The sequence below is a fragment of the Chryseobacterium sp. C2(2020) genome (assembly GCF_014218915.1).
GTDB lineage: Bacteria > Bacteroidota > Bacteroidia > Flavobacteriales > Weeksellaceae > Chryseobacterium > Chryseobacterium mucoviscidosis.
Genome location: NZ_JACLCT010000010.1, coordinates 57,672 through 115,342 on the forward strand (window position 1 = coordinate 57,672; position 57,671 = coordinate 115,342).

Below are 57,671 nucleotides of genomic sequence, written 5' to 3' on the forward strand. Positions count from 1 at the left end.
GTTCCTGTTACTCTTAATCCCATAGATCTTGCAGTACCTGCAACCATAGAAACAGCTGAATCCATTGTAAAGCAGTTAAGGTCTGCCATTTTATCTTCAGCAATCTTTTGAACCTGAGCCCAAGTTACAGCACCTACTTTGTTTCTGTTCGGTTCTCCGGAACCACCCTTGATCTTAGCCGCATCCATTAACTGGATTGCTGCAGGAGGAGTTTTGATTACGAATTCAAAAGATTTGTCTTCGTATACTGTAATAACTACAGGTAAAACTTGTCCCGGCTTATCTTGAGTTCTTCCGTTAAATTGCTTACAAAACTCCATGATGTTCACACCTGCAGAACCCAAAGCTGGACCTACTGGTGGAGAAGGGTTAGCTGCGCCACCTTTCACCTGAAGCTTTACCATTTTAAAGACTTTTTTAGCCATTGTTTGTTTTTTAAATTTGAATAATTAATGAGTTTGGAAGCATTTATTATTCAGCAGGTTATCCATTCTCACATTAGATAATCCTACTTTTCGGACTGCAAAATTATGAAATATTTTTGAAATAGCAAACGGAATATGTTGATTTTTAAATAAATTAAGGCAAACTATCATCAAAAGACTGCGGAATTTTAAACACACCGTCTCTATTATCGAATGGTACAACAATTTTATCCAGAATTTGATCCTTATCTTCTTTTAAGCAACTTTTCTTTACAAGTTGCAAATCGTACACCGACTTATCTGATGGAAGAAACGCATACTGAACATTATAACAAAATCTGGTTCCATCTGAATTATCATCCCAATCTCCGTAAGAATATTCTGTAGTAACAGTGCAAACCTTTTTTAATTTATTCTGGCTGAAAATAACCAAATCATCATAAAATAAAGTTCCCATATGAGTTTGTCCGCCTGATAAAGCAAAGCATACCGTCTCTTTACCAATAACAGTAAAGCTATGCAATGAACCGGAATTCCCATACATTCCACCACTTCATGCTTCGATCATAAAATCGGCAGTTTCCCAATTCTTACCATTGAATCGGAATATGAACAGATCGCAATATCCTGTAGATGCGCCTGCAAAAGGATATTGATTTTCTACTACTAAAGCAGCAAATTTTTCTCTTCCTATTACAAAACGTTTGATATCTGATCTTGAAAGCTGTATTTCATCATCCATTTCTTCTAAAGGTTTCATATTCATCGTATCATAGACAGGTTTTAAAAGATTATCTACAATTCCCGAAGTTAAAGTTGTATCTACGGCTATTACAACATTTTGTTTTTGAGGTGACGGAGAATTGACCGATGGCGGTGAAGAAGTTTCTTTTTTACAATTTATTGCAGACAAAAGAAGCAATGTTAAGAATACATATAATGAAATAGTTCGAATCATCATCAAATATATTAAAAAAGAAAAAGACCATTCTTTCGAATAGTCTTTTTAAATTATTTTTTAAAGCTTTTACACTTTTTCTACCTGCATATAGCTAAGCTCCATAGGAGTTTTTCTACCGAAGATAAGTACAGAAACTTCAATTTTCTTTTTATCTTCAAGAATTTTCTCAACAGTTCCGTTGAATCCGTTGAATGGTCCGTCTATTACTTTAACGTTTTCACCCACTACATAAGGGATTTCAACATCGCTTGCAAATTCAGAAAGTTCATCCATTCTTCCCAACATTCTGTTTACCTCAGATTTTCTCATCGGAACAGGATCTCCTCCTTTTGTTAAGCTTAAGAAAGAAATAACTCCCGGAATGTTTTTGATAACGTGAGGAATCTCTCCCATCAAATCAGCTTCAATCATTAAGTATCCAGGATAGTAAGGTCTTTCTTTAGGAACTTTTTTACCGTTTCTGATCTGAATAACCTTTTCCATAGGAATAACTACCTGAGTAACGTACTGCTCAAAGCCTAAACGCTTGATTTCCGTCTCAATGTAGTTTTTCACTTTATTTTCCTGTCCGCTGATCGCTTTCAGCACATACCATTTCAATTCGCTCATTATTGGGAAAATACTTTTATTATTAATTGAACAAGTTGATTAGCATTCCAATGATGTTGCTGATTGCTTTAGAAAACAATTCATCAACTCCAAAAGTAAATAACGCCAAGATCACTGTTGCAACAGTTACTACAATTGTAGAAGATTGCAGATCAGACCACTTTGGCCATTCAACTTTATGTCTGAATTCGTTATAAGAACCTTTTAAAAAATCGACAAATGAACTCATAATTGTTATTTGCACGGGCACAAGGATTCGAACCCTGATCAACGGTTTTGGAGACCGGTATCCTACCATTGGACGATGCCCGTAGTTAAAAAAAGCCTCCGTAAAGAAGTTCCTTACGGAAGCTTTTATATTGTGTTAGATGATTAGTCTAAGATTTCAGTTACCTGACCTGAACCAACTGTTCTACCTCCTTCTCTGATCGCGAATCTAAGACCCTCGTTAAGAGCGATTGGTTGTAACAATTCTACAGTGATCTCTAAGTTATCACCAGGCATTACCATTTCTACACCTTCTGGTAAGAAGATCTCACCTGTAACGTCAGTAGTTCTTACGTAGAACTGAGGACGGTATTTGTTGTGGAATGGAGTGTGACGTCCGCCTTCTTCTTTAGAAAGGATATAAACAGATGCTTTGAATTTTTTGTGTGGCTTCACAGAGTCTTTCTTAGCGATAACCATACCTCTCTTGATGTCAGTTTTTTCAATACCTCTCAACAATAGACCTACGTTATCACCAGCTTCACCTCTGTCTAGGATTTTTCTGAACATCTCAACCCCTGTAATTGTAGAAGTTAATTTTTCATCACCCATACCTACGATGTCTACAGGATCACCAGTGTTGATGATACCAGCCTCGATTCTACCAGTTGCTACAGTACCTCTACCTGTAATAGAGAATACGTCTTCGATTGGCATCAAGAATGGCTTATCTGTATCTCTTGTTGGCTCTTCGATCCACTCATCAACAGCATCCATTAACTGCTCAACAGTTTTGAACCACTTGTCATCAGAGTTACCTTCAGTAGCAGCAGTAAGAGCTCCTAATGCAGAACCTTGGATAACTGGAGAGTTATCTCCATCGAATTCATAAGTAGATAATAAGTCTCTAAGCTCCATTTCAACAAGCTCTAACAACTCAGCATCATCTACCATGTCAACTTTATTCATGAAAACAACGATTCTTGGTACATTTACCTGACGGCAAAGTAGAATGTGTTCTCTTGTTTGAGGCATTGGTCCGTCAGTCGCAGCACATACCACGATAGCTCCATCCATCTGAGCAGCACCAGTTACCATGTTCTTTACATAATCCGCGTGACCTGGGCAGTCAACGTGAGCATAGTGTCTTTTCTCAGTTTCGTATTCGATGTGAGCTGTATTGATAGTAATACCTCTTTCTTTTTCTTCTGGAGCAGAGTCAATTGCAGAGAAGTCTTTTTTCTCAGCAAGACCTTTGCTAGCTAATACAGCAGAAATAGCAGCTGTAAGAGTAGTTTTACCATGGTCAACGTGACCAATAGTACCAATGTTCAAGTGTGGTTTGTTACGATTAAACGTTTCCTTTGCCATGATTTAAAATTATTTATTTATTGTTTTTCAAATTTTCGGTGTGCAAATATAATGAATTTTTAAATACCAAAACCTTTTTATTAAAAAAAGTTTTAATATTCAAATCCAATGAAGTACAAACCTTATATTTCAATGTATTGAGATTGCAAATTTACACAAATTTCTCAATTTAGAAAATCCGGAATAAACCTTTTAGCCAAAATATAAACTATCTCTTTAATTATGAATGCAATAAAATTGACTAAAGAATAATATTCAGAAAAAATTACAGTACGCCAAAACCATAATTTATCTTTTATCGTAGATAGAATTACGAACCATTAAAAATAATATATTATGAGAAAATTATTACATTTATGTACCGTACTGTTCAGCACCATCATCTTATTTTCGTGTGATGATTCCGATGATATGATGTCCACAGACATGAATATGCCTGTTCAGGGACCCGATCTTATGGCTTACGGACTTACGGCGAACAACGAACTTGTTGCCTTCAATGCCAACAATCCCAAAATGTTTACTTCTAAAACCGCTGTTACAGGAGTAGTTTCAGGCGAAAAACTGATGAGTATCGATTTCAGACCTGCAACAGGAGAGCTTTACGCTTTATCCAGTGCAAGTAAGCTTTATATCATCAACACTTCCAACGCTTCCGCAAGAGCGGTAAGCACAACAGCATTTTCACCGGCTGTTTCAGGAACAATTGCGTCAATTGATTTTAATCCTACCGTAGACAGAATTCGTTTAGTAAGCAATACAGGGCAGAATTTAAGACTTCATCCGGAAACAGGAGCGGTTGCTGCAACCGATATGAACATTAACGGAGGCGGAACTCCTGCTGTAACAGGGGTTGCTTATACCAACAGCAAATCCGGAGCTACAAGTACGGTTCTGTATGATATTGATATGACTTCCGGAAAGTTATTTAAGCAGGATCCTCCGAACAACGGAACATTGGTAGAAGTCGGAAGTTTGGGAACTACTTTTACAGGACAGGCTGCTTTTGATATTAAATATGATAACGGTGTAGCATTATTAGCTTTAAACAGCAACCTGCATTTATTGGATCTGAGTACAGGTAAAGCAACCAACATCGGGATGCTTCAGCAGCAGATCATTGATCTTGCGATTCCTACAGAACCGGTTGCTTACGCAGTAGATAATTCAAACAACCTTCAGATTTTCAATCCGAACAGTCCGATGCCGGTTTCAAAGGGAATTACGGGACTTCAGAGTGGTGAAAGTATTTTAGGAATAGATTTCAGACCTTTGAACGGACAGCTTTATGCTTTAGGAAGTTCAAGCAGACTTTATACTATTAATTTAGGAACAGGAGCTGCAACCGCAGTGGGAACTTCTCCTTTTGCTACGCTACTTACGGGAACAGATTTCGGGTTTGATTTTAATCCGACCGTTGATAAGATCAGAGTCGTAAGCAATACGGGACAAAATCTACGTCTTGATCCTGTAACAGGCGGAATAACGGCAGCAGACGGAATGCTGAATCCGGGAACTCCAATGATCGGAGCGGCTGCTTATACCAATAATTTTGCAGGAGCTACTTCAACAACTTTATTCGTTATCGATCATAATACAGACAAATTGTATCAACAAAATCCTCCGAATAACGGAACTTTGGTAGAAACAGGTTCTTTAGGAATCAATATTACCAGTGCGAACGGTTTCGATATCGGAAGCATGAGCCAAAAAGCATATTTATTGGCAACAGTAGGAACGGCAACGAAAGTATACAGTATCAATACTTCTACGGGAGCTGCAACTGCAGTTTCAGATTTCCCAAATGCAGCAAGAGGTTTTGCTGTGGGATTAGGATTCTAAACTCATAATAATTATTTCAATAGCGAGAATCGCGGAAAACTTTGTTTTCCGCGATTCTTTTTTAACCGAATGTTTATTTGCCACAAAGGCAAAAAATTTCGAAAATATATTGATAGTTTATTATTAAGGTAAAGAAAAGAAAACATAAACTCTTTCTTTAAAGTTTTAGTTATCTTATTTAAATATCTTTTGCCACCTGTGATTAAATAAAAGGTTAAAGTAAAACTTGTCTAAATTTTTATCGCAAAAGATTGTAATCCTTTAGTTGTTTAAGTTTACTACTTAAATGGAAAAAAGAGCACATAAGTTTAAAAAAAATCAAAGATTTTTTCTCTTTGCAGACTTTTGAAATACTTTAAATAAATCCAATAAAGTCTTTTGTCTCTTCTGCGGTTAAATTTAAAATGAGTTTAAAATATAATTGAAAGAAATGATCAGATCTGTTGAGATTTTTTAGTTCGGTTGAAAATCCAGAAAATAATCGGGAAAATCAGCAGGGTTAAAACAGTTGCCGTTATTAATCCGCCGATAATGACGATTGCCAAAGGTTTTTGGGATTCTGATCCGATTCCTGTGGATAAAGCAGCAGGCATTAATCCGATGGATGCCATTAAAGCCGTCATAATCACAGGACGCGTTCTGGATTTCACCCCATTCAGAAGTGAGCTGTCCAGATCCATTCCGTTTTTAACATTCTGATGAAATTCTGTGATGAGGATGACTCCGTTCTGAATACAGATTCCCAAAAGGGCAATCATTCCGACTCCGGCTGAAATTCCGAAATTAATTCCGGTAACGTGCAGTGCGATAATTCCGCCGATTAGCGCAAAAGGTACGTTTGCCAAAACCAGTAAAGAATCTTTCATATTTCCGAAAAGGATAAATAAAAGGAAGAAAATTCCTAAAATACTGATCGGAACAACCTGCGCCAATCGTTTTGAAGCTCTCTGCTGATTTTCAAACTGACCGGTCCATCCTACAGAATATCCGTCCGGAAGATCAATTTTAGAAACCGCTTTCTGCGCATCGGCAATCGTACTTCCCAAATCACGGTCGCGGATGGAAAATTTAATCCCGATATATCTTTTAATATCATCTCTGTAAATAAATGCAGCTCCGTTGTCTTTTTCAATCGTGCTGATTTCTTTTAACGGAATTTTAGCACCGTCCTGCGTAGGAACCATTAAGGCTGCAATATCATTTTCATCTTTTCTGTACTCCTGCGAATAACGGAGACGGATCGGGAATTTTCTTTCGCCGTCAAACATTTCCGAAGCGGTTTTACCTCCGAAAGCCATCTCCAGAACCGACTGCGCATCATCGGGCATTACTCCGTAAGCCGCCATTTTATCTCTGTCGAGCACTACACTTACTTCCGGCTGACCGATATTTTTAATAATTCCGGCATCTTTTACGCCTTTAATATCCTTTACCTCCTTTAAAACTTTTTCAGCAAGTATATCCAAAGTCTGAAGATTATCTCCGTAAATTTTAATTCCGTTTTCTGCCTTGAAACCGGCAACTGCTTCAGCCACATTGTCTGAAATCGGCTGGGAATAATTGAATGTAATTCCCTGATAATTTCTTAATTTTTTATCGATTTCTTCAATCAGTTCTTCATAGGTGATGTTCCGTTTCCATTCTTCTTTGGGTTTAAGATTCACGGCAAACTGTACGAACCCAAAACCATTCGGGTCGGTTCCGTCATTACTTCTTCCCGTCTGCGCGAGAACATCTGTAACTTCCGGAAAACTCATAATGTCTTTCTTGAGAAGATCGGCTGTATTTAAAGATTCTTTTAATGATGAACTCATCGGCATTTCGGCGGTAATCCACAATGAACCTTCATTTAACTGCGGTAAAAATTCGGTTCCTAAAAATTTCCCTGAAAATAAAGTCACCGCTAAAAACGACAGAGAAACAATTAAGCTGAGTTTTTTATGTTTAAAAGTAAAATTGAATCCTTTTAAAACAATTCTGTCCCAGAAATTCACGAACGGATTATTTTTTTCCTTTACATTTTTATTTAAAAGGATGTGCGAAAGTACCGGAACGAGCGTTAAAGTGAAAATCAAAGCGCCCATTAAAGCAAAACCTAACGTAAAAGCCAATGGCGAAAACATTTTTCCTTCCACTTTCTGGAATGAAAAAATGGGGATCAGGGAAGTAATGATAATCAATTTTGAAAAGAAGATTGCCTTTCCAAGACCTGTTCCCGTCTGTTTGATCCAGCCTGCTTTTGCCAGTTTATTGAATTTTTCATCACCGTATTTGTGGGCTTTATGGTCGAGCATCACAAAAAGTCCTTCTACCATGACGACCGCTCCGTCGATGATAATTCCGAAATCTACCGCGCCGAGTGAAAGTAAATTTGCGCTCATTCCCGCGAGTTTCAGACATAAAAAGGCAAATAATAAGGATAAAGGAATGATGATGGAAACGATAAGCGTTGTTCTCCAGTCTGCCATGAAAATCAAAACAATTACCGTAACCAGAACAATCCCTTCAATAAGGTTGTGCATTACGGTGTGTGTAGTGAAATCCATCAGATTATCACGATCGTAAAAAGTGACCATTTTTACATCTTTCGGCAGCACTTTTTCGTTGAGTTCTTTAATTTTTGCTTTTACGCCGACCAAAACTTCACGCGGATTTTCTCCTTTCCGCATCACGACAATTCCTTCAACAGTGTCTTCCTGATGATTAAGTCCCGCCTGTCCTACTCTCGGCATCGAGCTTTCGTGTACTTCTGCAACATTTTTAACAAGAACAGGGTTTCCGCTGTCGTTCTGGATGGTAATATTTCCGATATCGGCAACAGATTTCACCAGACCGATTCCACGCACCACATAAGCCTGTCCGTTTTTCTCTATAACATCACCGCCGACATTCAAATTACTTTTTGTAACGGCATCGTACACCTGAAGCGGTGTAAGATTATATTTATCCAATGCTCTCGGATCGATGCTTAATTCGAACACTTTGTCCTGACCTCCGAAAACGTTGATGTCTGCAACACCGGGAACTCCTCTCAAAGCACGGTCGATTACCCAGTTTTGTAAGGTTAACAGTTCTCTGGAATCTTTGGTTTTGCTTTGTAAAGTATACCTGAAAATTTCTCCGGTCGGTCCGTAAGGCGGCTGTACTTCGGGATTCACTTCATCGGGAAGACTCACGGTTCGAAGCTGATTATTCACCTGATTTCTGGCAAAAATATCGTCTACTCCATCGTCAAAAAGAATCTTAACTATGGAAAGTCCGAACATCGTGGTACTTCTTACACTGGTTTTCTTCTGAACCGGACTCATGGCCAATTCAATAGGTGTGGTAACGAAACGTTCTACTTCTTCGGCACTTCTCCCGTTCCATTGGGTGATGATGACAATCTGGGTATTGGTAACATCGGGAAAGGCTTCAATGGGCATGTTCTTGAAACTTATGAATCCCGAAACCGCCAGAATCGCCACCCAAATAAAGGTGAATGCTTTATTTTTTAACGAAAAAGCAATGATATTTTTAATGAATTTGTTCATGATGGATTTTTTGATGACCTAAAAAAGTCGTTGAATTCTTTTAACGCAAAAGAGCGCAATGATTTTTGTGACTATTTTCCTGCATATTTTCTTTCGCTCAGCGAAAAATCTTCTGATTTGAACCATTAAGGATATGTAAGGAGTTAAGAATTATTAAGAGATTTGCAAGCAAGATTGATAAGCTGAAATACTAATTTTTTAGATATTCTCTTTATTCAACTTAGCTTCTTAATTAAATCTTAATGGTTTAAATAAAATCAGCTATTCAAAGAGCGATAAATCAACAACTGATTGTTTGTGATTACCTGTTCTCCCTCGGATAAACCTTCGGAAACATAGGTAATGTCTCCTACCTGTTTCAGAACTTTTATTTCTTTCACTTTTACGTCGGTTCTGGATTTATAGATCACCACAAAACTTCTGTTGTCATCAAAAATCACGGCTTTGGAAGGAACTGTAAGTGCAGTTTTATTCTCCGAACTTGTTACTTTTATCGTTGCTTTGCTTTCCGGAATCAATAATCCATCCTGATTATCAAGTACTACTCTCGCCTGCATCGCATTGGTTTGAGGATCAATGATTTTGAAAATTTTATCAATCTTTCCATCAAAAACCTTATCCGGATACGATAATGTGGAAACCTGTGCTTTCATTCCGAGGCTGATTTTATCAATATCAGATTCATTCACGTTCATGATTGCCCAAACGTTGGTGGTATTGGCGACATCAAAAATATTATCGCTTCGGTCGCTTCTGAGCTGCATATCCTTATTGATGTTTTTCTGCACAATATATCCGCTGATTGGCGCAACAACGCTGTAGATATTTCCTTTTTTTACATTATACACTGTACTCACTGCACTTGCCCGCTGCAACTGATCCTGTGCTTTCTGAAGCTGGCTTTTGGCTTCCAGAACGTCTCTTTCGGTATTCAGTTTTCCTTCGTACATTTCTTTGGCAACGCGAAGATTGTTCTGAGCAACGACCAAATCTGTTTTTGCATCGCTCACATCTTTCTGCACTTCCGCCAATTCTGTACTTCGTATGGTGGCGAGAACCTGACCTTTCGTTACATGATCGCCCAGTTCAACATTAACGCTTAAAACATTTCCGCCGACCAAAGGATAGACATCGATGTAGCTGTTTTTGTCTGCTGAAATCTTTCCGTAGAAATTGTAATCGTCTTCTATATATTTTTTTTCAACTTTTGCTAAATCGATTGAATTCAGCATCGTGTTGCTCAGTTCAAAACCTTTTTTTGCCTGCGGTTTTGCTTCTTCCTCTTTTTTGGAGCAGGATAAAACAGACAGGGCAATCATTACCGGAATTATATAATTTTTCATGTTTAATAGAAGATTTTCGTTTGTACTAGTTGATTCAATTGTTCTGCAGACTGCATGATCCCATTTTTCATATCATAAATCTGAAGTGCCGTTTCGCGGTAACTGTCCATAAAGTCTGTAAATTCAATAAGACTGATGTTGCCTTTCCTGAAATTATTCAGCATCCCGTTGTAGACCAGTTCCATATTATTAAGATCGGTAGATTTAATCTGGCTGAGCTGATCGTATTGTGTTTTCCATATTTTGTAAGCCGACTGTACTTTTGTTTCGAGATTCAGTTTCTGAAATTCTGCATTTTTCTGATTCTGCTGAATGGCAAAATTGGCTTTATCCACATTTCCTTTATTGGATTTCCAAAGCGGAAGAGGAATTCCGACCATCAGATTAACTTCATTTTTGAAGGTTCCGCCATTCTGATCCCACCCTGCTCCGAGATTAAGATCAGGAACGTTTAAAGATTTCTGCCATTGTGCATACAGTTTACTGTTGTCGATTAATTTTAAATTATATTGATAATCGGCATTGTTTTCGAGTGCTTTTTTCTGAAGTTCCGTTTCGTCGCCAAAAGGCTGAGCGGCAAGAATTTCTTTCGCTTCGGAATCGGAAAGCTGCGGTTCTATATCTTCAGTAACTCCTGTAAGAAGTTTCAGAGTCTGTTCAAATTCAAGAATATTTTTATTGATTCCTACTTTATCGTTATTTAACTGAATGACAATACTCTGTAATCGGACTTCATCTTTCAGCGAAACATTTCCTTTGGCAGACTGTATTTTGTAGGCAGCCAGAAGATCGTTCATGTAACCCAATTGCTTATTGGTATTGTCGAGTTTTAGCTTTTCGTAGTAAAGTTCAAAGTAAGTGGAACGAAGCTGGGATTTGAGATCTACCAAAAGCTGGGCAAACTGAAGCTGCGCCAGTTCCTTATTGGATTTTGCGAAGGCAATTTCATTCTTTTTTTTGCCCCCCATGTAAATTAACTGGGTTACCTGCGCTCCTTTTGCATGTCCCGCATCGAAAACTTTTCTGTCTTCGGGGTTGTAAGCATTGATTTGTCCGCTTAACTGCGGAAGTTCCCAGATTTTAGCCTGCAAAATATCTGCATCAGCCATGTTGATGTTGTACTGTTCGGCGAGCAGTTGTAAATTGTTCTTCTGGAAAGCTTCTTCGCAATCCCGAAGCGACATTTGCTGTTGTGCCGTCATGAATGAGGAAATGACGATGAACAGCCCTGCAAATTTGTTCATTTTATTGATTTTATGATACAAAAATGCCTTTCTGCTATTAAAATGCTCTTAAAGAATGCTTAAAAAAAAATTAAATTTGTTAAGCAACAATCCATAATTCTCTCATTTAAATTAAGTTATGAGTTCATTATAGTATCAATTCAACTCATGTAAACGCTAAGATTGCAAAGATTTATTTAAAATTTTGGGGAATATTTTCGTTCGCAAGAACCGAACTACGTAAATGTTTTTAGATTAATTTAAAAAATTATTTCACAAAAATCACACTGAACTTATTAAGGAGATCTGCAGGAGAAGTATAGGTAATTTTAGCGCCGTGATATTCGAGAATTCGTTTAACGATTCTTAAACCCAATCCGGAACCTGAAATATTCTGAGAATTTTTTCCTCTTTTAAAGGCTTCAAAAAGTTTTGTCTGTTCTTCTTTCGGAATGGTGTTTCCATGGGAAATGACATCAACAATCAGATGTTCGTCATTTTCTTTAATCAATACATCCACTTCCACATCATCGGAATAGATGGCTGCATTTTTAAATAAGTTGATGAAAACAATATCGAGTAAAGACTGAATTCCTTTAATGGTTAAAAGTGCATCTTCAGAAGTATCTTCGGAAATAAGAAAATCCAGTTTTAATTTCGGATAGCTTTTTTCAACCGCTTCAAAAGATTCGAAAATGACTTCATCAATTCTCACTTCTTCGTAAATACTTTGGATATTTTCCCTGTCGAATTTGGTAAGCAGCAAAAGTGAATTGGTAAGATCCGAAAGCTGATACACATCCCTTTGAATCTGCCGTAAGGAAGATAAAGTTTCAGGAGAATGCTGCCCGAATTTTATTAAATTTTCAAGCTGAAAAGCCATTCTTGTAATAGGAGTCCGTATTTCGTGAGAAGCACTTGCGGTAAAATCTTTCTGCGACTGGAAAACGTCGTCCAGCCTCCCAATCATTGTGTTAAACGATTTTGCCAGAACATCAATCTCATCATTAGAATTACGAACCGGAATCTGTGTTGTTAATTTATGTGCCGTAACTTCAGAAATTTCCTGATTAAGATCTTCCAGAGGTTTTAAAAACTGCCCCATGAAATAATAACTGAAAAAACCGATGAGAAGCGCACTCATCACATAAGCTGTTATTAAAAGATACTTAAGATACGCCAGTTTTGATTTTCCGTTGGTGTCGAAAGCACTTGTTAAAATATAATAGTTTTCTCCGTTGATGGTTCTTAATGCCGCATAAATTTCAGGAACCGTCTTTTCGGAATAGATTACTTTTTTTTCGTCGAGTTCTTTCAAAAGTTCATTATCCCAGGTTACATTGCGGTCTTTAATGGTACTGTAGATCAATTCTTTCTGCCCATTAAAAATTAATATGGTTTCATTTAAAAGAATGTTATCTGAATTTTCATTAAAAAAGACAGGCGCTTCTTCTTCAAAATCTTTAGACTTGGCAATGAAATGGGAAGTGAACTCCAGTCTCTGCCTGAATCTTTCTTTGAATTCTTCTCTGCGGAAATCATTAAAAGACATATAAATAACTACCATTACAATAGCAAAAAGCAATGAAAAGGCAATACTGAGATTGAGCGCGATCTTCCTTTTTAGAGACATTCTATAACGGGCTTAGATAATATCCGAAACCGGAACGGGTGTGGATAAGTTTTACTTTAAAATCTTTATCGATCTTCTTTCGTAAAAAATTGATGTAGACTTCCACGGTATTGGTGTTCGTATTAAAATTATGTTCCCAAACGTGTTCCGTGATCTGCTGCTTGGAAACCGTTCTTCCCTGCGCTTCGGCAAGATAAACCAACAACTGAAATTCTTTCAGGGTAAGATTGATTTCATTTCCGCCACGATAGACTTTCTGTTCGGTTTTATTTACTATCAGATCATCGATTCTGATAATTTCCTGATCCATATTCTCAGAAGGCGCTTTTCTTCTCAGCAAAGAATTCATGCGCAACAATAATTCCTCAAACTGAAACGGTTTTACCAGATAATCATCCGCCAAACGGGTAAAGGCGTCTTTTTTATCCGAAAGGTCTCCGTAAGCCGAAATAATAATGATGGGCGTGTTTTTATCGAAAGAACGGATGGTCTGACAAACGTCCAGTCCGTTAATTTTCGGAACATTGATGTCCAGAAGATACAAATCGTAGGAACTGTTCCTGATCTGGCGAAGAAATGTTTCACCGTCGTAGATTTTATCGCAGGTAAAATTATTTGACTCCAGAAATTTGCAAAGTTCCGCTGAAAGAATTAAATCGTCTTCCAATAAAAGAATGTTCATCGAAAATTATTTTATACGAATGTAACGAAATTTTTGGTGATTGTAAAGAAATTGAATGAGGGAGGAATTACTTTTAATTGAATTTTAAGATTTGTATTGAATGCTTCTGAAAATTTTTATCCTGAAAAATCAAACGAATTCGAATTGCTTTTTTATGCAGAGTGTTTAACAGAATCTAGAAGGTAAGTCTCGCTATTTTTAATTTTCCCGAGAGTTTTTAAAATTTCAGACAAATTTCAGACATGAAATAAAGACATAAAAAAATCCCGAAGAAATCGGGATAAAATGAGAGCCAACTACGGGACTTGAACCCGTGACCTCTTCCTTACCAAGGAAGCACTCTACCGCTGAGCTAAGTCGGCTTAAAATAAAAAATCACACCAGAAAGCGTGATTTTTATTGAGCGGAAGACGGGGGTCGAACCCGCGACATTCAGCTTGGAAGGCTGACGCTCTACCAACTGAGCTACTTCCGCAATTTTGTTTCCAAAATTATTGGTAACGCTGTGCAAACTTAAGAAAAATCCTTTATTTGTGCAACTTTTTTCTAATATAAAATGTGGGGAGAGCAGGATTCGAACCTACGAAGCCGAAGCAACTGAGTTACAGTCAGTCCCATTTAGCCACTCTGGAATCTCCCCAGATATTTTATATTAATTGAGCTTCCAGAGGGATTCGAACCCACGACCCCGAGATTACAAATCACGTGCTCTGGCCAACTGAGCTATGGAAGCATTTTAATACATGGACTGAACGTTGTGAGAAACTCTACTCTACACCATTTCAGTAGTAAAAAATCACGCTTTTTACGAGTGTGATATTTGAGCGGAAGACGGGGGTCGAACCCGCGACATTCAGCTTGGAAGGCTGACGCTCTACCAACTGAGCTACTTCCGCAATTTTGTTTCCAAAATTATTGGTAACGCTGTGCAAACTTAAGAAAAATCCTTTATTTGTGCAACTTTTTTCTAATATAAAATGTGGGGAGAGCAGGATTCGAACCTACGAAGCCGAAGCAACTGAGTTACAGTCAGTCCCATTTAGCCACTCTGGAATCTCCCCAGATATTTTATATTAATTGAGCTTCCAGAGGGATTCGAACCCACGACCCCGAGATTACAAATCACGTGCTCTGGCCAACTGAGCTATGGAAGCATTATTAAAAAAGAATTCAAAAGATCGCTGTTCCCTTTTTGCGAGTGCAAATATAGAACGGATTTTTTGAATTCTCAAATTTTTTAATAACTTTTTTTAACTTTTTTTTCTAAGCCATTTCTTTTTTCTTGATTAATAGCTTTTTAGCAGTATCAACGCATAGGTCTAAACTTTCTTCAAAACTTGCAGAGGTCTTCTTTACTACAATATCGTCTCCCGGAACCGACAGAATAATCTCGGCAGTTTTGTTTGCTTTATCCGAGTTGTTTTCTACTTTTAAAAATATTTTACACTCCTGAATTTTGTCATAAAAAGTATCCAGTTTGCTTACTTTTTTTTCAATGTGTGATTCTAGTGGTTCGTGTGGAGTTAAACCAATTGATTGTACTGTGATCTTCATAATTCGTCATTTTTTGAGGCTCTTGGATGAGCCCGATTAAACACTTTTTTCAATTGTTCAATATTGGCATTCGTGTAGACTTGAGTACTTGCAAGGCTGGAATGTCCTAATATTTTTTTTACTTTAGAGATCTCTGCCCCATTATCCAAAACGTGTGTAGCAAAGCTGTGACGAAGGATGTGAGGACTTCTTTTTTCTTTTGTTGTTACAAGACTAAGGTACTTATTAACGACCACATAAACAAATTTTTCAGTGAGTTTTTTGCCTTTGGTATTGACAAAAAAATATAAATCATGTTCAGGCAGTGGTTTCCTTATTTTCAAATAACTTTTAAGCAGATCCGAAAGTTCTCCGGAGATGGGGATGTATCTTTCTTTGTTTCCCTTTCCTATTATTTTCAGTTCGTTTCCGCTAAGGTTTACATTTTCAAAAGTCATACCACAAAGCTCTGCTTTCCGGATTCCCGTCTGATAAAGCACCTCAACGATACATTTATCCAGAATATCGTTAATTTCTTCAAAAACCTGATCATTAAGTGTTTGCATTTCTTCTTTTGATATCGGAATCTGCTTTTCGGGATAAAATTTTAATGAAGAAATACTTTCTGTGGGAGAAATTTTTATTTCACCAATTTTTAAAAGAAATAGGTAAAAGCTTCGAAGCGAAGACAATTTTCTATTGATACTCCGTTTGGAAATATCATTTTCGCTCAGCTCTACGATAAAATTTCTGATTATTTTTTTGTCGGCTTTGGAAATATCTTCCGAAGCTTCTGTCTTCAGGAAGAAATGGGAAAAATCTTCAAGGTCTTTTCGGTAGCTTGTAATGGTGTGAGGAGAATATCTCTTCTCGAACTGTAAATATTCCAGGAATTTGTCCAGCATCATTTAGTATATAAAAACAAAAATTCACTCTTCAAATATAAACATTTAAAGAGTGAATTTAGTATGTGTGTAAGAAAATTCTTAAGCCTGTTCTTCTTTGCTAAGATTTCTTTGCTTGTGAGCAGCCTTTAATCTAGCTTGTCTTAAAGTTACAGAAGGCTTGATAAATTGTTGTCTAGCTCTTAACTGACGAACTGTACCCGTTTTATCAAATTTTCTTTTATATTTTTTTAATGCTCTGTCGATAGACTCTCCGTCTTTTACTGGAATTATTAACATATATTACATCTCATTTTGGATTGCAAAAGTAATCATTATTTATGAAACCGCAAAACTTTATTCAATAAAAATCTTTAAAATCATGCAACTTAAATTTTCAAAATAATTTATTAATAAAAGCATTTAACATTTTATTCGTAATAATTTAAGTGTATTTATAAAAAATTATCCAACAAATTATATGGTTTTGCATTCTTTATTTATTTAGATTTGCAAATTATATTAAACTGCTTAAAACCAAACAGCTATGATCCTATCCCATTACTCCTTTTTTATAAGGACTTTTCTGCTTTCACAGCCTACAGAATCTAAGTTTTGATTTATTTCGAGTAAAACCATATTCCCTTCAACATGCTTAAAAAATTACTCTTTTCTATCGTAATGCTCTTTCCTGTTTTTGTGTTTTCACAGGAAGATTGCGTTTCCGCCATTACCGTCTGCGGAAATTCGGGCATTAATTATACTCCTGTAGGAATCGGCAACACCAATGAAACTCTGGGAGGATGCCTTTCTTACGAGAACCACTCGGTTTGGTATAAATTTACGATCGCCACCAGCGGAACGCTTACTTTTGACCTCGCTCCTACCGGACCGGTGGATTATGACTGGGCGATTTACGGACCGAATGTAACCTGCTCCAACAGAGGAACTCCGGTAAGATGTAACGCTTCCGGATATTATACCAATACAGGGATGAACATGACGAATACCAACACCTCATCCGGCGCAGGAAATACAGATCCTTACTGTAAATATATGGATGTCGTGGCGGGTGAGACATACTATTTATACATAGACAACTGGTCTACAACAGTTTACACCTTTAATTTAACATGGGGAGGAACGGCAACTTTCGTTTCACCATTCACCAATTCCACGATAGCTCCCAATCCTTTTATACCACCGGGAAATCCGGGATCAACGGCAAGTTCTCCGAGAGAAATAAATATTTGCGGAAGTTCTGCAACATTCAACTTCAGCTCATTATCTGCGGGAATATTGAATGGAAATCCTAATTTTTATGTTTCCTATTACAGTACAGCGAACAACGCAGCTACGGGAACAAATCCTATCACCACACCTATTACAGTCAATACAGGAACTACGTACTACTATAATATAAGCTATCAGGATCCGAATAATCCGAATAATTCTATTAACTCCTGTAAACAAACGAATGCTATCGTTTTTAAAGACAAAAGTATAACGGCATCTATAACTGCATCCTCCACAAAGTTATGTCCTAACGGAAATGTTACTTTAACATCGAACAATGCGACAGGCAACACATGGTCTACAGGAGCGACGACTCAGTCCATTACTGTAACTACACCCGGAAACTATACTTTAACGAGCAGCAACGGAATCTGTACAAGTCCACAAGCTTCCGTTACCATCACCCAGGACACAGATCCAAATGCTCAGATCAGCGGAAATCTGACATTGTGTGAAAATACTTCCACGATCCTTACTGCAACTTCAACGGGAACAGGAAACACCTATTCATGGTCTACCGGAGCTACAACTCCTTCAATTACCGTAACTGCTCCCGGAACGTATATAGTAACCGTAAAAACTCCGGCGAACTGTCAATACACAAAATCCGTAACAGTTGTACAGGGCGCGGTTCCTGTTGCTCAAAATGCGACTTTAACCAATTGCTCCAGTACAAGTACAGCAATTTTTAATTTAACAACCGCACAACCCAACATCAGTACGACTTCAGGAATTACTTTTGATTATTATGTGAATCAGGCAGATGCCATTGCCGGGAATACAAATACCATTGCGACGCCCACGGCTTACCCATCAGGAAACGCAACCGTTTATGTAAGAGTAAAAACAGCTACATGTTCCAAAGTAGTTTCACTTCAGCTCAATGTAACCCAGCTTGCCTCTCCAACGATTACAAGTTCATCTTTGACGATCTGTTTTGGCGGAAATGTAACGCTTACTTCAAGTGTTCCAACCGGAAATACATGGTCTACCGGAGCAACAACACAATCCATCACCGTTACATCCGGAGGAACTTATTCTTTAACCAACACCAACGGAATATGTACAAGTGCGCCGGTTTCAGTAACATTAACCGCAGAAAGCGATCCAAATCCTCAGATTATGGGAAATTTAATTGTCTGCGGGTCTCCGACAACCTTAACAGCAACGTCTAACGGAACAGGAAATACATATTCATGGTCTACAGGTGCCATAGGAAATTCAATTTCAGTTTCAACGCCGGGAACTTATACGGTGACTGTAAATACTCCTGCCAACTGCCAGTACACAAAATCTGTGACAGTAGTTCAGGGAGCAGTGCCTGTTGTACAAAATTCATCTTTAAGTGTCTGTTCAAATAACAATACCGGAACATTTAATTTAACATCAGCGCAACCGAACATCAGTACAACGACAGGAGTAACATTCAGTTATTATCTGAATCAGGCGGATGCATTGGCCGGAAACAGCAATACGATTGCAAATCCTTCGGCTTATATTTCAGGAAATGCTACGATTTATGTTTTGGTAAAATCAGGCTCGTGTTCGAAAATTGCAGAATTACAATTAATTGTTAATGTAAAACCAATTCCGACAATTACTGCTTCATCGAATGTAATCTGTAACAACAATCCTGTTACCCTTACTTCGGGTTCAGCAACAGGAAACACATGGTCAAACGGTGCAACGACACAGTCGATCAGCGTATCTGCTCCGGGAACCTATACTTTAACCTATAATAACGGAACCTGCACAAGCGATCCTGTTTCCGTTACGATCACTCAGGGAACAGATCCGAATGTTCAGATTTCCGGAAATTTAAATTTCTGCGAAGGTGCTTCAACCGTTTTAACAGCTAGTGCAAACGGAACGGGAAATACTTTTTCATGGTCAAACGGAGCCACAACTGCCACAACCACAGTAAATGCTTCCGGAATTTATACAGTAACGGTAACTACGCCGGACGGTTGTCAATATACAAGATCTGTAACCGTGACAATGGATCCGGCCATCGTCATTAATATTAATCCTCCGGCAGAAATTAACTGTACAAATGCTCAGGTTACTTTAAACGCAACGACTTCTGTTTATCAACCCGGATCTACTTTCTTATGGACCGCTGCAGGTGGGGGAAATATTGTTTCCGGAGCCAATACGTTAACACCGGTTGTTAATAATTCAGGAACTTATACTTTAACGATTACAAGCCCGACTTCCAACGGATGCGTAAAACAAGGTTCTGTAACGGTTATTAAAAATATCACAGCGCCGATCATCAGCGTTTCGGCACCAAAAATATCAATCTGTAAAGGTGAATCTATAGCTCTTACAGCAATTGGCGCTGCAACGTACACATGGACGGGATTAACAGGAAACGGCAACACACAGATTGTTTCCCCGACAACCACCACAACTTATACGGTAACAGGAATCGGAACAAACGGCTGTTCTGCGACGACTCCTGCTACAATTACCATCACGGTTGTTCCGGAAATTGTTTCTACGCTAAAAAATATTGAGATCTGTAAGGGTGACAAAGGTATTCTGGATGCAGGAAGCGGTCCGAATTACTCTTATTCATGGAATACCGGAGCAACTTCTCAAACCATCAACGTAGACACCGCGGGAACCTATTCGGTAACCATCAGTAACGGAGTCTGTTCTAAAACGTTTACTGCAACAGTAGGATATATTGTAACTCCTCAAATTAAAGAAATCACTTACAAAGATCCATTTTTAACGATTATTGTACAAAATAACGGAAATGTACCTATAGAGTATTCCATAGACGGAGGCGTAACGTGGCAGGCTTCCAACACTTTTCAGGTACTAAAAAACACAAAATATTCGATAAGGGTAAGAAACAGAGGAGCAACCTGCGATACCACGGCAGAATATTATACGTTCTTTATGGCAAACGTTATTACTCCGAACAGTGACGGAAGCAATGATGTGATTGATTTCAGCGAGATCAGCAAATACGGAAATTTTGAAGGGGGCATTTTCGACCGATACGGAAAAGAAGTTTTCCGACCGACCACTAAAACGCCGATCTGGGACGGAAAATACATCGGAAGACCTCTTCCTACAGGAACGTACTGGTATAAATTACAGTGGGAAGATAAAATCATTAAAAAGCCTGTTCAGCTTTCGGGATGGATTCTTTTGAAGAACAGGGATTGATGAGGTTGGAGTTAAGATTGAGATTAAGATTGAGATTGAGATTGAGATTGAGATTAAAATTGAGGAAAGGATTTAGATGAATTATAGAAGTGTCGGGTTTTTTCCGGCACTTTTTGTTTTTTGAGGGTTATTTTTTTGCTGTTCAGACTTTTGTTCTTTGCTTAAAAGTTTTTTTTTGCCTATCATTTACACTACCCACTTCTATCCTAGCCCTGATTGTAGAGAAAATCCCGGAATGGAGCGGCGGAGCGAAGCGGAGCCGCGTAATGAGGAATTGCAACGGAAAGCAGGATAAAGCTTCAAATAAAATACATGAAATCCCATTATTAAAATGACTGAAAGAATATGAACTGAATTTGAATAAAAGTGTTATCTTTGCATTCACTTTATTTATGGGGTTGACTGGTTTCGACAGCAAGGTCAATGGGTAAGTAAGCATGCAGAGAACCGTAGCGCGATCTCTATAATCCCTTGCTACAAAATTTTAACTGGCAACGAAGAGTTCGCTCTTGCAGCTTAATATCGAAGTATAGTAGATCAAGCGTTTCCCCGAAGATTTTAGTAAGGGAGCAAGATATTCCACAAATGCTCTGTTCTGCGGCGTTTGATTCTGGGATATAGGAATGCGGAAATAAGGCTTTAGACGCTTCGGCTAAAGCTCGAAAACCTCAGAAGATAAGCTGGAAGTTGGGTGTCTGCTCTCTGCTTCCCGTCGAAAACCAATAGCAGAATAAGCATGTAGAAAGCTTATGTATTGCTTGTTTGGACGAGGGTTCGAATCCCTCCAACTCCACAAAAGAGATTGTTTTCAGCAGTCTCTTTTTTATTTTTCAAATATTAAAGAGTTTTAGTTTTATTGCCCGCAACCTTCTTACTCCTGCTCTTTCGGTATTCCCAAGGCGAAACCGCATTCTTATCCATCCACAAACCAAGCTTTTTTGCTTTGGCGGTATCCTGTAACTTTTGCAGATCAATATTCTTAGAGGCTTTAAAATACCACCATCCGAAACCTGCCTTTATGATTTCTTCGGAAAGATATTTGTTATGATCATAAAAAATTTTGGCAACAGTTCTTTTGTATCGGTCTTTTGCCGTTCTGTAAAATGTAACTTTTTTGCCAAATACAGCATCACTGGTAAATTGTTTGGAATTTTTACCAAAAGCCTGACCTTTTTCAGGGCAATCGACTTCCGCAAGCCTTAAAGTTTCCTCGGTATTGTCGGATAATAACACAACTACCGTATCGCCGTCTTTTATCCTAATTACTTTACCTTCCGTCTGTGAAAAAATAAATATTGAGAATAAAAGAAACTGGATAAAAAGGATTTTTCTCATGAAAATAAAGAATATTTAAAGTAATAAATGAGCTGCAAAAGTAGTAATTATAGAACCTTGTGATAAAAAAATGATTTTTAGAAAGCCTAATTAGACAGATTATATATTGAACAAAAAAACTCACGAATAATAAACTTAAACAAGACAATGAAACGTTAAAATATAAACCCCTGAAAACGAAAACAATAAACCTACAAATTACAAAATACTCTTCTGTAAACCACAAAAAAGACTAAAAAAATGTTTTATCGTAAAGAATTTTATATATTTGCACCATCTAACAATTAAAAAAAAATTTACTATGTCAGACATTGCATCAAGAGTAAAAGCTATCATCGCTGATAAGCTTGACGTTGAAGAAACAGAAGTAACTCCAGAAGCTAGCTTCACTAACGATTTAGGAGCTGATTCTTTGGATACAGTTGAACTTATCATGGAATTTGAAAAAGAATTCAACATTCAAATCCCTGATGATCAAGCAGAAAAAATTACTACTGTAGGACACGCTATCGCTTATATCGAAGAAGTAGTAAATAAATAATATTCTTCAACAAATAAGAAAATTAAACAAAGTTTATGGAATTAAAAAGAGTAGTTGTAACCGGTTTTGGAGCAATAACACCAATTGGAAATAATGCAAAAGAATACTGGGAAAATCTTGTGAAAGGTGAGAGCGGTGCTGCTCCTATTACTCTTTTTGATGCCACAAACTTTAAAACTAAGTTCGCTTGCGAAGTTAAAAATTTCAATCCATTAGACCATTTCGACAAGAAAGAGGCTAAAAAAATGGATAGAAATACACAACTTGGGCTTGTTGCTGCAAGAGAAGCAGTAACCCACTCAAGAATTATTGAAGATAACGTAGGCAAAAACAGAGTCGGAGTAATCTGGGGTTCAGGTATAGGAGGTTTAGAGACTTTTGAGACTGAAGTTTTAGGATGGGCAAATACGGAAATTCCGAGATTCAACCCATTCTTTATTCCTAAAATGATTGCAGACATCACTCCGGGACATATTTCTATAGAATATGGTTTCCATGGTCCGAATTACACTACTGTTTCTGCATGTGCGTCTTCAGCAAACGCTTTAATTGATTCCAAAATGCTGATCCAGCTTGGAAAAGCAGACGTTATTGTGTGTGGAGGCTCAGAAGCAGCCGTTACAGCAAGTGGTGTCGGTGGTTTCAATGCAATGATGGCACTTTCTACAAGAAATGATGATCCGAAAACAGCTTCAAGACCTTTCGACAAAGACAGAGATGGATTTGTTCTTGGGGAAGGAGCAGGATGTATCATTCTTGAAGAATATGAGCACGCCGTAAAACGTGGTGCTACAATTTACGCAGAATTAAAAGGCGGCGGTCTGAGTGCAGATGCACATCACATGACAGCACCTCATCCTGAAGGTTTAGGCGCTTATCTCGTAATGAAGAACTGTTTGGAAGATGCAGGATTAACTGCTGATGAAGTAGATCACATCAATATGCATGGTACATCTACTCCATTAGGAGACATTGCAGAATCTAATGCCATTTCAAAATTATTGGGAGAACACGCTTTCGATATTCAGATTAATTCTACAAAATCAATGACCGGCCACCTTTTGGGTGCTGCAGGAGTTATTGAAGCTATTGCTGCGTTGGGAACTATTATTCATGGTATTGTTCCTCCTACCATCAACCATTTTACTGATGATGAAAATATCGATAGCAGACTGAATTTTACATTCAACGAAGCTGCTAAGAAAGATGTAAAAGTAGCCATGAGTAATACTTTTGGGTTTGGTGGGCACAATGCCTGCGTTCTATTTAAGAAAATCTAAATCTACTGAATGGAGTTACAGAAATACTTTTCTAAATTCCTTCTCAAAAAAAGAAAAAGACAACTAACGGAGAGAGATTATTTTCTCATTACTGAACTCAGCAAAATGCTTGGAACTGAGGTACAAAATGTTGCCCTCTACCGCGAAGCTTTTTCTTTAAAAAATTCTTCTAAAAATAAAGACAGCAACTACGAAAGGCTGGAATTTTTAGGAGATTCTGTTTTGGGTACAATTATTTCTTGTCATTTGTTTCATACCTATCCTCAAGCTAATGAAGGATATCTGACTCAGATGAAATCTAAGATTGTTAATAGGAAAAATCTTAATAAATTAGGAGAAGACTTAAAACTTACCAATCTTCTGCAGAAACAAAACTCTGTTGTTGCGTTAGGTGAAAACATCTCCGGAAATTTATTTGAAGCTTTAATTGGTGCTGTTTATTTAGATTTCCAGTATGAAACCTGTAAAAAGATCATTCTGGAAAGATTACTTACGCCTACAGAAATTAACAAACTAGAAAATAAAATTGTAAGCTACAAAGGTCTTCTGCTGGAATGGAGCCAGAAGAAGAAACTGAATATAAAGTACGAAACTTGCGAAGAAATTCAGGTAAATAAATCGATTGTTTTCCGATGTCATGTTTGGCTGGGAGAAGAAAAAATCGCGAATGCCACAGAAACTTCCAAGAAGAAAGCCGAAGAAAAGGCAGCACAAAGAGCATTTTATATTTTAAACAAAAAAGAAAATATACTTGGAAATCCAAAAACTTTATGATATAGATGATATTGAATTTGAAGATATTACCATCGGATTGGTAAGATTAGCAAAGAATATACCCGATCATGAGTTTTTCTACAAAGTAAATCAAAACAACGATCTTACATTCAAAAGGATTGAAGATGTTATTCTTCACGGATCTTATTATGATTACTTTTTTCCAAGATTTGAGGCTTACCACAAATTTACAAAGACTTGTTTTACCTTCATTTCGAACAGATCTGCAGAAAGTAAACAAAAAAAATTACAGACTGAACTCTTCTCGGAAGAAGAAAACATTAAATTTTTATTAAATAATCAGGTAGAAGTGCAATATATTTTGCACAGTTCGGAACAGTTTCCTGATTTTTCCGTAATTTTGCTCCCTGAAAATCTTGTGTTTCCGATTCAAGATTATACATTAGGTTCTGAGGAAGAACTTTATCAAATTATCCAGTATTATGAATAAGTATTTAAAGAAGACAAAAATTATTGCAACGCTTGGTCCGGCTTCATCGTCGAAGGAAGTAATGTTAGGGTTAATGAAAGCAGGTGTTGATATTTTCAGAATCAATTTTTCACACGCTGATTACGACTTAGTTCGTTCAAATATCGAGATCATCAGAGAACTTAATAAAGAATATGGCTTCTCGGTTGGTATTTTAGGAGATTTACAGGGTCCTAAACTAAGAGTAGGAGTTGTAAAAGAAGGTTCTTACCTTAATCCGGGAGACATCCTTACTTTTACCAACGAAAAAATTGAAGGAGATTCTACAAAAGTGTACATGACGTACCAACAGTTTCCACAGGATGTGAAGGTTGGAGAAAGAATCCTTATTGATGATGGTAAACTCGTTTTGGAAGTTACTGAAACCAATGAATTAGACACTGTGAAAGCGAAAACCATTCAAGGGGGACCGTTAAGTTCTAAAAAAGGGGTAAACCTTCCCAATACGAATGTTTCTCTTCCTGCTTTAACGGAAAAGGACATTCAGGATGCCAATTTCATGCTGGATCAGGAAGTAGACTGGATCGCACTTTCATTTGTTCGTCATGCACAGGACATTATTGATCTTAAAGAATTAATTTCAAAACATCCGAACGGAAAATTCAAAACGCCGATTATTGCGAAAATTGAAAAGCCGGAAGGTGTAAAAAATATAGAAGAAATTTTACTGGAATGCGACGGTTTGATGGTTGCACGTGGAGATTTAGGAGTTGAAGTTCCGATGGAAGAAGTTCCTGCTATCCAGAAAACGCTGGTAGAAAAAGCAAGATTCTATTCCAAGCCGGTAATTATCGCTACGCAAATGATGGAAACAATGATCAACAGTTTAACACCAACAAGAGCGGAAGTAAATGACGTTGCAAACTCTGTATTGGACGGAGCGGATGCGGTAATGCTTTCAGGAGAAACTTCTGTAGGAAGGTATCCGGTTCAGGTAGTGGAAAATATGGCTAAAATTGTGAAAAACATTGAAACTACTCATTTTTACCAGCACAAAAACGAGCCTATCGAAAAAGATTTCAACTGTATTGATGATCGATTTATCACCAACAGAGTTTGTCTTGCAGCAGTAAGAATCGCGAAAACCACCAACGTTTCTGCGATTGTTACCTTAACAAGTTCAGGATATACAGCGTTTCAGCTTTCGGCACACAGACCCAATTCACACATCATCGTATATAGTGGAAACAAGAGGGTTATTACCATGCTGAATTTACTTTGGGGAGTTCACGCCTATTATTACGATATGAAGAAATCTACTGATGAAACGATTATCCAGGTAAATATGCTGACACATAACTACGGATATATCGAGGCTGGAGACTTTGTAATCAACATCAATGCAACTCCATCTTACGAAGGCGGGAAAACAAATACTTTAAGATTAACGACAGTTTAATTTAAACGAAGTCATTATAAACAAAAAAAACTCACGAAATTTATTCGTGAGTTTTTTTGTTTTTATGAGCCAAAAACGGAAAGAATAAATATTGAAAGCTCATTAAGCAGGACTTCCATCTCCCCTCTTCAAACTTCCCTTCTACTCATAATTTCCTACAACAGTTCTTGCTGTTACGAATTCCCGTAAAGCCAATAAAGAAAGTTCTGTTCCATATCCTGAAGCTTTTGATCCACCGAATGGAAAACGCGGATCAGAACTCGTCATTCTGTTGATATTAACGGTTCCAGATTCAAGGTTTTCAATAAAAAATAACTGTCGTGACTGATCTTTTGTCCATACGGAATTGGAAAGTCCGAAAGGAATATCATTCGCCATTTTTAAAGCTTCTTCGTCATTTTTAGCAATCATCACCATTCCCAAAGGTCCGAAAAGCTCTTCCTGTAAAATAGGATTTCCTTCCTGCACACGAATTAAACCGGGTCTGAATTCATTTTCAGAAATTCTTTCCAGAGGAAGAATGATTTCAGCTCCGTGTTCCAGTGCTTTCTGAAACTGCTTTTCCAGTTCATCCGCAAGATCCGGTCTTGCCATTCCGGCAATTTTGGTTTCTTTATCCATCGGATCTCCAACTTCATATTTCTTATATTCTTCAATAAATTTAGGAAGAAAAGCGTCTTCAATTTTTTCATCGATGATGAATCTTTTTGCTGCAGTACAGGTTTGTCCGCAATTCTGAAGTCTTGATTTTACCCCTGCTTTTGCGGCTTCATCCAGATCTCCGTCGTCCAATACAATAAAAGCATCACTTCCGCCAAGTTCAAGCAATGATTTTTTGATATTTAGACCTGCAATAGAAGCCACTTCTCCACCCGCTTTTCCGCTTCCTGTAAGACTGACTCCTTTTATAGCATCATGTTCGAGAATTCCTTTTACTTCTTTATGACTTACCTCAAGATTCTGGAAAATTCCTTCTGGAAATCCGGCTTCCAAAAGTACTTCTTCGATAGCATTTCCGCTTCCGAAACAAATTGAAGCATGTTTTAACACAACGGTATTTCCAGCTAAAATGGAAGGAACGGCAAATCTCAAGACCTGCCAAAAAGGAAAATTCCATGGCATTACTCCTAAAATTACCCCTTTTGGAACATAATGAACTTCAGAATAAGAAAATTCGGACTCGATTTTCTCTGGTTTTAAAATATTTTCAGCATCTGCATAATAATTCATCATTAAAGCACATTTTTCAACCTCAGCAACAGATTCTGAAATAGGTTTGTTCATTTCCTGAGTAATGATTGTTCCAAATTTTTCAGAATTGTTTTTTAAGATTTCCGCTGCTTTAGCAATGAGTTTCTGTCTGTCTTCGAATGGTACTTTTCTCCATTCTGAAAATGCCTTATCTGCTTTGATAAGTTTATTTTCAATTAATTGTTCCATACTATAATTTCTGTTTTTAAATTCAGAATGTGCCGAATTTAATTAATGCTTTTCTTCAAGCATCTTGGAAGCAACAAATCCTGTTCCTTCTGGTTATATAAAATAATGATTTTTTCTATCGGAATATTGTTAATTTTTATGTTAAATCATAAACCACTCATTCATAAGTGTTGCGGCTAATCTTGCAGTTCTTTCGTGTATGTCAAACTGAGGATTTACCTCTGCGACGTCGAGTGCCAAAAGTTTTTCACTTTTCAGAATATGTCTGTAAAAATGCATGAATGCGGCATCAGCAAAAATTCCGTTATAAGCGGAAGCGGAAACTCCGGGAGCAATGGAAGCGTTGAAAACATCCATACAAATCGTAAGATACAGATAATCTACACTGTCGAGCAGATCATTAATTCTTTGGTAAACGGAAGGTAAATTTTCAAAGAAAAGTTCATCGGCAAGAATATATTTCATTCCGTACTGATGAGCGGTATCAAATAATTTCAAAGTATTTGAATTTCTCTGAATTCCGATATGCAGCGAATGAATTTCGCCTTCCTGAGCAATTTGCCAGAATCCGGTTCCGGAACTCGCTCCTACTCCATTTTCAGGCTGTCTGTTATCAAAATGAGCATCGATGTTAATGATTCCTATTTTCTGTTCGGGAAAAGCTGTTTTTAAGCCTAAATAATGTGCATACGTGACTTCATGACCTCCGCCTAAAACTACAGATCTCCCTCCTTTCAACAACACTTTGGAAACATTTTTAGCAAGATTGTTTTGCGTATTTTCTAAATTCCCGTCATCACAGGTAATATTTCCAAAATCCAGCAAAGAAAAATCAGGACGGATTACAGGAAAATTCGACATATTTTTACGGATAATATCCGGAGCATCTTTTGCACCCTGTCTTCCCTTATTCCGTCTAACGCCTTCATCTACAGCAAATCCATGTAAAACGAAATCTTTAGGTGAAACAAGATCGTAGTTATTTTCTTCTTTTACCCTCTGAAATATTCTGTGGAAAAGAAGCTCTTCTCCGTCTAATCTTCCCTGCCAAATATTATTCATACTAATTTATGTTTTGTGATTTTGTTATTCTTTATACCTATAAATACTTATGAGGAATTTAATGATAAAATATATTATTAAAATAAATATGATGAACCAAATTATTAAAATAGCTGCATTTAAAATATTATTGGAATTGCTTTCTATTTTCTCTGTAAAAATTGCAAAAACGCCAACAAAAGACAGAAAAATAAATAATATCATTGATACTAAAATCAATAGGAAATGAATGATGATCTTTTTCATCTAACCTTAATTATTAGCTTTATAATTTAATTATTTAATCCTGCCAACTAAATTTATGAATACACTTTTTAATATTTGGAAAATACTAAACACACATCTTGTTAAGAAATAAAAAGATATCAATATTAATAAAAGAAAACTTATAAAAACAAAACCTGAATATATAAGATTCAAAAACTGTCCTCCGGTTTTTATATTTCCAATATTAACCCAAAGAGATTGCAAGATAGAAAGTACATTTAATGATATTATAAGAAGTACGAAATAAATTACAAGATTTTTAATTCCTTTCAGCATGGCAAAGTTTTTTATAATAATTTACCATCAATATAAACCTTGTTCGCTTTCAAGCTTCCCTGATTATAAAGAACATTCTGGAAATTATTCGTTTTGAAAGTCACAAAATCTGCTTTTTGTCCTTCGGTTAATCTTCCTCTGTCTTCCAGACCAAGCGCAAAAGCTGATCGGAAAGTAATTCCTGCTAAAACTTCTGCTGTCGTCAACTTTTCAAATGTTGCCAGAATGGAAGCCTGAGTAATTAAATTTCCCATCGGCGCAGAACCTGGATTCCAGTCACTTGCGATCGCTACAATCGCTCCTGCGTCCAGTAATTTTCTAGCCGGCGTAAATTTTTCTCCCAATCCTAAACTTGCACCCGGTAAAGCAGTTGCCACTGTATCGGACTTGGCTAAAAATTCAATATCGTCATCAATAGTAGCTTCCAGATGATCGGCAGATTTTGCCTCCACTTCAACTGCAATTCTTGAACTTCCCGGAGTAAACTGATCGGCATGAACAGTAATTTCAAAACCCAATTCTTTAGCTTTTAACAAAAAATCTCTGCTTTCTTCGGGCTGAAATGCAGATTTTTCAATGAAAATATCGACCCGCTTTGCAAGTTCCTCTTCTTTTACTTTCGGTAAAATTTCCGTTACAATATAGTGCAAGTACTCTTCATTGCTTCCTTCAAAATCTCTTGGCTTCAGATGTGCGGAAAGACAGGTCGGAACCAGAGTTGCTTTCGTCTTTTCCTGCGCTTTTTTAATGATGCGAAGCATTTTCAGTTCGTTTTCAGCGTCTAAACCATAACCGCTTTTTACTTCAATGGTTGTAATTCCAAGAGAAATTAAAAAATCAATTCTTTCCAGCAAAGTTTTTAACAATTCTTCCTCCGATGCATTTCTTGTATGCTGCACCGAACTCCAGATTCCTCCCCCGCTTTCCGCAATTTCGAGGTAAGTTTTTCCCGCGTTACGCATGGCGAAATCATTCGCCCTGTTTCCGCCAAAACATATATGCGTGTGGGAATCTGTAAAAGCCGGAAGAACAATCTGCTCTTCTTCTACCGTTTCAATTTCTATATTCTGGTTTTCAGATTTTAATGCATCAAAATCTCCGACCTTTTTGATTTTATCATTATCGATTAAAATTCCTCCGTCAGGAATGATCTCAAGTTGTTCGTCTGAAAGTTTTCCTCTTAAAGGAAGGTTTGCAAGTGTTACCACCTGCTTGAAAGGACCAATTAGTTTCATTACTATAAGATTAAGATTGAGGCTTAGATTAAGGATGAATTCTGTTTAAATGATTTGTTATCTTATTTAAATCATGTACAACTTCATTAATTAAATTTTTTATTACTAAACACTCATTTTCTGAAAAATATTTTACTCGGCTTCCGTATATCAAATGGCTTTTTGTTTCAAATGCAGATCCTCTGGAAATATCATAAAACCTGCTTTTATCTTTCGCTGTTCTTCTCCCAAAACCTTCAGCAATATTTGCTGAAATACTTTCCGCTGATCTTCTTAATTGTGAAGTCAATGCATAATCTTCTTTTTTGGGTAAACTTTCAGACATATTAAAACATTTTCCAGCAATATCCATTGCCTTTTGCCAAACGGGCATCTCAGTAAAATCTTTTATCATTTGTTATTACTATTTGCCTCTCAAAAATACTTAAAATATATCAATATTGTAAATCACAAATACACTTCCCCATAACCTTTACTTAAATCTCAGAATTCCACTAAAATTAATCTCAGCCTCAATCTTAATTTTTACCTCAATTTTCCTATCTTTACGGTAAATGAAATTGAATTAATGCCCGATTTTTTACATCCCGATAAAGACAATTATTCCCGCGAAGAACTTGCGCAGGAAGAGCAGATTCGTCCCCAGAGTTTTAAAGATTTTGCCGGACAGAGAAAAACATTGGAAAATCTTGAAGTTTTCGTGACGGCTGCTAAAAGGCGTGGCGGAGCTCTGGATCATGTTCTTTTGCATGGCCCTCCCGGTTTGGGAAAAACCACACTTGCCAATATTATCGCGAATGAACTTGGGGTAAACTGCAAAATAACTTCTGGACCTGTTTTGGATAAACCCGGAAGTTTAGCCGGTTTATTAACCAATCTGGAAGAAAATGATGTGCTTTTCATTGATGAAATTCACCGTCTTTCTCCTGTTGTGGAAGAATATCTGTATTCGGCAATGGAAGATTATAAAATCGACATTATGCTGGAAACCGGTCCGAATGCGAGAAGTGTACAAATCGGCTTGAATCCTTTTACTTTAGTGGGAGCAACAACACGAAGCGGAATGCTTACAAAACCGATGTTGGCAAGATTCGGGATCCAAAGCAGACTGGAATATTATACCATTGAACTTTTGTCGATGATTATTATCCGAAGTGCAAGAGTTCTGGGCGTAAAAATTTATGAAGATGCCGCAATTGAAATTGCCAGAAGAAGCCGTGGAACACCGAGAATTGCCAATGCACTGCTAAGAAGAGTCCGCGATTTTGCAGAGATAAAAGGAAACGGAGAAATCGAAATCAACATTACAAAATATGCTTTGGATTCATTAAATGTGGACGAATTTGGTCTGGATGAGATGGATAACAAAATCATGCGTGTTATGATTGAAAATTTCAAAGGAAAACCTGTGGGAATTTCGGCTTTGGCAACATCTATTGCAGAAAACCCTGAAACTCTGGAAGAAGTTTATGAACCTTTTCTGATTCAGGAAGGATTTATTATCAGAACTCCGAGAGGAAGAGAGGTTACGGAAAAAGCATACAAACATCTGAATATTGCGGTACCGAGAAATCCGGGTGAATTGTTTTAAGTTTAACTTGATTTCGAAGTAAAATTTAGATTTTCATTCAAATAAAAAATAAACAACATTATAAAAAACTCAATATTATATGAAGCTATATCCAATACAATGCGGAAAATTTAAGCTCGACGGCGGAGCGATGTTCGGAGTCGTCCCAAAGAGTCTGTGGGAAAAAACCAATCCTGCAGACGAAAGAAACCTGATTGAACTGGGAACCCGTTCTCTTCTTGTGGAAGACGGAAAAAAATTAATCTTAATTGACTGTGGTCTTGGAAATAAGCAGGACGACAAATTTTTCGGTCATTATTCGCTTTGGGGAGATGATAATTTAGACAAAAACTTAAAAAAATATGGTTTTGTAAGAGAGGACATCACGGATGTTTTCCTTACTCACCTTCACTTCGATCACTGCGGTGGCGCGATTGAATGGAATGATGATAAAACAGGTTACAGACCTGCTTTCAAAAATGCACAGTTCTGGACGAATGAAAATCACTGGAAATGGGCAACGGAACCTAATGCGAGAGAAAAAGCGAGTTTTCTGAAAGAGAATATTATCCCGATTCAGGAAAGCGGACAACTGAACTTTCTACCCCTTCCGGCAAACGGAAATTATGGTTTTGCACCTGACTTGAAAATGGATGTCATTTTTGTGGATGGTCATACGGAAAAGCAAATGCTTCCTGTGATTCAGTATCAGGAAAAAACGATTGTTTTTGCAGCAGATTTAATTCCGACAGCGGGACACATTCCTCAGGTTTATGTGATGGGTTACGATACGCGTCCTCTTTTAACTTTAGAAGAAAAGGGTAAATTTCTTAAGCAGTGTGTGGATAATGAGTATCTTTTATTCTTTGAGCATGACGCACATAACGAACTGGCAAGTCTGAAAATGACTGAGAAAGGGGTAAGATTAGATGAGACGTTTAGTTTTAATGATGTTTTTGGATATTAATTTTTGATTATGGAGGAATTACATTCAGAAGCTCAGAAAGCAGAACCTGATCCCTTATCTGCACCCAAAATCATTGGCTTAACAGGCGGAATCGGCTCAGGAAAAACTACGGTTGCCAAATTCATTGAAGAGTTCGGATTTCCGGTTTATTATTCGGATGACAGGGCGAAAGATATCGTAAACGACAATGATGATTTAAAGCTGAAAATCAAGGAACTTTTAGGAGATGAAGCTTATGACGAAAAAGGATTTTATAATCGGAAATTTGTTGCTGAAAAGGTTTTTAACGATAAAGATCTTCTTCAGAGCTTAAATGAAATTATTCACCCTGCTGTAAGAACAGATTTTGAAGAGTGGGTGAAAAAGCAGACAAAGTATCTGGTTTTTAAAGAAACAGCTTTATTGTTTGAATTAAAATTAAACCAGCAATGTTATAGGTCTTTACTTGTTACCGCTGAAGATAATATCAGAATAAAAAGAGTAATGGATCGGGACGGAAAAACCTACCGCGAAGTTCAGGCAGTAATGGAAAAACAGATGCCGGAAAAAGACAAAATAAAACTTGCAGACTGCATCATCTATAACAATACAAATCTTGAAGATCTCAAGGAACAAACTGAAAAAGTTGTTTTTGATATTGAATAAAAATTAAACTCGTTGGATTATTTCTAACGAGTTTTTTTATACTTTCTGTTCTTCAGGTAAAAAAAGCAGGCTCTCAGAAATGAGAGCCTGCTTAAGTTGATTAATGATTAAATGTATTATTCTTTAATAAATTTCTTCTGAACAGAAATGGTGTCTCCATCCAAGATGTCTATTACATAAAGTCCATTTATCAGGTTATGAACGTCGATCTTATTGTTTAGGATAATACCGCTTGATAATAATTGTCCTGCTGAATTATAGATCTTATAATTCGCTTTTTTGCTGATATTTTTCACATACAATACTGAGCTCACCGGATTCGGATAAATCATAACATCTGTCTGATTGATCGAATTAGCAACCGGAAGTTTAGAAATTCTTACCGTGTAATCTTCTACTTCACCATCTGGGAAGCTGTTACAGTTTACCGGAATGATATCTTTGCCCATTGCCACTCTCATCACTACATATTTGTAGTCTACCAGACTGATGAATGCATCTGCAGGTACTGTAAATGTAGTGCTCGCGGTAGGATTGCTGTTTGGTCCGTCAGCAAGGATTCTTTCGTTGATATCGAAGTATCCGTTTCTGTTGAAATCGATCCAGACTGCAACTCCTGCTTTATTGTTTCCTGCTAATTTTTTATCGATCACGATCTTGTTATCCGTAGATCCCTGAATCAGCTCGATAAATTTAGCCGGAACTCCTGTATAATCTGAATAATTAGATCCTACAGAAATATTTGTCATCTGAGGTTTACCGTTTGGTGTTACCGTTACTTTAGAAATATATTCTGAAGTTATAGCTCCTGTTGATGCCATCTGACAATAAACAATCGTTGGCGTTGTGAAGAAATACGGCAGTGTATACGTTCCCGGAGTTCCGCTGCAAACGTTTGCTACCTGCATTTCATACTGTGTCAATTCAGATAAACCTGTAAGGGTAATCGTATTGGTATTAGACGGAACCATTGTCCAGCTCGGAATTCCTACTTTTCTGTATCTTAAGATATAAGTAGCACCCGGGAAAGGATCCCAAGTTACCTGAGCTGTTGTCGGTGTAATCGCTGTAATGGTAAGTCCCGGAGGAGGTAGCTGACAAGTTCTTTCCGTTGTAAATACTTTAGGATTAGACCAAGGGTTAACTGTGGTTTCTCCGTTACAGATATTTGCTACCTGTACTTCATAGGTTGTATAAGGGCTTAAACCTGTAAGAGTGTAAGTATTCAACGGTGCTGCAGTAACGTTTATTGTAGCCCATGTTGCTGTACCTACAATTCTATATCTGATTACATAAGTCGCACTTGGTACAACAGGAGCCCATGTTACTACGGCTGAGTTAGTAGTTACAGTTCCTATTGTTACATTCGGAGGGGTTGGATCACATCTTGTTGTGAATGTCTGAGTAGGTGTAAATGTTCCAGGAGTTGTTCCACAGCTTCCAGCTATCTGTACTTCATACGTTGTAGCCGGTGTTAAACCTGTTAAAGCCAATGGAGGGTTTCCTGTAAGTGTTGATACAACCACCTGAGTCCATGTAGGAGTTCCCGCTACTCTGTATCTTACGATAAATGTAAGACCACCTGTAGGTACTGTCCATGTAACATTCGCAGAAGTATGCGTAATAGTATTGAAGGCTAAGTTAGTTGGTGTTGTAGTAGAACAAGGTCTCAATTTCACCGCATAATCTTCTACTTCTCCATTTACTGCATTCTGACACATAACAGGAGCACTTGTACGTTTAAGAACAACTCTCATTGTCGTTGTTAAAGGTCCGTTATATGCTGTTGCAGGAACGTTAAACAATGCTGTAACAGGAGTTGTAGTACTTGCTGCAGAAGCCATTATTTGCTCTGAAGTTTCAAATACGCCATTTCTGTTAAAGTCTATCCAAGCCGAAACTGCATCATTTTGTGCTCCGCCTTTAGCTACTGAAATCTGGTTTCCTGTAGAACCTATTTCTAAGTTCACCAATGTTGCCGGAGTGGTATAGCTGATATAATTTGTCTGTACAGAAGTATTACTCATTGGAGGAATACCCGGATTCACAGAAGTTATTGTAACGTTTGAAATAAAGTCAGTTGTTCCAGTACCCGTCATATTACAATAAGTAATTGGCGTAGTAGTAAACAGCACAGACGTAGACCAAGGTCCCTGAACTCCACCGCAAATTGTTGCTACCTGAACTTCATAAGCAGTCTGCTCAGTAAGTCCGGTAATGTTGTAAGTATTTCCTGTAATTACAGCAGATGTATTCCAAGTTCCAACTGGGTTAGTAGTTCTCCATCTTACCAAATAAGTTGCCCCGGTAGAAGAGATCCAGGATACTGTAGCTGTAGTTGCTGCAATATTGGACATTGTAATACCAGTAGGAGCAGCCGTGGTACATGGCTGAATGTCTACAAATTTAACCTGATAGTCTTCAACTTCACCGTTGCTTGTAAGTGGTGAACAAGCATCTGTAGGTGTTAAGAAATATACAATAACACGCATTTTCACTTTATTCGTACCAGAGTAAGCTCCGGCAGGAACAGGGAAAGTAGCAGTAACCGGAGTTGTGGAAGAATATCCTAAGTTCATTATTCTTTCTCCACCGGCAACTGTTGTTGGGTTGTTATTAAAAATTCCATCGCCGTTAAAATCTATCCATGCATAAGTAGAATATGTACTTGATAAGATTGTTCTTCCTACAGAAAGTACGTTACCTGTAGAATTACGAGCTAATGTAATAATCTTTGTTGCATCATTAGAATAATCTGTATAGGTACTAGGTCCGGAGTTGTTAGACATCATCGGTGTATTCGTACCTGTAACCGTAATATTATTGATGTATCCGTCAGTTACAGTTGCAGTACCTGAATTACAATATGAAATTGCAGGCGTTGTAAAGTTGGTTGAAGCAGACCAAGCTCCTGTAACACCACCACAAATAGTTGCAACCTGTACTTCATAAGTAGTAGCTGCATTTAAGTTTATAATAGTGTAAGGATTAGTTGCCGGAGCAATTACAGTCCATGCTCCAGTACCTGTTCTGTATCTTAATGTATAAGTTGCACCTGTAGCATTGATCCAAGAAACCAAAGCTGTAGAAGCTGTAACGTTTGAAACAACAACAGGAGTTGGAGGAGCTGTAGTACAAGCAGCAAGATCTATAATCTTAACCGCATAATCTTCAATTTCTCCGTTTGCAACTGTTGCACAAGGATCTGTAATTGTAGAAGTAGAGAAAATAACTCTCATTCTAAGTGTTAACGGACCATTATAAGCAGTTGCAGGAACTGTAAATGTAGCCGTAATAGGAGTTGTTGTACTTGCTGTAGTACTGATTACTCTTTCTCCTGTTTCAAAAATACCGTTTCTGTTAAAGTCAATCCACGCACCAACAGCTAAAGAAGATGTTGTGGTTGTTAGCCAAGATTTAGAAACAGAGATTGTGTTGTTCGTAGAGTTACGAACCAATGTTACCAATTTGGCTGGATCCGGAGAATAGTTTGTATATGAATTGGCTCCTGAATTATTACTCATTACGTAAGAATTCGTTGGAGCAACTGTCACGTTAGAAATATAACCGTTCGTATTATTTGTAGAAGTAATATTACAATAGGTTACCGCCGGCGTTGTAAACTGATAAGGAGCAGTAAACGTACCTGTAGTTCCTGAACAAACATACGCCACCTGAACTTCATATTGAGTTTGCTCCAGAAGGTTGTTTATTGTATAAGCATTCGTTGTTAAAGGAACTGTAATCCAGGTTGGAGAACCTACCTGTCTGTATTGTAATATGTATGTTGCTCCTATTGCAGGATCCCACATTACATAAGCTGAAGTTGCTGTGATATTTGTAACAGAAAGATTTAATGGAGCATTACTTGTACAAGGAATAGGCTGAATTAATTTAACTGCGTAGTCCTCAACTTCTCCATCACCAAAACTTTGACACATTACAGGAGATGTGATATATCTCATAGCTACTCTCATCCTTGTCGTTGCTGGTCCATTGTAAGCTGTTGCAGGAACGTTGAAAGTTGCTGAAACTGGAGTTGTAGTGCTTGAAGGTGAATTCATTACCTGCTCAGTCGCTTCAAAAACTCCATTTCTGTTAAAGTCTATCCATACACCTACTGCTTCGCTCCATACTGTACCTGGGAAGAATTTTGTAACAGAAACAGTATTTCCTGTAGAACCGATTACTAAGTTTACCAAAGCACTTGGAGTAGCAGAATAATCAGTATAAGTAGATCCCGCAGAGTTATTACTCATTACAGCAGCACCTACAGGTGTTACCGTTACATTAGAGATATACTCTGAAGCAAAGTTACTGGATGTCATTGTACAGTAAGTAAGACCTAAAGTCGTAAAGTTTGTAGAAGCAGAGAATGGTCCCTGTACTCCATTACAAACTGTAGAAACCTGAACTTCATATTGAATACCATCAGTAAGACCTGTAAGGTTTATTGAGTTTGTTGCAGCATTCACTGTGATCCAAGTTGTACTTCCTACCGGACGGTAACGAACTACATAAGTGGAGTTCGTCGTAGCTGCCCAGGTAACTGTAGCTGTAGTCTGCGTAATCGCAGAAACAACAATACCTGTAGGAGCTGCTCCTGTACAAGTAAGTAAAGAAGTTACTGTTGCACTTCCGATGGCATAGAATACATTTCCTATTGAACTAACTCTGATCTTAACTGTTCCTCCCACAGTAAGTCCCGTTAAGTTAAGAGATTCACTACCATCGTTTGGCGTTGAAGCTACCGCTACTGTCCATGTTACTCCGTTATCTGTGGTGTAATCAATTTTTACATTCGCGACATTGTATGGAGCAGCGGTGGTATTAACTACGTCCCAAGTTACGTTTGTTGCACCATTATTATAGGCATTGGTTGTCGTTACTTTAAACGGACCGTCATTTCCAACAATAATCTGCTGATTGGCAAACTCGGTTTGCTGTTGAGTAGGAACCGGATTATTATCTCTTACCGTTACTCTGAAATTCGTTGTTCTTGCAATAGTGGAAACAGATTCCCATCCATTGTTAGAGTTGTTTAAAACTCCAGCCAATACAGAAGATAATTTAGGGAAATATCTTGTTGGGCTTGTCGTTGGATTAAATGATCTGAACGTAGCACCACTTGCAGTAGTTCCTAAGTTATTCTTATTAATTGTTACACTGGCGTTATCTACTTGTTCCCAACAATATGTCATCGGATCATTTTCAGCATCTGTAGCAGAAGCTGTTAAAACAAATGCTGTTCCTTTAGGAATATTATAAGTAGGCAGTGGTGCAATTACAGGAGGGTTGTTTGTAATTGGAGTTTCAACATCACACGTTCTGCTGATTAATCTGTTCTGTACCTGAGTAATGCTTACTGCATGGAAGTAAGGATCAGAGTGAGCCTGAACATCAGTATTTGCTCCTGTGATTCCTGCATATCCCATAATTGTTGACCCGGATCCCGGCTCAACGTTTACTCCGGCTGTTTCCAAACCATGGGAGAATGTATGATTTGCACCCAATTGATGACCTATCTCGTGGGCTACATAATCTATATCAAAATTATCTCCCTGAGGAATACCATCCGCAGGAGAAGTATATCCTGATCCTTTCTGCTGAGAAGTGGGACCTGTAGGATCTACACAAATACATCCTATACATCCTGCATTACCTCCACCACCGGAAGCACCAAATAGGTGACCGATATCGTAGTTGGCATTCCCAACGTTAGCAGTAAGTGTTTGCTGAAGTTCCAAATTCCAGTTATTCATCTGGGCTGCAGGCGAATAAGGATCTGTTGCAGCATTGGTATAAATTACGTTTGGAAAATTCTGTAAATTAAGGTGTAAAGCAAAATCTTTTTCAAATACCCCATTTACTCTGGTTAGTGTTGCATTGATTGCTGTTAAAGCATTAGCAACGGTACCGCCGAAGTACTGCGTATATTCACCTGTTACAGACATTGCCAGTCTCATCGTTCTGTACTTTTTGTCGGATGACTTAGCAAAATTTGTTGTCTGATTGGCAAATGATTTTCCCTCTGCATAAAGGTTGGCTATCTCTTGTTTGGATAGTCTGTCTTCGTTCATAGAGCAAAGAAAACCTTCATTGCTTTTATCAGTTTTTGGATGCACACCATAAACTGTTTTGTTTTTATCAGCAGGTTCTATAAATTCATATTTACCATCCTTAATGATCATCGACTGAAAATCATCGGGTGCTAAACTGAATCTCAGATATTTGCCGGGATCATCTACCCCGACTCCTACATAAGATCCTAACTGATACTGATCTGCCAGTTCTTTTACGACCACAGGGAAGCTGTAAACGGCAAATTTTTCAATTTTCCCATCTAAAGTTGGCAAAGAAATCGTGACGGGTTTTGCATTTTTTCCCGTTTCCTGAGCTTTCGCCAATTGAGACTTTAGCAGAGAAATGTCCAAAGAGTAATAGTTCTTAATATCAGAACTAGCTCTGGCTTTTTCCCCTCGAAATGTAGTGGGACTCCATTGTGCACTGGTAATCGCAAACAAAAAGAGGAAAAAGAAAGAAGTAAAATTTTTCTTCATAACTTTCTCAATATATTAATTATACAAATCTAAACAAATTTAATTATTAAATTAAAAATATTTCTATTTTTTTTATACAGACTTTTCAACAATTCAATTCAAAGCATTGGGAATAAGTAAACAAATAAATAATATATGAGAAATTAAAAAACTTCAGTTATTATAGCTGCTGTAATAAATGTTTACAAATATAACCCCTGCAAAATATATATTTAAGTAAAAAAAACAAAAAATCCTCAGGTAAAAAACCTGAGGATTTCTATCATTGAAATTTAATTAAATTACTTCTTAATGAATTTAGAATTGAAAGATTCTTCTCCTTTTTCTTCAACAGTAATTACATAACCTCCTTTAATTAATTCAGAAACATTAATCTGCCCATTATTGATATTTCCTTGTTTTACCAATTGTCCAGTTGCTCCATAAATTTTATAAGTCGCTTTATCTGAAACCTTTGTAATATTTAAAATATCTGATGTAGGATTTGGATAAATCTGAATATTATTTTTAGGGTTTACTACATCACTGGTTGATAAAACCTGCGACTTTAAAAATCTGCTTTGTGTAGAACTGAAGTGCGATCCTGAAAGCAAAGTTACCCCACCCTGAGTTTTGATATTATAATATCCTCCGTAAGGATAAAGTCCGTCCCCATAAGAATCGTTAATTGTAAATGTATAGCATTCATTTGGATTTAATGTCCAGTTTTCACTAATCAGCGCCGGAAGATTTGCACCGGAATCTGTATATCCAACTGCGGGACTGCTGTAAATAACCGTTCCCGAACTATTAGTCAGCGTCCATGAAGTTTCACTTCCGTAATTGTCCAGTTGAAGATTAAACACGACATTAGTATCCATTCTTGCAGGAGCTCCAAGATAGTTTACTGTTACATTACTGTTGGATGTTCTTTGGTCTACTGCTCCATTTACAGAGGTTACATTAATGTTTAGCTGTCCTCCCAAAGCTGTAGAACTCATAGGAAGTGTAATGATTGCATATTTATCCTGAGCTAAACTTCCGCTCCAGTTAAATGTCTGAACATTTCCGTTCAGGGTATAGGTTATTACCGCAGAAGTCATTGTACTAGTTCCTCTGTTGTATAAGGAAATTTTTGGAGCCTGAGTAACACTGGAACAATCTACTGTATTACATTCCCTTTCAAGTTTTACTTCCGCATCATTTGCAAATAATGGAATAGCTATATCTTTGGTAGAAGTTTTCAACTCCACTCTCCTTGGAGAATTATTCATAACCGCAGTTATCCTGTCTTTCTGATTGACTGTAAATACGTTCATACAGGTATCTGTTGTATAATCCATATAATTCTGAATCATATCGTTTCCAGCCGCAGAAGGGCAAGAATCTACTGTTACACAATTGTAATTGGGAGCACTTGCAGCGGGTGTATCCGGACAATAGTCTTTATTGCTGTCTGTAGCATTCACAACACAAGAAGCATTATCTCCCCATATGTGTCTCAATCCCAAAAAGTGTCCCACTTCATGCGTCATTGTTCTTCCTTTATCATAAGGAGCTCCAAGCAGGAAAGAGTTATTCACATTATAATCACTGCTTCCAAATGTGGCATAATTAGCAACCACCCCATCGGTATAAGCCTCACCTCCAATAGTGCTTAAACCTCCTAAATTAGAGTTTGATGGAAACTGCGCATATCCTAATAATGTAGAACTTGTGAAACTTACACTCCACATATTCATATATTGGGTAGGATCCCAAATTGTTTCAGGTTTTACAAATGAATTGATTTCCGCCTGAGACCATGTAGCCTGACACAAATTTACACGATCAATCCCATTGGTAGGATTTCCATTGGGATCTACTTTGGCTAAAGCGAACTGAATCATGGTATCTGCTCCAACAGCATTGGTATTGAATCCCGGAGTTCCAGCCAATCTTCTGAAATCATTATTCATTACTGTTATCTGAGACATTACCTGTTCATCAACGATATTTGGCGCTACTCCTAAATTCTGGCCACTATGAATAACGTGTACCACAACAGGAATGGTTATAATATTTCCGTTTTGGGATTTATTTGCTTTAGCTTTTTCCACTAAGGGAGCTAACCAGGATTCAAACTGTTCTACAGTCATTCTTCCCGGAAATGTCTTTTGTAGAAATTCTTCGTATTCAGTTGTTGAACACCTATCAAATCCATAAGATTTCGCAAGTTCAGATGGTGATTTTTCAACGCTAAAATCAGCTTTTCTTTTAGTAACATTTTGAGCCACTAAATCTGCGGCAAAAAAAGAAGATAATAAAAATAAAGCTTTAAAAGTAGTAGATTTTCGCATATAAATTATTTAATATTTGCAAATGTAAATATTTTAAATAAAAATATTTAAAAAAAGAAGCTTATTTATAAAAACAACAGACCAAAAACAAAAAAATTCCTAACTAATAACAAAAAAGCCCTGAAATAAATTTCAGAGCTTTCTATAAATAATGTAATGACTATTTATTTTTTAATAAATTTAATATTCTCAGAGATATTACCATCTTTTATTGTAATGATGTAGGTTCCTTTAACTAATTCAGAAACTCTCACCTGATTGTTATCAATATTTCCGGCTTTCACTAATTGCCCTACCGCATTATAAATTTCAAATTTAGCTTTACCTGAAACTTTAGTAACATTTAACACATCATTTGCAGGATTAGGATAAACTGCGAATGAATCTTTATTCTTCACTTCGTTTGTTGCTAAAACTAAATTAGGGATAACTTTAAATGTTCTTTGCTGTGAGTAAGTAAAAGTGTTACCAGAAACCACAACAACACCTGCTGAGTTAAGCACTCTGTAACTTCCACCTAAATCATAAATCCCATCTCCATAATCATCATTAATTGTAAAAGTATAGCAATCATTCAAAGGAAGTACCCAACTTTGAGTGAATAGAGAAGGCATATTTGGATAGGTATCAGCTGTAGCTGCACCACTATATAGTACGGTTCCAGCACTATTTTTTAAATCCCACGTTGTTTCTGATCCCCAAAAGTCTCTCTGTAATTCAAACGTAAAATTAGTACTAGCTACCGGAACTGAATTTCCTATGACAACAGTAGAAGAATTATTCCCTGCTCTTTGGTCAGCAGTTCCATTAACAGAAGTGATCTGAGCGGTAATACTACCCTGTGATGCACCCGTAGGTAAGCTAATTATAGTATATTTATCCTGAGCTAAATTTCCTGTCCAGTTGTATGTTTGTAAAGCTCCTCCATTAACAGAGTAAGAGATTACCGCTGAAGTTAAGGCATTCGTACCTCTGTTATACAACATATATTGTACTGTTACATTTGAAACGGTTCCACAAGAAGTTTCACTACAGCTTCTTTCTCCTTTCAGTTCTCCATCATTAGCAAATAAAGGAATTGCCTGATCGGCAGTAGAAGTTTTCAATTCCATTCTTCTCGGAGAATTATTCATTACTGCTGTAATTCTATCTTTCTGGTTAATTGTAAAGATATTCATACAAGTATCTGTAGTATAATCCATATAGTTTTCTACCATTTCATAAAGACCAGAAGTACAGCTTGCAATTGGAGTAACACAACTACCATTTGAAGTATGTGCAGGGGGTGTATCATTACAATAGTCAGTTGCACATGCTAATCCATTTGGATCAGTACCATCATCATCTCCCCAGATGTGTCTTAATCCTAAAAAGTGACCAACTTCATGAGTCATTGTTCTTCCTTTATCATATGGAGCTGCTAAAAGAAAAGTTCCATCAGTATAATCACTGCTTCCAAATGTTGCATAGTTAGCAACCACGCCGTCTGTATTTGCATAACCTCCGTTGACTTCTAACCCCCCTAAACCCGAAGATGAAGGAAATTGCGCATATCCTAAAAGACCTGTATCCGCAAAGTTCACACTCCACATATTCATATATTTTGTGGGATCCCAGATCGTTAATGGCTTTACATAATCATCAATAGCAGACGTTGCCCAAGATGCCTGACAAAGATTTACACGATCTATACCATCAGTAGGATTACCATTAGGATCTACTTTTGCCAAAGCAAACTGAATCATCGTATCGGCTCCAACTGCATTTGAATTAAATCCGGGTGTACCTGCCATTCTTCTGTAATCATTATTCATTACCGTAATCTGAGACTTAACCTGATTATCAGTAATATTTGGAGCAACTCCTAAAGCCTGTCCGCTATGGATTACGTGTACTACAACAGGAATCGTAATAATTCCACCATTTTGAGATTTGTTAGTTTTTGAATTCTCAATTAATGGCGCCAACCAAGCTTCAAACTGAGCTTCATTCATTCTTTTAGGATCATTTCTCTGCAACATAGCTTCATACTCTGTGGATGCACATCTAATAACCCCATTCATTTTCTTTAAATCATCTATTGTATATGTTTTGCCAAATACGATCTTTTCCTGCCCCTGAATTTTTTGTTTTTGAGCAAAGATTGAATAGCCTACCAATACAAATAATAAAAGAGATACTCTAAAAGTAATTTTAAAATTCATATATTAGAAATATTAATTAATGTACAAATATATCAATTTGTGGTACATTTTTTAATACAATCATAATAAAAAACGAATTTTAACATAAATAAAACTAAAATGAAAGGTAATACTCTATTTTTAATAATTTACTGTTTTTTAAATATTAAATGTATTTCACAAAATAATTACAAAAATACAGTACATAATTCAACAATAATTGAAAAATACAATAAAATCGAAAAGATAGAATTAAGAGAGCAGACCAGAGGAACAAACCGTTTAATTACTTTCACAAAAGATGCGGTAACTACCTATCTTAACGGAAACACTTCAACATCACAAATTACCGCAACGGATTGGGAAAACATTTCCAAACAAGTAAATCTGTTGGATCTTCCGAAAATATCCACATATGAATCTTCAACAACCAGAAGATTTTCAGACGGAGCTTTGGCTTCTTCCATTACTGTTACTGCAAATGGAAACACTTACAATTCAGCAGGATTTGATGCAGGAATCCCCCCAAAAGAATTGGAGGGACTTTATATTGTGTTAAAAGGAAAATCTAAATCTGTTATCAAAATACCGAAAACCCGCTAAAACTTATAGGCAAGATTCCAAGCGAAGCCCATTCCGAATTTAGAAGAGCTTCTTCCGAATCCCGGAACGATCATAGGCTGGATTTCATCTTGTTTTGTGGTGTATACCAAATATCTCGGCTGAAGATTGACATCAATGTAGAAATTAGTTTCAAAAAGCTGCACTCTTCCTCCCAGTGTTCCTTCCAGCCAATAGGATGACTGTGTAGAAGAAGGAAAGGATATTGCAGAACTGCTTCCACCGTAACCACGAACCGGAACTGCCATATATTCCTGCTTATAAAATGAACCGGCTACTTTTCCACCCGCATAGAAACCATTGAATTCATTTTCAAGGTCTTTTGCCAGCATATAAAAGGCTCCGATCTTCACGAAAGGACCGTTTGCTTTTCCGTCATAACCGTTTTTCTGGTAAATATTAGATTCAAAACCGGCTTCTGCTATGGCATGAAGATTATCTTTCAGCTTTGAAGATACAAAACCCTGATACAGCTTTCTGTCTGAAAAGAAAGAAACCCCTGTATTCAGAACATCAAAACCGATCATGAAATTCGGTTCATATTTCCATTTTTCCTTTGCAGTTTCCTTTTCTTTTTTCTCCTGAGCAAAACCCAGAAGACTGATTATACTAAAAAAGAAGGAAAAGATTAGTCTTGTCTTCATTCTCTATAAAATTTTGTCCGGCCTGGATTTCTTTTACCGGAGTGGTTGTCGTTGGATCTAATACTGAATTTAAATTTTCGTAGGTAAGCTTTATTCCGCAACCCGGAGAAACATATGCAGATTTCGTAGTGTAGTTTACTCTTACTTTAGATTCAGAACCTTTGTTGGTAATTCTGAAATAAATATCTGTATATGCAGAATTGTCTACTCTTAAAGGAATAACTCTTGATGTAATATTAGCCTGTCCTCCCAACTGTACTTTTCCGGAGCCATAATCTACTGCTACATACAGAGAATCCAGTGTTTTTTCCTTATCGGTTGCCTGTGTTTTAAAAGAAACTTTCATTCGTGGAGTTCCTTCCCCGCTTTCACAGATATCATTATCGCCGCCACATGAAAAAAGCAGACTGATAAAAGAAACGGCGATTAAAAATTTAAAATATTTCATCTGAACATTTTGTTTTACTTTACCGGGCAAATCCGGCATTTCATCTTAAGATTTGATTCCTTCAAAAGTAATTAAATTATTTCTTAATCAGCAAAGCAATATTTTCTACATGATGCGTCTGCGGGAACATATCCACCGGTAAAATCTTTACCACATCATACTGTTCTTTCATTAAGGCTAAATCTCTTGCCTGTGTAGCAGAATTACAGCTTACGTAAACTACTTTTTCAGGAGAAAGTTTTAAAATCTGCTCAACCACTTTCTGGTGCATTCCGTCTCTTGGAGGATCCGTGATGAGAACATCTGCTTTAGGATGATTTGCAAGGAAATCGTCATTGAAAATGTCTTTCATATCTCCGCAATAGAACGTTGTATTCGTAAGACCGTTCAGTTCTGCGTGTTCAATGGCTGCATCTATGGCTTCCTGTACAGATTCTATTCCGATGACCTGCTTTGCATTTCTGGCTACATACTGAGCAATTGTTCCTGTACCTGTATAAAGGTCATAAACTACTTCATCTCCTTTTAAATCTGCAAATTCAAGCGTTTTTCTGTATAATTCCAGCGCCTGTTTGTAGTTGGTCTGAAAGAATGATTTTGGACCGATTTTAAACTTTAAACCATCCATTTCTTCCATTAAATAACCTTCCCCGAAATACACATTGATATCCAGATCGTAAATAGAATCGTTGGCTTTCGGATTAATCGCGTAGACCAAAGTCTTGATCTGCGGGAATTTTTCAAGCAAAAAGCTGAAAAGTTTTTCTCTGTTTTCTTTTTCTTCCCTGAAAAGCTGGAAAAGAACCATCCATTCGCCTTTTGAGTTCTGTCTCATCATTAAAGTTCTTAAAAAACCTTCGTGATTGCGAACATCAAAGAAGTCTAAACCTTCATTTACAGCATACTGTTTCACTGCCAATCGGATCGCGTTTGAAGGATCTTCCTGAAGGAAACATTCTTTAAGATCAAGAATTTTGCTCCACATCCCCGGAATATGAAACCCTAAAGCATCTCTGCTGCCGAAATTTTCTTCGGAACTGATCTCGTATTGGGTAAGCCAACGGGAATTGGAGAAAGAAAACTCCATTTTATTTCGGTAAAAATACTGTTCTTCCGAACCTAAAATCGGAACGGTCTCAAAATTTTCAATTCCTCCGATTCGTTTAATATTATTATACACTTCTTCCTGTTTGAAAGCGAGCTGCTTTTCATAGCTCATATTCTGCCATTTGCAGCCTCCGCAAACTCCGAAATGAACACATTTCGGCTCTACTCTGTAAGGCGATTTTTCAAGAACTTCCAAAGCTTCACCTTCGTAGTATTTGGACTTTGCTTTTTTCACTCTTACATTCACCACATCTCCCGGAATTGCTCCGGAAACCATTACGGTTTTCCCTTCTTCCGTTCTTCCTATTGCCACTCCTTTAGCTCCTGCATTTAAGAGTTTTATATTTTCAAGAATTAAATTTTTCTTATTCTTTCTGCTCATTGTACAATTTTCTATTTTCCTAATGAAACTTTTAAGTTTCAATCTGCAAAAATACAATAAAAAAAACCTTATCCGAAGATAAGGTTTATATCTGTACTCAATTTAAATTATTTCGTCTGAGCCGGCTGAGGATTTGCCTGTTGCTGAGGAGCCTGTTGTGCTGCTTGCTGCTGCTGAGCCGCAACCACCGCAGGATCCATTCCTAATCCCGGTTGTAACTGAACGTTAGGATTTACCTTTGGAGCGGAAAGACCTGTTTGCTTGTCTAAAACCGTCACCAATTCCGGATCTCCTAAGTTGAAGAACGGTTTGCTTGCAATTTTACCGTCTTTATCTACCACGATAAAGCAAGGCAACTTAAATCCGTAAACTCCGTATTTTTTAGCAATATCAGAATTTAATCCGTTTTCACAGTAAACATTAGTTCCGGTAATTCCTTTTAGTAAAGAGCTGCTTGTTTTCACAAACTGGTCTTTTGTATCGTCAACATTTACAAAAACAAAATTCATTTTAGATTTGTAAAAATTCACTACTTCTTTCAATACAGGAATGGTAGCTTCTCCGATGTAAGGATTCCAAGAAGCATAAAAAGATAACAAATATGGTTTTCCTTTATTTTCAGAAAGATTGTAAGATTTTCCGTCTGCTTTTACCAAAGAAGCTTCAGGAGCCTGTTCTCCAATTTTGAATCCGTTGATGGCAAACTGAATTTTCTTTAGATCTTCTTTAATGGTAGCATCTTTAATATCTTCGTCGATAATTTTTTTGATCTTCTCAACTGTTTTTTCAGGTGAACCCGGATGAATATCCGACTGCGCCATTACGAATGCCAATAAATAGTCTTTAGCCGTCTGTGAAAGATCTTTTTGATTTTTCTTTAAATATTCTGTGAATAATTCTGAAGTGGTAACATCCGTTTTCCCTGCAGTTTTTGCCTGAGCATATTTCTGAAAATCAGGGCTCATTTTGGTTAAAAGATATTCTCTGTATAAAGGATGTTCTTTTACCAATACATCTTTGTTCTCTTCCAGCTTATTAGTGAAATCTGTAAAAGCTTTCGTTACTTTAAATGAAGGATTGCCCATTTGCTTATGTCCCATTTCATACTGGTTCAGGATGGTAAGCAACGTAGTTGAAAGATCGTTTTTCTTCCACGTAACCACTTCATTATCCGGACTAAACTTCTTAACATTTTCATCGATGTTTTTATTAACATCTGCCTGAACTTTTTCCATTCCCTTAAGGAAGGTTTTTTCATCTTTCGTCATCAGCTCATTCATATTAACTGTCTGAGCATACGTTGCAAGATATTTCTGGGTAGCCATGAAGAAATCGTTATTGTTCTTCGCATCTCCTGTAATCACATATTCAGTCGGGAAAGTCATTGCATTTCCTGAAATTTCAAGTTTCTGACCTCCTTTAAGATAGATTAAATTTCTTTTTCCTCCGTAAGAAAGAAGATACATTCCGCTTTTCGGAGCATCGAAATTTCCTGTGAAAGTTCCGTCTTTATTTACCCCGATATTCATTAATGGTAAAGTAGCTACTCCCGAAGCTTCTATTAATTCGATTCTCTCCAATGGAGAACCTCCCGTGATTTTTCCTTTTACTTCTACTTTTTTAGAGCAAGACATCGCAAAAACCGCGATGATAAACAATAAAAGATATTTTTTCATTTTGAATTTTATAATTACGCAAAAATAGTTTTTTCATTAAACTAAAAGCAATTAAATATTACTTTTATGAAAGATTTAACTAAAAAAAATCGCCATCCGGTGAGGAGACGATTTTTTATGTTATCTCGATAGATTTTATCCTCTGTCAGCAAAAGCTGTGATAAATTCTCTGTTCATTCGGGCAATGTTTTCAAGAGAAATTCCTTTCGGACATTCCACTTCACAAGCTCCTGTGTTGGAACAGTTTCCGAATCCTTCTTCGTCCATAGCTTTTACCATGTTCAGCACTCTTCTCTTTGCTTCTACTCTACCCTGCGGTAAAAGTGCGTACTGAGAAACTTTAGCTCCTACGAAAAGCATTGCAGATCCGTTTTTACAGGTAGCCACACAAGCTCCGCATCCGATACAGGCAGCAGCGTCCATTGCTTTGTCAGCATCTTCTTTAGGAACCGGAATTGCATTGGCGTCCAAAGTATTACCTGAAGTATTCACCGAAATGAAACCACCTGCAGCCATTACTCTGTCGAATGCGCTTCTGTCTACCATTAAGTCTTTAATAACCGGAAAAGCCGCACTTCTCCAAGGTTCGATAACAATGGTTTCACCGTCTTTGAACATTCTCATGTGAAGCTGGCAGGTTGTAATTCCTGTATCCGGACCGTGTGCTCTACCGTTGATGTAAAGAGAACACATTCCGCAGATTCCTTCACGACAGTCGTGATCGAAAGCTACCGGCTCTTTTCCTTCGTTAATTAAACTCTCGTTAAGGATGTCCAACATTTCCAAAAATGAAGAATCTGTAGAAACATCCGATATTTTATAAGTCTCAAACTGACCTTTAGATTTATTATTTTTTTGTCTCCAAATTTTCAGCGTAAGATGTAAGCCTTTTTTTGCACTCATAATTGTATATTTAAAAGATTGGAGATTATTTGTAACTTCTTGTTTTAACTTCGATGTTGTCGTAGATCAGTTCTTCTTTATGCAACACTTCTGCGTTGATATCGCTTCCCTGATATTCCCAAGCTCCTACATATTTGTAATTTTCGTCATCTCTTTCAGCCTCTCCGTCCGGAGTTGAGTGGTCTTCACGGAAATGTCCTCCACAAGATTCGTTTCTGTGCAATGCATCGATAGCCATTAACTGTCCAAGCTCTAAGAAATCGGCAACTCTAAACGCTTTTTCAAGCTCAGTATTCATTCCGTCGTTATCTCCCGGAACTTTTACGTCTTTCCAGAAATTGTTTCTTACTTCTTCAATTTCTCTGATGGCTTCTCTTAAACCTTCTGGCGTTCTTCCCATTCCTACTTTATTCCACATTATGTTTCCTAACTGCTTGTGGAAATAATCTACTGAATGGGTTCCTTTATTATTTAAGAAGAAATCAATTTTTTCTTTAATTCCTTTTTCAGCTTCGTCAAATGCGGAAGAAGCCGTAGGAATAGCTCCTGTTCTGATATCTGCAGAAAGATAATCTGCAATGGTGTAAGGAAGTACGAAGTATCCGTCTGCAAGTCCCTGCATCAAAGCGGAAGCTCCCAATCTGTTGGCTCCGTGATCTGAGAAGTTCGCTTCCCCGATAACGAAACATCCCGGAATAGTAGACTGTAAATTGTAATCTACCCAAACTCCACCCATGGTATAGTGAACCGCAGGATAAATCTTCATCGGAGTTTTGTAAGGATCGTCTGCTGTAATTTTTTCGTACATTACGAAAAGGTTACCGTATTTCTCCTCAACCCACTTTTTACCCAAATCATAAATCTGCTGATCTGTAGGATTGCTGATGTGTTTCTCAATAGCAGCTTCTCTACCTTTTTTCATGATCTCTGTAGAGAAATCAAGGTAAACACCTTCCTGAGTATCGTTATTTTCGATTCCGTATCCGGCATCACATCTTTCCTTAGCCGCTCTTGAAGCAACGTCTCTAGGAACAAGGTTACCGAATGCAGGATATCTTCTTTCCAGATAATAATCTCTGTCTTCTTCTTTGATGTTTTCAGGTCTTAATTTTCCTGCTCTGATCGCTTGTGCATCTTCAATCTTTTTAGGAACCCAGATTCTTCCCGAGTTTCTTAAAGATTCAGACATCAAAGTAAGCTTAGACTGCTGTGTTCCGTGAACCGGAATACACGTTGGGTGAATCTGTACATAACAAGGATTTGCGAAATACGCTCCTTTTTTGTGGATTTTCCATGCTGCAGAAACGTTGGAACCCATTGCGTTTGTAGAAAGGAAATATACGTTTCCGTATCCTCCTGAAGCAATAACCACTGCGTGTGCAGAGTGTCTTTCGATTTCACCTGTTACAAGGTTTCTTGCGATGATTCCTCTTGCTTTTCCGTCTACGATCACAAGATCCATCATTTCATGACGGTTGTACATTTTAATTCTGCCTTTACCGATCTGACGGCTCATTGCAGAATAAGCACCTAATAATAACTGCTGACCTGTCTGTCCTTTTGCGTAGAAGGTTCTCTTTACCTGAACCCCACCGAATGAACGGTTATCTAACTGACCTCCGTACTCACGTCCGAAAGGAACTCCCTGAGCAACGCACTGGTCAATAATATTTGCAGAAACTTCAGCCAATCTGTAAACGTTTGCCTCTCTTGCTCTGTAGTCTCCCCCTTTAATGGTATCATAGAACAATCTGTACGTAGAGTCACCGTCTCCCTGATAGTTTTTAGCTGCGTTGATACCTCCCTGAGCAGCAATAGAGTGTGCTCTTCTCGGAGAATCCTGATAGCAGAATGCTTTTACATTATATCCCTGCTCAGCTAAAGTAGCTGCTGCAGAACCACCTGCCAAACCTGTACCTACAACAATAATATCAATCTTGTCTCTGTTGTTTGGTGCAACAAGGTTCATATGGTCTTTATGATTTTTCCATTTATCCTTAAGAGGACCCGCTGGAATTTTTGAATCTAATTTACTCATATTAGTATATTGATATTATTGAGTTACAAAGTGATAAATTGCGATAATGATAAAACCTGCAGGAATAAGGATAGAATACCATTTTCCGAAAGCCTTAATTACCGGCGTATATTTTGGATGTCTTGCCCCGATTGACTGGAATGAAGACTGGAAACCGTGAGCCAAATGTAATCCTAGTAAAACGAAAGAAATTACATACAAAGCCACTCTCCAGATATCTGCGAACTTCTCGTGAAGTTCCGGCCAGAAACGTTCAGAATCCGGAGTAATTTGCTCAACATACTTGTAGTTGATCTCATGCCACCAGAAATCATAAAAGTGAAGCGCCAGAAAAGCCAACACTACAGATCCGGAAATAATCATATTTCTGGACATCCATGAAGAATTTGCAGAAGCGTTGTTTGCTGCATACTTCACAGGACGTGCTTTGTTATTCTTAATTTCAAGAACAAATCCCATAATGAAATGGAAAAAGACTGCAAAACCAAGAATAGGCTGCATTAAGAACTGCACAAAAGGATTATAGCCCATGAAATCTGATGCGGTATTGAATGCATCACGGTTTAGGACTGATAACAAATTGGTCGTCAAATGCAGTATAAGAAAAATCAGCAAAAACAGAGCTGATAATGCCATAGCATATTTTCTACCTATCGTAGAACTCGTTAAACCTGCCATATAAGTTTAAATTTGATTTTCCACAAAATTAAGAAATGTTAACAACATCAAAAAGTGAGAAATCTCACAAAAACCCAGTTTGTAATCTTTCTAAATAAGAGTTAAAATATTATAAATAAAGGAAAAAAAGAAAATGTAATGATTAATTAAAGTTATAAATTTTGCAGTTACAAACTACTTTTTATTCATCTTTTCTGAAAGCTCAATTTAAAATTTCATCACCCTTTTCAGAAAAATATTTAAATCAACTGCAGTATACCAAAAACATAGTGCGCAACAACGAAAATGTAGTGAGCAATGACGAAAATACAGTGAGCAATAACAAAATTGTAGTGAGCAATGATAAAAATCTACTGCGCTGAACTAAAAATATGCTGTGCTAAAGTAAAAATGCCGAGAACCAGAATAAAAATATAGTGAACCAAAATAAAAATTGAAAGAAGTATCATAAAACGGCATTGAGCTTTCTAAAAAAAACTCTTTTGTAAGAAAAAAATAAAGAGCCTTAAATCAATTATACAATGTATTTTAATGAAAATAAAAAGATATGCGAAAAAAAGTTTTTATTGCAAAAATTGTCTGAAAAAATGCAGGAAAAATTATTACAAAATAATATATTTATCGCTCAAATTTTTAATAAAAAAGCACTATGGGAATACAAAAGGAAGAGTATGTGCCGATCGCGGACACATTACTAAGAAGTTTAGCAAGGGATATAGACAATTTTGAATCTGCCAATCATTTATTCAATTCAGCATATCTCGCAGCAATGCAGGACAAAACAGACGCAGTAAGGGCAAAAGAAACCGGAGATGCACTGCTTGTACAGCAGAAACAGGCAACACAGGATCTGTATGTATTGGGCAATGAACTTAACAAGCCTATGAAACTTCTGGATCTGGTTGTAAAAAAAGCCAATGTAAAAACCACCCTGCCCAGCGATGTCCTGAAAAAAATAAAGAACAGAAATTTTGAGGGCACCCTCCTGACTTTAAAAGCGCTGAAAGATGTGGTTACCTCACAGTCTGATGTATTGATTTCAAACGGAATGAAAGCAGACACGGTAACGGTCTTAGAAAATGCATTTGCCGCAATAACGGCTAAAAGCAATGAACAGACGAGTTTACAGCAGCAAAGAAAAGCATTTACTTCTGAGAATAAAGGGTTTTGTATAAGGAACTGTATACCTATATCAGCGAAGTGGCAAAACTGGGGAAAATTATATTTCAGGGAGAGCAGAAAGCTTCAGAATATACGCTCGAAAATCTGATCGCAATGGTACATTCTTCCAAAGGAAATAGCGGAGGAAATCCGGCTCAGGAGAAAAAACCTTCATAAATTAAAATTATATTTTATATTTTTAAAATCTGCATGATATAGTAAATTACCATTATAATTTTTCTATATTTTCGTAATATAATTTTTAACGAAACAAGCGTAAGGCTATCAATTTGGAATAAATAAAACCGCTAATCTTCTAAAAGACCAAATTTTGATAGACTTACGCAATGTAATGTAAGCACAACAGATTCAAATTTATTTTTCTGATAAATTTTAAACAAATCATTGTAAATAAAACTCGCACCGTGCGCTGAGCGGAGCCGAAGCGCACATCAATACGACTTCATTTTAAACAGATCATTGTAAACCAAACCCTCCACCGTGCGCTGAGCGGAGCCGAAGAGCACATTAAAACACACCCATAAAAATTTTTTTCACCATGATTTCCAACCTTTTTGAAAAAAATTGCATCCTTTAAAATAAAACGACATGTTTTGTCGTTAATGCTTTGTAATTTTGCAGAAAAGTAAAAAAGACAGGATTTTCTTTTTACCATTCTGAATAAAAAATTAATAAAAACAAGCTGTTAAAAGCTCATAAAAAAACTAAAAAGCCATGATTAAAACAAATAAATTTCGGACAGGTTCTGTCAAATTCAGTATCTATTCTTTAAGAATGCGGGTTTCCTTATTTTTCTAAGCATTCCCTTTCTTAATTTCACCTTTACAATAACGTTAAAATTACACTAAGTATGAAAAAACTCGGCATGAGTATGCTCACTCTGTGCAGTATTCTGAGCGTTTCTGCTCAGGAAGTGGTCTGGCAGAAAGATATCCGGTCTTCTACGCAGGACTTTCTTTCACAGGTCACCACAACCATCGATCAACAGTATTTAATTACCGGAAGCAGCATCCATTCTGACAACAGTCAACCAACAACTGGTAACCAAAAGCAGAACAACGGCTACGATTTCCATCTGGTTAAGCTGAACCAGCAGGGCGAAGAGGTCTGGGAAAAATATTTCTCTGGGAAAAACCATGACTTTTTGTCGGCAACGGTTAATACGCAGGAAGGAGGGTTTCTTCTGGCGGGCTCCAGCTATTCAGGGAAAGGGCTGGATAAAAAAGACGATTCTAAAGGCGGCAGCGATTTCTGGCTGATCCGCATCAACGAATTTGGCGATGAATTATGGCAGAAAACGATTGGCAGTGCTGCGGACGAAGAAGCAAGAGTGGTGATTCAGACCACGGATATGGGGTTCTTTGTCGCGGGAAATACAACCCTTCCCTTCGACTCCGCTCAGGGTAAACAAACTCAGGATCCGAAAATGAAGGGGTACGGTTCCAAAGATGTTTTGGTAGTACGACTGGATAAAAACGGAAAGGAACTATCCCAATTGATTTTAGGCGGAAAAGGCTTGGATGAAGTGGAAAAAATGATTCCCACCAAAGACGGCGGAGCTTTGTTAGGGATCTATTCCAGAAGCGCAGCTTTGGCAGGAAGCGGGAAGACGGAGGCTGTAAGTAGTAAAACCATCAATTATCAACCAAAAACAAGCAACAATTTTGGTGAAGGCGATTACTGGATCGTTAAGCTTTCGAAAGACGGAAAAGTGGAATGGGAAAAGAATTTCGGAGGAAAAGGCGACGATCATATAAGAACACTGGCACTGACTTCAACAGGCTATCTGATCGGAGGAGAATCCAGATCGGAAAGATCGGGAAATAAATCGGTGGGTATTGAAGACGGAACCGATTTATGGTTGGTTGCTATTGATTTAAGCGGAAATGAGCAGTGGCAGAAATCCTACAGCTTTAAAAACAGGGATGTTCTGATGGGGATGAGTGTCATTGCCGGGAAGCAGGAAGACGGAGGCGGGAAGTCTAAGGGAATTCTCTTAGGCGGTTACACACAGGCAGAAGGCAGGATTGAAAACGATGATGAGACTTTCTGGATGCTGTATCTCGACCAGAACGGAAATGAGCAGTGGAGAAAGCACGTGAAGGGAGAATCCCGAAAAAAAGAGGAACGGTTATCTGATATAAAGCTGAACCGTGACGGATCGATTGTACTCGCAGGAACCAGTGCAGAAGAATTAGGCAAAGAAAACTGGAAGATCGTGAAGCTGGGCGACAAACAGGTTGACCAGCTGATCGAAAAACAGGATATTAAGATATACCCGAACCCGGTAACAGATTTTGTGTATGTGGAGCTTGGGTTTGAGGGTTTGAGAGAAGGAGCGTTTGAGGCTGAGATCGCGGTATACGATATGGGCGGAAGAAAGCTTGAAACGGTAAAAACAAAAAACAAGATCACCAAAATCAACACCCAGCCTTTGATTCAGGGGGCATATCTGGTGGTAGTGAAAACCAATGACAAAACGGCGAATGCCAAATTGATTAAAAAATAATTAACTAATGAGAATAAATTTTAATTATAAGATTTTATTTTGTATTATAACATTGACTGGTAAATGGGCTTATGGTCAGGAGACGCAGTCTTTGATATCTACAGGAGCAAATGGAGGAGAAATTAAGATCCCAAATGTAATTCCTCCTTCACCAGAATCAAGCTTTAAGACAGATTTTGGAAATATTCCCATCAATGAGTATAGAGGAATGCCTTCTCTGAGAATCCCCATACATACTTTCAGTAATGGAGAAATCGAGCAAAAGATTGATTTAGTATATAGTAAGTTAGGAGTTAAGGTTAATGACATTTCTGATATTGTAGGTGTTAGTTGGATATTAGATACAGGAGGTATAATAAACAGAACGATTTATGATTTACCAGACGAAAGTGGTGAAAGATTTATTATAAGCAATA

Annotated in this window: 43 protein-coding genes, 8 tRNA genes and 1 other RNA gene (2 of these 52 cut by a window edge); 15 read left to right on the forward strand and 37 right to left on the reverse strand. The window is 37.4% G+C overall.

The genetic code is table 11. From position 1 onward, the window contains the following. The 7 genes from rplK to tuf all read right to left on the reverse strand — a co-directional run. Positions 1–425, reverse strand: partial view of a 50S ribosomal protein L11 gene (rplK, locus tag H6W52_RS07925; RefSeq protein ID WP_076390708.1) — the 5' portion only. It extends 22 nt beyond the left edge of the window; 425 of the gene's 447 nt are visible here — the first part of the coding sequence; the start codon lies at positions 423–425; its stop codon lies beyond the left edge, outside the window. A 154-nt stretch (positions 426–579) separates the two neighbouring features. After that, positions 580–882, reverse strand: coding sequence for a hypothetical protein (locus H6W52_RS07930; RefSeq protein WP_116097676.1), 303 nt, complete (start codon positions 880–882; stop codon positions 580–582). A 96-nt stretch (positions 883–978) separates the two neighbouring features. Then, positions 979–1,338 (reverse strand): hypothetical protein, encoded by a 360-nt coding sequence (locus tag H6W52_RS07935; protein ID WP_123891954.1) that lies wholly within the window; start codon positions 1,336–1,338, stop codon positions 979–981. Between the two features lie 114 nt (positions 1,339–1,452). Continuing rightward, entirely contained in the window at positions 1,453–1,995 is a 543-nt protein-coding gene (nusG, locus tag H6W52_RS07940; protein ID WP_002976412.1) for a transcription termination/antitermination protein NusG, read from the reverse strand. Between the two features lie 22 nt (positions 1,996–2,017). Next, positions 2,018–2,224 carry a preprotein translocase subunit SecE gene (gene secE / locus H6W52_RS07945; RefSeq protein ID WP_076390705.1) on the reverse strand — a complete coding sequence of 69 codons (207 nt, stop codon included), beginning with the start codon at positions 2,222–2,224 and terminating at the stop codon, positions 2,018–2,020. 12 nt (positions 2,225–2,236) lie between these two features. Continuing rightward, positions 2,237–2,307, reverse strand: a tRNA-Trp gene (locus H6W52_RS07950). A gap of 60 nt (positions 2,308–2,367) precedes the next feature. After that, positions 2,368–3,573 carry an elongation factor Tu gene (tuf, locus tag H6W52_RS07955; RefSeq protein ID WP_072955499.1) on the reverse strand — a complete coding sequence of 402 codons (1,206 nt, stop codon included), beginning with the start codon at positions 3,571–3,573 and terminating at the stop codon, positions 2,368–2,370. 336 nt (positions 3,574–3,909) lie between these two features. Between tuf and H6W52_RS07960 the strand changes: the two genes are divergently transcribed. Continuing rightward, on the forward strand, positions 3,910–5,415 hold the full coding sequence (locus H6W52_RS07960; protein WP_116097680.1) for a DUF4394 domain-containing protein: 1,506 nt from the start codon (positions 3,910–3,912) through the stop codon (positions 5,413–5,415). A 434-nt stretch (positions 5,416–5,849) separates the two neighbouring features. Here the strand turns inward: H6W52_RS07960 and H6W52_RS07965 are convergent, their stop codons facing one another. The 15 genes from H6W52_RS07965 to rpsU all read right to left on the reverse strand — a co-directional run bounded on the left by H6W52_RS07965 (position 5,850) and on the right by rpsU (position 16,546). Next, complete coding sequence (locus H6W52_RS07965; protein ID WP_116097682.1) at positions 5,850–8,948, reverse strand: efflux RND transporter permease subunit; 3,099 nt, start codon at positions 8,946–8,948, stop codon at positions 5,850–5,852. Between the two features lie 257 nt (positions 8,949–9,205). After that, on the reverse strand, positions 9,206–10,291 hold the full coding sequence (locus H6W52_RS07970; protein WP_116097684.1) for an efflux RND transporter periplasmic adaptor subunit: 1,086 nt from the start codon (positions 10,289–10,291) through the stop codon (positions 9,206–9,208). A 2-nt stretch (positions 10,292–10,293) separates the two neighbouring features. Beyond that, positions 10,294–11,535, reverse strand: coding sequence for a TolC family protein (locus tag H6W52_RS07975; protein ID WP_116097686.1), 1,242 nt, complete (start codon positions 11,533–11,535; stop codon positions 10,294–10,296). 247 nt (positions 11,536–11,782) lie between these two features. Next, positions 11,783–13,147 carry an ATP-binding protein gene (locus H6W52_RS07980; protein ID WP_116097688.1) on the reverse strand — a complete coding sequence of 455 codons (1,365 nt, stop codon included), beginning with the start codon at positions 13,145–13,147 and terminating at the stop codon, positions 11,783–11,785. A gap of 1 nt (position 13,148) precedes the next feature. Then, positions 13,149–13,829, reverse strand: a complete 681-nt coding sequence (locus tag H6W52_RS07985) for a response regulator transcription factor (protein ID WP_116097690.1) — start codon at positions 13,827–13,829, stop codon at positions 13,149–13,151. 290 nt (positions 13,830–14,119) lie between these two features. After that, a tRNA-Thr gene (locus H6W52_RS07990) sits at positions 14,120–14,191 on the reverse strand. A 40-nt stretch (positions 14,192–14,231) separates the two neighbouring features. Continuing rightward, positions 14,232–14,304: transfer RNA gene (locus tag H6W52_RS07995), tRNA-Gly, on the reverse strand. A gap of 84 nt (positions 14,305–14,388) precedes the next feature. After that, positions 14,389–14,469, reverse strand: a tRNA-Tyr gene (locus H6W52_RS08000). A gap of 19 nt (positions 14,470–14,488) precedes the next feature. Further along, positions 14,489–14,562: transfer RNA gene (locus H6W52_RS08005), tRNA-Thr, on the reverse strand. Between the two features lie 90 nt (positions 14,563–14,652). After that, a tRNA-Gly gene (locus tag H6W52_RS08010) sits at positions 14,653–14,725 on the reverse strand. 84 nt (positions 14,726–14,809) lie between these two features. Continuing rightward, a tRNA-Tyr gene (locus tag H6W52_RS08015) sits at positions 14,810–14,890 on the reverse strand. Between the two features lie 19 nt (positions 14,891–14,909). Beyond that, positions 14,910–14,983 (reverse strand) — tRNA-Thr (locus H6W52_RS08020). 109 nt (positions 14,984–15,092) lie between these two features. Further along, the gene (locus tag H6W52_RS08025; protein WP_116097692.1) at positions 15,093–15,383 is read right to left on the reverse strand and encodes an HPF/RaiA family ribosome-associated protein; all 291 of its coding nucleotides are present in this window, start codon (positions 15,381–15,383) and stop codon (positions 15,093–15,095) included. Next, positions 15,380–16,267, reverse strand: coding sequence for a tyrosine-type recombinase/integrase (locus H6W52_RS08030; protein ID WP_116097744.1), 888 nt, complete (start codon positions 16,265–16,267; stop codon positions 15,380–15,382). The genes H6W52_RS08025 and H6W52_RS08030 overlap by 4 nt, the downstream gene beginning before the upstream one ends. Before the next feature lie 81 nt (positions 16,268–16,348). Further along, the gene (rpsU, locus tag H6W52_RS08035; RefSeq protein WP_062697349.1) at positions 16,349–16,546 is read right to left on the reverse strand and encodes a 30S ribosomal protein S21; all 198 of its coding nucleotides are present in this window, start codon (positions 16,544–16,546) and stop codon (positions 16,349–16,351) included. 351 nt (positions 16,547–16,897) lie between these two features. Between rpsU and H6W52_RS08040 the strand changes: the two genes are divergently transcribed. Together H6W52_RS08040 and ssrA are read left to right on the forward strand one after the other, a co-directional pair. After that, the gene (locus H6W52_RS08040) at positions 16,898–20,725 is read left to right on the forward strand and encodes a T9SS type B sorting domain-containing protein (protein WP_116097694.1); all 3,828 of its coding nucleotides are present in this window, start codon (positions 16,898–16,900) and stop codon (positions 20,723–20,725) included. Between the two features lie 394 nt (positions 20,726–21,119). Continuing rightward, positions 21,120–21,521, forward strand: a transfer-messenger RNA (tmRNA) gene (ssrA, locus tag H6W52_RS08045). Positions 21,522–21,562: 41 nt separating this feature from the next. Here ssrA and H6W52_RS08050 read toward each other — a convergent pair. Further along, positions 21,563–22,060 carry a thermonuclease family protein gene (locus H6W52_RS08050; RefSeq protein ID WP_116097696.1) on the reverse strand — a complete coding sequence of 166 codons (498 nt, stop codon included), beginning with the start codon at positions 22,058–22,060 and terminating at the stop codon, positions 21,563–21,565. A gap of 301 nt (positions 22,061–22,361) precedes the next feature. Between H6W52_RS08050 and H6W52_RS08055 the strand changes: the two genes are divergently transcribed. Genes H6W52_RS08055 through pyk form a run of 5 tightly spaced genes read left to right on the forward strand, consistent with a single transcriptional unit; the run spans position 22,362 to position 26,544 of the window. Then, positions 22,362–22,601 (forward strand): acyl carrier protein, encoded by a 240-nt coding sequence (locus tag H6W52_RS08055; protein WP_002976354.1) that lies wholly within the window; start codon positions 22,362–22,364, stop codon positions 22,599–22,601. Between the two features lie 35 nt (positions 22,602–22,636). Beyond that, on the forward strand, positions 22,637–23,881 hold the full coding sequence (fabF, locus tag H6W52_RS08060; protein WP_116097698.1) for a beta-ketoacyl-ACP synthase II: 1,245 nt from the start codon (positions 22,637–22,639) through the stop codon (positions 23,879–23,881). A gap of 9 nt (positions 23,882–23,890) precedes the next feature. Then, positions 23,891–24,655 (forward strand): ribonuclease III, encoded by a 765-nt coding sequence (gene rnc / locus H6W52_RS08065; protein ID WP_076390691.1) that lies wholly within the window; start codon positions 23,891–23,893, stop codon positions 24,653–24,655. Next, positions 24,633–25,106, forward strand: coding sequence for an IPExxxVDY family protein (locus tag H6W52_RS08070; RefSeq protein ID WP_108409443.1), 474 nt, complete (start codon positions 24,633–24,635; stop codon positions 25,104–25,106). The genes rnc and H6W52_RS08070 overlap by 23 nt, the downstream gene beginning before the upstream one ends. Continuing rightward, on the forward strand, positions 25,099–26,544 hold the full coding sequence (gene pyk, locus H6W52_RS08075) for a pyruvate kinase (protein ID WP_116097700.1): 1,446 nt from the start codon (positions 25,099–25,101) through the stop codon (positions 26,542–26,544). The genes H6W52_RS08070 and pyk overlap by 8 nt, the downstream gene beginning before the upstream one ends. A 141-nt stretch (positions 26,545–26,685) precedes the next feature. Here pyk and H6W52_RS08080 read toward each other — a convergent pair whose 3' ends face one another. The 4 genes from H6W52_RS08080 to H6W52_RS08095 form a co-directional block, all read right to left on the reverse strand. Then, positions 26,686–27,984: an NAD-dependent succinate-semialdehyde dehydrogenase gene (locus tag H6W52_RS08080; RefSeq protein WP_116097702.1), complete on the reverse strand. Its 1,299-nt coding sequence runs from the start codon at positions 27,982–27,984 to the stop codon at positions 26,686–26,688. 141 nt (positions 27,985–28,125) lie between these two features. Next, positions 28,126–29,046 carry a formimidoylglutamase gene (gene hutG / locus H6W52_RS08085; RefSeq protein WP_116097704.1) on the reverse strand — a complete coding sequence of 307 codons (921 nt, stop codon included), beginning with the start codon at positions 29,044–29,046 and terminating at the stop codon, positions 28,126–28,128. A gap of 554 nt (positions 29,047–29,600) precedes the next feature. Next, complete coding sequence (hutI, locus tag H6W52_RS08090; protein WP_116097708.1) at positions 29,601–30,824, reverse strand: imidazolonepropionase; 1,224 nt, start codon at positions 30,822–30,824, stop codon at positions 29,601–29,603. A 28-nt stretch (positions 30,825–30,852) separates the two neighbouring features. Next, positions 30,853–31,218: a four helix bundle protein gene (locus tag H6W52_RS08095; protein ID WP_116097710.1), complete on the reverse strand. Its 366-nt coding sequence runs from the start codon at positions 31,216–31,218 to the stop codon at positions 30,853–30,855. A 174-nt stretch (positions 31,219–31,392) separates the two neighbouring features. On the opposite strand from H6W52_RS08095, the gene ruvB reads away from it, so the two are divergent. The 3 genes from ruvB to coaE all read left to right on the forward strand — a co-directional run bounded on the left by ruvB (position 31,393) and on the right by coaE (position 34,006). Next, positions 31,393–32,415: a Holliday junction branch migration DNA helicase RuvB gene (ruvB, locus tag H6W52_RS08100; RefSeq protein ID WP_116097712.1), complete on the forward strand. Its 1,023-nt coding sequence runs from the start codon at positions 31,393–31,395 to the stop codon at positions 32,413–32,415. 79 nt (positions 32,416–32,494) lie between these two features. After that, positions 32,495–33,361: an MBL fold metallo-hydrolase gene (locus H6W52_RS08105; protein WP_116097714.1), complete on the forward strand. Its 867-nt coding sequence runs from the start codon at positions 32,495–32,497 to the stop codon at positions 33,359–33,361. 9 nt (positions 33,362–33,370) lie between these two features. Then, on the forward strand, positions 33,371–34,006 hold the full coding sequence (gene coaE / locus H6W52_RS08110; RefSeq protein ID WP_116097716.1) for a dephospho-CoA kinase: 636 nt from the start codon (positions 33,371–33,373) through the stop codon (positions 34,004–34,006). 116 nt (positions 34,007–34,122) lie between these two features. On the opposite strand, the gene H6W52_RS08115 is transcribed toward coaE, so the two are convergent. The 3 genes from H6W52_RS08115 to H6W52_RS08125 form a co-directional block, all read right to left on the reverse strand. Continuing rightward, the gene (locus tag H6W52_RS08115) at positions 34,123–40,566 is read right to left on the reverse strand and encodes a GEVED domain-containing protein (protein WP_116097718.1); all 6,444 of its coding nucleotides are present in this window, start codon (positions 40,564–40,566) and stop codon (positions 34,123–34,125) included. A 281-nt stretch (positions 40,567–40,847) separates the two neighbouring features. Continuing rightward, complete coding sequence (locus tag H6W52_RS08120) at positions 40,848–42,884, reverse strand: M43 family zinc metalloprotease (protein WP_116097720.1); 2,037 nt, start codon at positions 42,882–42,884, stop codon at positions 40,848–40,850. A 164-nt stretch (positions 42,885–43,048) separates the two neighbouring features. Then, positions 43,049–44,947, reverse strand: a complete 1,899-nt coding sequence (locus tag H6W52_RS08125; protein ID WP_185144403.1) for a M43 family zinc metalloprotease — start codon at positions 44,945–44,947, stop codon at positions 43,049–43,051. A gap of 240 nt (positions 44,948–45,187) precedes the next feature. Here H6W52_RS08125 and H6W52_RS08130 point away from each other — a divergent pair, with 240 nt between their 5' ends. After that, positions 45,188–45,670, forward strand: coding sequence for a hypothetical protein (locus tag H6W52_RS08130; RefSeq protein ID WP_116097724.1), 483 nt, complete (start codon positions 45,188–45,190; stop codon positions 45,668–45,670). Here H6W52_RS08130 and H6W52_RS08135 read toward each other — a convergent pair. The 7 genes from H6W52_RS08135 to H6W52_RS08165 all read right to left on the reverse strand — a co-directional run bounded on the left by H6W52_RS08135 (position 45,667) and on the right by H6W52_RS08165 (position 53,564). Continuing rightward, a complete protein-coding gene (locus H6W52_RS08135) occupies positions 45,667–46,332 on the reverse strand; it encodes a DUF6048 family protein (protein WP_116097726.1) in 666 nt (221 codons plus the stop codon). The genes H6W52_RS08130 and H6W52_RS08135 overlap by 4 nt on opposite strands. Next, positions 46,298–46,780 (reverse strand): DUF6452 family protein, encoded by a 483-nt coding sequence (locus H6W52_RS08140; RefSeq protein WP_116097746.1) that lies wholly within the window; start codon positions 46,778–46,780, stop codon positions 46,298–46,300. The genes H6W52_RS08135 and H6W52_RS08140 overlap by 35 nt, the downstream gene beginning before the upstream one ends. A 76-nt stretch (positions 46,781–46,856) precedes the next feature. Further along, a complete protein-coding gene (rlmD, locus tag H6W52_RS08145) occupies positions 46,857–48,269 on the reverse strand; it encodes a 23S rRNA (uracil(1939)-C(5))-methyltransferase RlmD (RefSeq protein WP_116097728.1) in 1,413 nt (470 codons plus the stop codon). A gap of 107 nt (positions 48,270–48,376) precedes the next feature. Continuing rightward, complete coding sequence (locus tag H6W52_RS08150; RefSeq protein ID WP_116097730.1) at positions 48,377–49,945, reverse strand: TlpA family protein disulfide reductase; 1,569 nt, start codon at positions 49,943–49,945, stop codon at positions 48,377–48,379. A gap of 135 nt (positions 49,946–50,080) precedes the next feature. Beyond that, positions 50,081–50,848 carry a succinate dehydrogenase/fumarate reductase iron-sulfur subunit gene (locus H6W52_RS08155; RefSeq protein WP_076390676.1) on the reverse strand — a complete coding sequence of 256 codons (768 nt, stop codon included), beginning with the start codon at positions 50,846–50,848 and terminating at the stop codon, positions 50,081–50,083. A 25-nt stretch (positions 50,849–50,873) separates the two neighbouring features. Then, positions 50,874–52,886, reverse strand: a complete 2,013-nt coding sequence (locus H6W52_RS08160) for a fumarate reductase/succinate dehydrogenase flavoprotein subunit (RefSeq protein WP_116097732.1) — start codon at positions 52,884–52,886, stop codon at positions 50,874–50,876. 15 nt (positions 52,887–52,901) lie between these two features. After that, positions 52,902–53,564: a succinate dehydrogenase cytochrome b subunit gene (locus tag H6W52_RS08165; protein ID WP_116097734.1), complete on the reverse strand. Its 663-nt coding sequence runs from the start codon at positions 53,562–53,564 to the stop codon at positions 52,902–52,904. 649 nt (positions 53,565–54,213) lie between these two features. On the opposite strand from H6W52_RS08165, the gene H6W52_RS08170 reads away from it, so the two are divergent. From H6W52_RS08170 to H6W52_RS08180, 3 genes are all read left to right on the forward strand, one after another. Next, positions 54,214–54,834, forward strand: a complete 621-nt coding sequence (locus tag H6W52_RS08170) for a hypothetical protein (protein ID WP_116097736.1) — start codon at positions 54,214–54,216, stop codon at positions 54,832–54,834. Between the two features lie 762 nt (positions 54,835–55,596). Then, positions 55,597–57,255, forward strand: coding sequence for a T9SS type A sorting domain-containing protein (locus tag H6W52_RS08175; RefSeq protein WP_185216635.1), 1,659 nt, complete (start codon positions 55,597–55,599; stop codon positions 57,253–57,255). 7 nt (positions 57,256–57,262) lie between these two features. Next, positions 57,263–57,671 carry the 5' portion of an RHS repeat protein gene (locus H6W52_RS08180; RefSeq protein WP_123892027.1) on the forward strand. 3,038 nt of this gene lie beyond the right edge of the window, so only the first 409 of its 3,447 coding nucleotides appear in the window; its start codon is at positions 57,263–57,265; the stop codon falls past the right edge of the window.

Bases quoted from the DNA above. Each gene is read 5' to 3' on its own strand.
- H6W52_RS07930 (WP_116097676.1), bottom strand. From the start codon at position 882: ATGGGAACTTTATTTTATGATGATTTGGTTATTTTCAGCCAGAATAAA.
- nusG (WP_002976412.1), bottom strand. From the start codon at position 1,995: ATGAGCGAATTGAAATGGTATGTGCTGAAAGCGATCAGCGGACAGGAA.
- secE (WP_076390705.1), bottom strand. From the start codon at position 2,224: ATGAGTTCATTTGTCGATTTTTTAAAAGGTTCTTATAACGAATTCAGA.
- tuf (WP_072955499.1), bottom strand. From the start codon at position 3,573: ATGGCAAAGGAAACGTTTAATCGTAACAAACCACACTTGAACATTGGT.
- H6W52_RS07960 (WP_116097680.1), top strand. From the start codon at position 3,910: ATGAGAAAATTATTACATTTATGTACCGTACTGTTCAGCACCATCATC.
- H6W52_RS07965 (WP_116097682.1), bottom strand. From the start codon at position 8,948: ATGAACAAATTCATTAAAAATATCATTGCTTTTTCGTTAAAAAATAAA.
- H6W52_RS07970 (WP_116097684.1), bottom strand. From the start codon at position 10,291: ATGAAAAATTATATAATTCCGGTAATGATTGCCCTGTCTGTTTTATCC.
- H6W52_RS07975 (WP_116097686.1), bottom strand. From the start codon at position 11,535: ATGAACAAATTTGCAGGGCTGTTCATCGTCATTTCCTCATTCATGACG.
- H6W52_RS07980 (WP_116097688.1), bottom strand. From the start codon at position 13,147: ATGTCTCTAAAAAGGAAGATCGCGCTCAATCTCAGTATTGCCTTTTCA.
- H6W52_RS07985 (WP_116097690.1), bottom strand. From the start codon at position 13,829: ATGAACATTCTTTTATTGGAAGACGATTTAATTCTTTCAGCGGAACTT.
- H6W52_RS08025 (WP_116097692.1), bottom strand. From the start codon at position 15,383: ATGAAGATCACAGTACAATCAATTGGTTTAACTCCACACGAACCACTA.
- H6W52_RS08030 (WP_116097744.1), bottom strand. From the start codon at position 16,267: ATGCTGGACAAATTCCTGGAATATTTACAGTTCGAGAAGAGATATTCT.
- rpsU (WP_062697349.1), bottom strand. From the start codon at position 16,546: ATGTTAATAATTCCAGTAAAAGACGGAGAGTCTATCGACAGAGCATTA.
- H6W52_RS08040 (WP_116097694.1), top strand. From the start codon at position 16,898: ATGCTTAAAAAATTACTCTTTTCTATCGTAATGCTCTTTCCTGTTTTT.
- H6W52_RS08050 (WP_116097696.1), bottom strand. From the start codon at position 22,060: ATGAGAAAAATCCTTTTTATCCAGTTTCTTTTATTCTCAATATTTATT.
- H6W52_RS08055 (WP_002976354.1), top strand. From the start codon at position 22,362: ATGTCAGACATTGCATCAAGAGTAAAAGCTATCATCGCTGATAAGCTT.
- fabF (WP_116097698.1), top strand. From the start codon at position 22,637: ATGGAATTAAAAAGAGTAGTTGTAACCGGTTTTGGAGCAATAACACCA.
- rnc (WP_076390691.1), top strand. From the start codon at position 23,891: ATGGAGTTACAGAAATACTTTTCTAAATTCCTTCTCAAAAAAAGAAAA.
- pyk (WP_116097700.1), top strand. From the start codon at position 25,099: ATGAATAAGTATTTAAAGAAGACAAAAATTATTGCAACGCTTGGTCCG.
- H6W52_RS08080 (WP_116097702.1), bottom strand. From the start codon at position 27,984: ATGGAACAATTAATTGAAAATAAACTTATCAAAGCAGATAAGGCATTT.
- hutG (WP_116097704.1), bottom strand. From the start codon at position 29,046: ATGAATAATATTTGGCAGGGAAGATTAGACGGAGAAGAGCTTCTTTTC.
- hutI (WP_116097708.1), bottom strand. From the start codon at position 30,824: ATGAAACTAATTGGTCCTTTCAAGCAGGTGGTAACACTTGCAAACCTT.
- H6W52_RS08095 (WP_116097710.1), bottom strand. From the start codon at position 31,218: ATGATAAAAGATTTTACTGAGATGCCCGTTTGGCAAAAGGCAATGGAT.
- ruvB (WP_116097712.1), top strand. From the start codon at position 31,393: ATGCCCGATTTTTTACATCCCGATAAAGACAATTATTCCCGCGAAGAA.
- H6W52_RS08105 (WP_116097714.1), top strand. From the start codon at position 32,495: ATGAAGCTATATCCAATACAATGCGGAAAATTTAAGCTCGACGGCGGA.
- coaE (WP_116097716.1), top strand. From the start codon at position 33,371: ATGGAGGAATTACATTCAGAAGCTCAGAAAGCAGAACCTGATCCCTTA.
- H6W52_RS08115 (WP_116097718.1), bottom strand. From the start codon at position 40,566: ATGAAGAAAAATTTTACTTCTTTCTTTTTCCTCTTTTTGTTTGCGATT.
- H6W52_RS08120 (WP_116097720.1), bottom strand. From the start codon at position 42,884: ATGCGAAAATCTACTACTTTTAAAGCTTTATTTTTATTATCTTCTTTT.
- H6W52_RS08125 (WP_185144403.1), bottom strand. From the start codon at position 44,947: ATGAATGGGGTTATTAGATGTGCATCCACAGAGTATGAAGCTATGTTG.
- H6W52_RS08130 (WP_116097724.1), top strand. From the start codon at position 45,188: ATGAAAGGTAATACTCTATTTTTAATAATTTACTGTTTTTTAAATATT.
- H6W52_RS08135 (WP_116097726.1), bottom strand. From the start codon at position 46,332: ATGAAGACAAGACTAATCTTTTCCTTCTTTTTTAGTATAATCAGTCTT.
- H6W52_RS08140 (WP_116097746.1), bottom strand. From the start codon at position 46,780: ATGAAATATTTTAAATTTTTAATCGCCGTTTCTTTTATCAGTCTGCTT.
- rlmD (WP_116097728.1), bottom strand. From the start codon at position 48,269: ATGAGCAGAAAGAATAAGAAAAATTTAATTCTTGAAAATATAAAACTC.
- H6W52_RS08150 (WP_116097730.1), bottom strand. From the start codon at position 49,945: ATGAAAAAATATCTTTTATTGTTTATCATCGCGGTTTTTGCGATGTCT.
- H6W52_RS08155 (WP_076390676.1), bottom strand. From the start codon at position 50,848: ATGAGTGCAAAAAAAGGCTTACATCTTACGCTGAAAATTTGGAGACAA.
- H6W52_RS08160 (WP_116097732.1), bottom strand. From the start codon at position 52,886: ATGAGTAAATTAGATTCAAAAATTCCAGCGGGTCCTCTTAAGGATAAA.
- H6W52_RS08165 (WP_116097734.1), bottom strand. From the start codon at position 53,564: ATGGCAGGTTTAACGAGTTCTACGATAGGTAGAAAATATGCTATGGCA.
- H6W52_RS08170 (WP_116097736.1), top strand. From the start codon at position 54,214: ATGGGAATACAAAAGGAAGAGTATGTGCCGATCGCGGACACATTACTA.
- H6W52_RS08175 (WP_185216635.1), top strand. From the start codon at position 55,597: ATGAAAAAACTCGGCATGAGTATGCTCACTCTGTGCAGTATTCTGAGC.